This is a genomic window from Kordiimonas lipolytica (assembly GCF_001550065.1).
Window position 1 is genome coordinate 1 of the sequence record NZ_LRUB01000022.1, and the last position, 57671, is coordinate 57671.

50 protein-coding genes and 2 tRNA genes (1 of these 52 running past the window's edge) are annotated in these 57671 nt (G+C 56.4%); 31 read left to right on the forward strand and 21 right to left on the reverse strand.

Features of this window, described 5'->3' with window-relative positions; all coding sequences use genetic code 11:
* The first annotated feature begins 141 nt into the window (after positions 1-141).
* The 5 genes from KORM41_RS10495 to KORM41_RS10515 all read left to right on the forward strand — a co-directional run bounded on the left by KORM41_RS10495 (position 142) and on the right by KORM41_RS10515 (position 4302).
* A tRNA-Met gene (locus KORM41_RS10495) sits at positions 142-218 on the forward strand.
* Positions 219-594: 376 nt separating this feature from the next.
* A complete protein-coding gene (locus KORM41_RS10500; protein WP_068147319.1) occupies positions 595-2151 on the forward strand; it encodes a cryptochrome/photolyase family protein in 1557 nt (518 codons plus the stop codon).
* Entirely contained in the window at positions 2148-2900 is a 753-nt protein-coding gene (locus tag KORM41_RS10505) for an SDR family oxidoreductase (protein ID WP_231727224.1), read from the forward strand. The genes KORM41_RS10500 and KORM41_RS10505 overlap by 4 nt, the downstream gene beginning before the upstream one ends.
* Entirely contained in the window at positions 2894-3553 is a 660-nt protein-coding gene (locus tag KORM41_RS10510) for a DUF6134 family protein (RefSeq protein WP_068147322.1), read from the forward strand. Before KORM41_RS10505 ends, KORM41_RS10510 begins: the two co-directional genes overlap by 7 nt.
* Entirely contained in the window at positions 3550-4302 is a 753-nt protein-coding gene (locus KORM41_RS10515; RefSeq protein ID WP_068147324.1) for an SDR family NAD(P)-dependent oxidoreductase, read from the forward strand. Before KORM41_RS10510 ends, KORM41_RS10515 begins: the two co-directional genes overlap by 4 nt.
* Before the next feature lies 1 nt (position 4303).
* Here the strand turns inward: KORM41_RS10515 and KORM41_RS10520 are convergent, their stop codons facing one another.
* The 6 genes from KORM41_RS10520 to KORM41_RS10545 form a co-directional block, all read right to left on the reverse strand.
* Positions 4304-4873, reverse strand: a complete 570-nt coding sequence (locus KORM41_RS10520; protein ID WP_231727225.1) for a DUF3833 domain-containing protein — start codon at positions 4871-4873, stop codon at positions 4304-4306.
* 57 nt (positions 4874-4930) lie between these two features.
* Positions 4931-6226, reverse strand: coding sequence for an MFS transporter (locus KORM41_RS10525; RefSeq protein ID WP_082719855.1), 1296 nt, complete (start codon positions 6224-6226; stop codon positions 4931-4933).
* On the reverse strand, positions 6195-7412 hold the full coding sequence (locus KORM41_RS10530; protein ID WP_068147334.1) for an SAM-dependent methyltransferase: 1218 nt from the start codon (positions 7410-7412) through the stop codon (positions 6195-6197). The genes KORM41_RS10525 and KORM41_RS10530 overlap by 32 nt, the downstream gene beginning before the upstream one ends.
* A gap of 1 nt (position 7413) precedes the next feature.
* Positions 7414-8232 carry a DUF1365 domain-containing protein gene (locus tag KORM41_RS10535; protein ID WP_068147337.1) on the reverse strand — a complete coding sequence of 273 codons (819 nt, stop codon included), beginning with the start codon at positions 8230-8232 and terminating at the stop codon, positions 7414-7416.
* Entirely contained in the window at positions 8229-9605 is a 1377-nt protein-coding gene (locus KORM41_RS10540) for an NAD(P)/FAD-dependent oxidoreductase (protein WP_156431944.1), read from the reverse strand. The genes KORM41_RS10535 and KORM41_RS10540 overlap by 4 nt, the downstream gene beginning before the upstream one ends.
* Positions 9606-9911: 306 nt before the next feature.
* Positions 9912-11306: a helix-turn-helix domain-containing protein gene (locus KORM41_RS10545; RefSeq protein ID WP_068147340.1), complete on the reverse strand. Its 1395-nt coding sequence runs from the start codon at positions 11304-11306 to the stop codon at positions 9912-9914.
* Between the two features lie 217 nt (positions 11307-11523).
* Here KORM41_RS10545 and KORM41_RS10550 point away from each other — a divergent pair, with 217 nt between their 5' ends.
* From KORM41_RS10550 to KORM41_RS10570, 5 genes are all read left to right on the forward strand, one after another.
* The gene (locus KORM41_RS10550; RefSeq protein ID WP_068147750.1) at positions 11524-13116 is read left to right on the forward strand and encodes an isocitrate lyase; all 1593 of its coding nucleotides are present in this window, start codon (positions 11524-11526) and stop codon (positions 13114-13116) included.
* 148 nt (positions 13117-13264) lie between these two features.
* The gene (locus KORM41_RS10555) at positions 13265-15439 is read left to right on the forward strand and encodes a malate synthase G (protein WP_068147343.1); all 2175 of its coding nucleotides are present in this window, start codon (positions 13265-13267) and stop codon (positions 15437-15439) included.
* A 248-nt stretch (positions 15440-15687) separates the two neighbouring features.
* A complete protein-coding gene (ahpC, locus tag KORM41_RS10560) occupies positions 15688-16251 on the forward strand; it encodes an alkyl hydroperoxide reductase subunit C (protein WP_068147346.1) in 564 nt (187 codons plus the stop codon).
* A gap of 99 nt (positions 16252-16350) precedes the next feature.
* The gene (ahpF, locus tag KORM41_RS10565; RefSeq protein ID WP_068147348.1) at positions 16351-17931 is read left to right on the forward strand and encodes an alkyl hydroperoxide reductase subunit F; all 1581 of its coding nucleotides are present in this window, start codon (positions 16351-16353) and stop codon (positions 17929-17931) included.
* A gap of 169 nt (positions 17932-18100) precedes the next feature.
* Entirely contained in the window at positions 18101-18640 is a 540-nt protein-coding gene (locus KORM41_RS10570; RefSeq protein ID WP_068147350.1) for a hypothetical protein, read from the forward strand.
* A gap of 69 nt (positions 18641-18709) precedes the next feature.
* Here KORM41_RS10570 and KORM41_RS10575 read toward each other — a convergent pair whose 3' ends face one another.
* From KORM41_RS10575 to KORM41_RS10590, 4 genes are all read right to left on the reverse strand, one after another.
* The gene (locus KORM41_RS10575) at positions 18710-19843 is read right to left on the reverse strand and encodes a tetratricopeptide repeat protein (protein ID WP_156431945.1); all 1134 of its coding nucleotides are present in this window, start codon (positions 19841-19843) and stop codon (positions 18710-18712) included.
* 52 nt (positions 19844-19895) lie between these two features.
* On the reverse strand, positions 19896-20894 hold the full coding sequence (locus tag KORM41_RS10580; RefSeq protein WP_068147355.1) for a toll/interleukin-1 receptor domain-containing protein: 999 nt from the start codon (positions 20892-20894) through the stop codon (positions 19896-19898).
* Positions 20891-23041, reverse strand: coding sequence for a TIR domain-containing protein (locus KORM41_RS10585; RefSeq protein WP_197421051.1), 2151 nt, complete (start codon positions 23039-23041; stop codon positions 20891-20893). Before KORM41_RS10585 ends, KORM41_RS10580 begins: the two co-directional genes overlap by 4 nt.
* A gap of 76 nt (positions 23042-23117) precedes the next feature.
* Positions 23118-23786 (reverse strand): NUDIX hydrolase, encoded by a 669-nt coding sequence (locus KORM41_RS10590; RefSeq protein WP_068147360.1) that lies wholly within the window; start codon positions 23784-23786, stop codon positions 23118-23120.
* Positions 23787-24113: 327 nt separating this feature from the next.
* Between KORM41_RS10590 and KORM41_RS10595 the strand changes: the two genes are divergently transcribed.
* Positions 24114-24545 carry a TerB family tellurite resistance protein gene (locus KORM41_RS10595; protein ID WP_082719856.1) on the forward strand — a complete coding sequence of 144 codons (432 nt, stop codon included), beginning with the start codon at positions 24114-24116 and terminating at the stop codon, positions 24543-24545.
* Between the two features lie 70 nt (positions 24546-24615).
* Here KORM41_RS10595 and KORM41_RS10600 read toward each other — a convergent pair whose 3' ends face one another.
* Positions 24616-25995 (reverse strand): aminotransferase family protein, encoded by a 1380-nt coding sequence (locus tag KORM41_RS10600; protein WP_068147366.1) that lies wholly within the window; start codon positions 25993-25995, stop codon positions 24616-24618.
* 164 nt (positions 25996-26159) lie between these two features.
* On the opposite strand from KORM41_RS10600, the gene KORM41_RS10605 reads away from it, so the two are divergent.
* Positions 26160-26642 carry an Lrp/AsnC family transcriptional regulator gene (locus KORM41_RS10605; RefSeq protein ID WP_068147369.1) on the forward strand — a complete coding sequence of 161 codons (483 nt, stop codon included), beginning with the start codon at positions 26160-26162 and terminating at the stop codon, positions 26640-26642.
* A 7-nt stretch (positions 26643-26649) separates the two neighbouring features.
* On the opposite strand, the gene KORM41_RS10610 is transcribed toward KORM41_RS10605, so the two are convergent.
* The 4 genes from KORM41_RS10610 to KORM41_RS10625 all read right to left on the reverse strand — a co-directional run bounded on the left by KORM41_RS10610 (position 26650) and on the right by KORM41_RS10625 (position 31162).
* On the reverse strand, positions 26650-27108 hold the full coding sequence (locus KORM41_RS10610) for a cupin domain-containing protein (RefSeq protein WP_068147372.1): 459 nt from the start codon (positions 27106-27108) through the stop codon (positions 26650-26652).
* Positions 27109-27195: 87 nt separating this feature from the next.
* On the reverse strand, positions 27196-27435 hold the full coding sequence (locus KORM41_RS10615) for a Usg family protein (protein ID WP_068147753.1): 240 nt from the start codon (positions 27433-27435) through the stop codon (positions 27196-27198).
* Positions 27436-27561: 126 nt separating this feature from the next.
* On the reverse strand, positions 27562-29910 hold the full coding sequence (locus KORM41_RS10620) for a heavy metal translocating P-type ATPase (protein ID WP_082719857.1): 2349 nt from the start codon (positions 29908-29910) through the stop codon (positions 27562-27564).
* A gap of 100 nt (positions 29911-30010) precedes the next feature.
* Positions 30011-31162: an acyl-CoA dehydrogenase family protein gene (locus tag KORM41_RS10625; RefSeq protein ID WP_068147375.1), complete on the reverse strand. Its 1152-nt coding sequence runs from the start codon at positions 31160-31162 to the stop codon at positions 30011-30013.
* 175 nt (positions 31163-31337) lie between these two features.
* Between KORM41_RS10625 and pcaF the strand changes: the two genes are divergently transcribed.
* From pcaF to KORM41_RS10640, 3 genes are read left to right on the forward strand one after another with little or no spacing between them, the layout of a single operon-like run.
* Positions 31338-32543 carry a 3-oxoadipyl-CoA thiolase gene (gene pcaF, locus KORM41_RS10630; protein WP_068147377.1) on the forward strand — a complete coding sequence of 402 codons (1206 nt, stop codon included), beginning with the start codon at positions 31338-31340 and terminating at the stop codon, positions 32541-32543.
* A 26-nt stretch (positions 32544-32569) separates the two neighbouring features.
* Positions 32570-34669, forward strand: a complete 2100-nt coding sequence (locus tag KORM41_RS10635; protein ID WP_068147380.1) for a 3-hydroxyacyl-CoA dehydrogenase NAD-binding domain-containing protein — start codon at positions 32570-32572, stop codon at positions 34667-34669.
* An 11-nt stretch (positions 34670-34680) separates the two neighbouring features.
* Positions 34681-35469, forward strand: a complete 789-nt coding sequence (locus KORM41_RS10640; protein ID WP_068147384.1) for an SDR family NAD(P)-dependent oxidoreductase — start codon at positions 34681-34683, stop codon at positions 35467-35469.
* A gap of 115 nt (positions 35470-35584) precedes the next feature.
* On the opposite strand, the gene KORM41_RS10645 is transcribed toward KORM41_RS10640, so the two are convergent.
* The gene (locus KORM41_RS10645) at positions 35585-37774 is read right to left on the reverse strand and encodes a TonB-dependent receptor (protein WP_068147387.1); all 2190 of its coding nucleotides are present in this window, start codon (positions 37772-37774) and stop codon (positions 35585-35587) included.
* A 434-nt stretch (positions 37775-38208) separates the two neighbouring features.
* On the opposite strand from KORM41_RS10645, the gene sfsA reads away from it, so the two are divergent.
* The 5 genes from sfsA to KORM41_RS10670 are packed head-to-tail and all read left to right on the forward strand — an operon-like array spanning position 38209 to position 41471.
* Positions 38209-38919 carry a DNA/RNA nuclease SfsA gene (sfsA, locus tag KORM41_RS10650; protein ID WP_068147390.1) on the forward strand — a complete coding sequence of 237 codons (711 nt, stop codon included), beginning with the start codon at positions 38209-38211 and terminating at the stop codon, positions 38917-38919.
* A gap of 31 nt (positions 38920-38950) precedes the next feature.
* Positions 38951-39781: a type I methionyl aminopeptidase gene (gene map / locus KORM41_RS10655; RefSeq protein WP_068147393.1), complete on the forward strand. Its 831-nt coding sequence runs from the start codon at positions 38951-38953 to the stop codon at positions 39779-39781.
* Positions 39782-39794: 13 nt separating this feature from the next.
* The gene (gene radC, locus KORM41_RS10660; protein WP_068147396.1) at positions 39795-40484 is read left to right on the forward strand and encodes a RadC family protein; all 690 of its coding nucleotides are present in this window, start codon (positions 39795-39797) and stop codon (positions 40482-40484) included.
* Positions 40485-40533: 49 nt separating this feature from the next.
* Positions 40534-40989 (forward strand): NUDIX domain-containing protein, encoded by a 456-nt coding sequence (locus tag KORM41_RS10665; RefSeq protein WP_068147398.1) that lies wholly within the window; start codon positions 40534-40536, stop codon positions 40987-40989.
* On the forward strand, positions 40986-41471 hold the full coding sequence (locus tag KORM41_RS10670) for a CYTH domain-containing protein (protein ID WP_068147400.1): 486 nt from the start codon (positions 40986-40988) through the stop codon (positions 41469-41471). Before KORM41_RS10665 ends, KORM41_RS10670 begins: the two co-directional genes overlap by 4 nt.
* On the opposite strand, the gene KORM41_RS10675 is transcribed toward KORM41_RS10670, so the two are convergent.
* Positions 41468-42781: an amidohydrolase family protein gene (locus KORM41_RS10675; RefSeq protein WP_068147402.1), complete on the reverse strand. Its 1314-nt coding sequence runs from the start codon at positions 42779-42781 to the stop codon at positions 41468-41470. The two genes, KORM41_RS10670 and KORM41_RS10675, sit on opposite strands and share 4 nt — an antisense overlap.
* 141 nt (positions 42782-42922) lie before the next feature.
* Here KORM41_RS10675 and purB point away from each other — a divergent pair, with 141 nt between their 5' ends.
* Positions 42923-44227, forward strand: coding sequence for an adenylosuccinate lyase (purB, locus tag KORM41_RS10680; RefSeq protein WP_068147405.1), 1305 nt, complete (start codon positions 42923-42925; stop codon positions 44225-44227).
* Positions 44228-44399: 172 nt separating this feature from the next.
* Positions 44400-44912 carry a PAS domain-containing protein gene (locus KORM41_RS10685; protein ID WP_068147408.1) on the forward strand — a complete coding sequence of 171 codons (513 nt, stop codon included), beginning with the start codon at positions 44400-44402 and terminating at the stop codon, positions 44910-44912.
* Between the two features lie 12 nt (positions 44913-44924).
* Here KORM41_RS10685 and KORM41_RS10690 read toward each other — a convergent pair whose 3' ends face one another.
* The 3 genes from KORM41_RS10690 to KORM41_RS10700 are packed head-to-tail and all read right to left on the reverse strand — an operon-like array spanning position 44925 to position 47827.
* Complete coding sequence (locus KORM41_RS10690) at positions 44925-45875, reverse strand: proline iminopeptidase-family hydrolase (protein ID WP_068147410.1); 951 nt, start codon at positions 45873-45875, stop codon at positions 44925-44927.
* Between the two features lie 9 nt (positions 45876-45884).
* A complete protein-coding gene (gene fghA, locus KORM41_RS10695; RefSeq protein WP_068147415.1) occupies positions 45885-46724 on the reverse strand; it encodes an S-formylglutathione hydrolase in 840 nt (279 codons plus the stop codon).
* On the reverse strand, positions 46724-47827 hold the full coding sequence (locus KORM41_RS10700) for an S-(hydroxymethyl)glutathione dehydrogenase/class III alcohol dehydrogenase (protein ID WP_068147420.1): 1104 nt from the start codon (positions 47825-47827) through the stop codon (positions 46724-46726). Before KORM41_RS10700 ends, fghA begins: the two co-directional genes overlap by 1 nt.
* 103 nt (positions 47828-47930) lie before the next feature.
* On the opposite strand from KORM41_RS10700, the gene KORM41_RS10705 reads away from it, so the two are divergent.
* The 3 genes from KORM41_RS10705 (at position 47931) to KORM41_RS10715 (ending at position 49617) form a co-directional block, all read left to right on the forward strand.
* The gene (locus KORM41_RS10705; RefSeq protein WP_068147423.1) at positions 47931-48692 is read left to right on the forward strand and encodes a competence/damage-inducible protein A; all 762 of its coding nucleotides are present in this window, start codon (positions 47931-47933) and stop codon (positions 48690-48692) included.
* A gap of 157 nt (positions 48693-48849) precedes the next feature.
* A tRNA-Leu gene (locus tag KORM41_RS10710) sits at positions 48850-48936 on the forward strand.
* 141 nt (positions 48937-49077) lie between these two features.
* Complete coding sequence (locus KORM41_RS10715) at positions 49078-49617, forward strand: class I SAM-dependent methyltransferase (protein WP_068147427.1); 540 nt, start codon at positions 49078-49080, stop codon at positions 49615-49617.
* A gap of 49 nt (positions 49618-49666) precedes the next feature.
* Here the strand turns inward: KORM41_RS10715 and KORM41_RS10720 are convergent, their stop codons facing one another.
* A complete protein-coding gene (locus KORM41_RS10720; RefSeq protein ID WP_082719859.1) occupies positions 49667-50233 on the reverse strand; it encodes a S24 family peptidase in 567 nt (188 codons plus the stop codon).
* Positions 50234-50409: 176 nt separating this feature from the next.
* Here KORM41_RS10720 and KORM41_RS10725 point away from each other — a divergent pair, with 176 nt between their 5' ends.
* The 6 genes from KORM41_RS10725 to KORM41_RS10750 form a co-directional block, all read left to right on the forward strand.
* Positions 50410-52044, forward strand: coding sequence for a sensor domain-containing phosphodiesterase (locus tag KORM41_RS10725; protein ID WP_068147433.1), 1635 nt, complete (start codon positions 50410-50412; stop codon positions 52042-52044).
* Between the two features lie 276 nt (positions 52045-52320).
* Positions 52321-54429 carry a flagellar hook-associated protein FlgK gene (gene flgK / locus KORM41_RS10730; protein WP_068147436.1) on the forward strand — a complete coding sequence of 703 codons (2109 nt, stop codon included), beginning with the start codon at positions 52321-52323 and terminating at the stop codon, positions 54427-54429.
* Positions 54430-54439: 10 nt separating this feature from the next.
* Complete coding sequence (locus KORM41_RS10735) at positions 54440-55363, forward strand: flagellin (RefSeq protein WP_068147440.1); 924 nt, start codon at positions 54440-54442, stop codon at positions 55361-55363.
* 73 nt (positions 55364-55436) lie between these two features.
* Entirely contained in the window at positions 55437-55937 is a 501-nt protein-coding gene (locus tag KORM41_RS10740) for a flavin reductase family protein (RefSeq protein WP_068147443.1), read from the forward strand.
* A gap of 316 nt (positions 55938-56253) precedes the next feature.
* Complete coding sequence (locus KORM41_RS10745; protein ID WP_068147445.1) at positions 56254-57372, forward strand: DUF2336 domain-containing protein; 1119 nt, start codon at positions 56254-56256, stop codon at positions 57370-57372.
* Positions 57373-57421: 49 nt separating this feature from the next.
* Positions 57422-57671: the beginning of a sensor histidine kinase gene (locus KORM41_RS10750; protein WP_068147449.1), read on the forward strand. Its footprint extends 1460 nt past the window's final position; only the first 250 of its 1710 coding nucleotides appear in the window; its start codon is at positions 57422-57424; the stop codon falls past the right edge of the window.

The window sequence follows — 57671 nt, forward strand, 5'->3', positions numbered from 1 at the left end:
GCTGCTACCGGGCCTCAAAGGCCCAGACATATGACGCGGGGTGGAGCAGCCCGCCAAGGTGAAGCGAAAGCGAAACCGTCTGCATCGCCGATAGGCGTCAGATAAATGCTGCTACCGGGCCTCAAAGGCCCAGACATATGACGCGGGGTGGAGCAGCCCGGTAGCTCGTCAGGCTCATAACCTGAAGGTCGTAGGTTCAAATCCTACCCCCGCAACCAAATTTAAGGCCGATCCCCACCACGGGGGTCGGCCTTAAATCTTTGTTGAGCGGGTCCAGGCTTTGTTCCTTGTAAAACAGACTAACCGTCTGTTTTACCAAAGGTTCCTAGCGAAGCTGACGAGGAGCAGAGCGACGAGACTAATCCTACCCCCGCAACCAATAAAAAGGCCAGAGGTCCATCGGGCCCCTGGCTTTTTTATTTGGACGAAGGGTGCGGATTTTAATCTACTGGTTCGGGCGGAGGAACTGCAACGCTGTTCCGGAGACAACGGAGCAAAGCGAGGAGAAATGACGGAGTGAGCAAAGCCAAACAAAGGTAAATCCGGAGCGCCGTTAGGACCGTATGAAATGTATCACGATTGGCAAAGAGCATCATGCGGCACATACTGATAGTTTTTGGCGACCAGCTAAGTCTTGATCTCGCTTCCCTGCGAAGCGGGGACCGGGCCTCAGATGGAGTTCTGATGATGGAAGTGGCCGCCGAAGCACGGACCGTGAACCATCACAAAAAGAAGCTGGCGCTTTTGTTTTCCGCCATGCGCCATTTCATTGACGATCTCACAAAAGACGGCTGGCAAACGGATTATGTTTCCCTGGATGCGCCCGATAATAGTGGCGATTTCAATGGTGAAATTCGCCGCGCCGTTGCACGCCATAATCCATCAAGGCTGGTGTTCGTGGAGCCAGGCGAATGGCGTGTGCTGGAGATGATAAAGGCACTGGCGGCAGACCTGGATATCCCCGTCGACATATTGCCGGACGATCGCTTCCTGTGCAGCCGCGACGCCTTTGCCCGCTGGGCGGATGGGCGGCGCGAACTTCGGATGGAGTATTTCTACCGCGACATGCGGCGCCAGACCGGTCTGCTGATGGAAGGCGAAAAGCCCGCAGGTGGGCGCTGGAATTTTGATGCGGAGAACCGCAAGCCCGCGCAGGATGACCTGTTCATGCCCGCGCTCAAAACCTTCAAGCCGGATGCCATTACCCGCGATGTGCTGGAGATGGTCGACCAGCGTTTCCCCGACCACTTCGGCACGCTCGCGGGTTTTGGTTATGCGGTCACGCGGGCGGATGCCGAAGCCTGTCTTGACCATTTCATCAACCATGCGCTTCCCTCCTTTGGCGACTATCAGGACGCCATGCTGAAGGGTCAGCCGCATCTCTATCATTCGCTTCTGTCGCCTTACCTCAATATCGGCCTCTTGGACCCGATGGACGTCTGTCGGCGCGCGGAAGTCGCCTACCTTGGCGGTCATACCCCCCTTAACGCTGTTGAAGGTTTCATTCGCCAGATCATTGGCTGGCGTGAATATGTGCGCGGCATCTATTGGCTGAAGATGCCGGAGTATGAAGGCCTCAATGCCCTGAAGGCGACACGTAAGCTGCCGGATTTTTACTGGACGGCGGACACGGATATGGCCTGCTTGAAGGAAGTCATCGGGCAGACGCTTGAGCACGGTTATGCCCACCATATCCAGCGCCTGATGATCACTGGCAATTTTGCCATGCTCGCTGGGGTGGACCCGCGTGCGGTGCATGAATGGTATCTGGGTGTCTATGTGGATGCGTTTGAATGGGTGGAAATGCCCAACACCATCGGCATGAGCCAGTTTGCCGATGGCGGCATCATGGCCAGCAAACCCTATGCTGCCAGCGCCAACTATATCAGCCGCATGTCGGACTATTGCGAAAACTGTCGCTACCGCGCCGATGTGAAAACCGGCAACGGCGCTTGCCCTTTCAATGCACTTTACTGGGATTTCCTCGACCGGAACCGTGATGTGCTGGCAAAGAACCCGCGGCTCAGGAACCCTTATGCCACCTGGGGCCGGATGTCGGTGGAAAAGCGGGATGACTATCTGCGCACCGCGCAGGCATTCCTGGAACGCCTGGATGGCGGCAGTCAAAAAGAGACGGAGGCAGCGGCATGATGGACGGTGCCCCATACCCTGAAAGTTCAGCTTATGACCTGTCGCACCTGCTGATAGAAAGCACAGACGCCGCCGTGGTGGTGGGGGCATCTGGCGGCATAGGTAGGGCGCTTTTGGCGTCCCTTGAAGATGTCAACCCTGCAGGGCCTGTGATTGGCTTGTCCCGAACGGGCGACCAGCCCATAGACCTTCTTGATGAAACATCTATCAAGGATGCCGCAGCCAGTATCCGGCGGCAGGGCCTTTCGCTCAGGCTTCTGATCGTCGCAACCGGCGTGCTTGAAACGACTGAGACCCGGGCGGAGAAAAGCCTGCGCGAGCTGGATCACGCGTCCATGCGGAAGATGTTTGAGCTGAACACCATCGGCCCTGCGATGGTGCTGAAGCACTTCCTGCCGCTGGTGCCCAGGAAGGGGCGGTCTGCTGCCATCTGCCTTTCGGCCCGCGTTGGCAGCATTGGCGATAACCGCCTGGGTGGCTGGTACAGCTACCGAGCATCCAAAGCGGCTTTGAACCAGATAGTGAAATCCGCTTCGATAGAGTTGGCACGCAAGGCGCCCGAGGCTGTTTGCGCCGCTATGCATCCCGGAACGGTGGACACGCCGCTGACGCGCCCTTTCGCCAAAACAGGGCTGGAGGTGCAGCCGCCCGCGTTGGCGGCAGGCCGGATGCTCCGTGTGATTACAGGGTTGCAGCCCAAGGACACTGGCGGTTTTTTCGACCACAAAGGCAAGAGGATAGAATGGTAAGATTTGGCTTCATACTTTTGGCATTCGTGCTGGCATTCACCCAAGCCGGCACCCACGCGGCCCACGCGCTGGATGCTGTGAACCATTATGATGTGCTCAGGAACGGCAAGAAGATCGGCGATCATGAAATCCGTTTTTCGCGCACGGGCAGTACGCTTCAAGTGGTTTCTGAAACCCGGATGAAAGTGAAATTCCTGTTCTTCACGGCCTATCGGTACCATTACCTGTCGGAAGAAATCTGGAACGGTGGCCAGCTTGTCAGTGTCACGACAGATGTGAATGATAACGGAAAGCTCATCAGCACACAGATTGCCGCCGACGGCGAAGGCTATGTCGCCACGGACGCGGACGGCAACACAAAGCGCATTGGCAGCAGCTTTTTCACCACCAACCACTGGAATGTTGGCGTAGTGGCGGCAGAAACGCTTTTCAATACCATCACCGGCAGGCTGAACGCGGTTCAAATAACCGGGGCGACAGAGGAAGCACCGCGCACAGACGCGTTTGACCTTCAGGTGCGGGGCGATCTGGATATCGACACCCGTTATGACGTGATGGGCAATTGGCTGGGCATGTCTTTCTATCACGACGATGGCAGCCTGATCGAATTCCTCTGCACCGACTGCCGCAACACGCTGGAGGTACCGTCATGATTGTCTGGATCACCGGTGGCAGCAGCGGCATCGGGCGCGAGCTGGCGCTGCAGTATCTGGCGCTTGGCCACAAGGTATTTGTCACGGCCCGGTCGGCGGACAAGCTTGAGGCCCTTGAAGACGAAGCTGCCGCGCTTGAAGGCGAGTACAAGTGGGCGGCGGCTGATGTTTGTGACGCTGAAAGGCTGAAAACTGCTTACGGGGAGCTTGAGAGCCAATGGGGTACGCCCGACCTTGCGGTGCTGAATGCCGGCACACACACACCGACATCCGCCCGGCGCTTTGATCTGGCGACGCACGAAACCCTGATGCAAGTGAACTATATGGGGGTGCTGAAGTGCCTTGATGTGGTGCTGCCTGCCATGCAGACGCGCGGGCGTGGGCAGGTGGCGCTGGTATCATCGCTTGCGGGATATCGGGGACTGCCGGGTGCCAGTGCCTATGGCGCGTCAAAGGCGGCGCTGATCAATTTCGCAGAAAGCATTCGGGAAGAACTGAAGCAGGACGGCATCGACATACGGCTTATCAACCCCGGTTTTGTCAAAACCCCGCTGACGGACCTGAATGACTTTCCGATGCCGTTCCTGATGCCGGTGGACAAGGCGGCAGCGCGTATCATTCGCGGGCTAGAGAAAAGCGGGTTCGAGATCACTTTCCCAACCCGCTTTGCTTTTGTGATGAAGCTGTTGCGTCTGCTGCCAGACAGGCTTTATCTGGCAGCTACCCGTAAAATGATGCGACAGGATTAGGCTATTCCGCTGCCATCTCTGCCGTGCTGACCTGCGCGTCTTCGGCGCGGCGGAAGCTCAGGAATACGGTGCCTATCTTGAAGCCCCAGCGGTATACGGTCGCCTTGTTCAGAAGCGTGCCATCGTTTTGCAGGAACATCCAGTCGTCGAACTTCACGTTCCAATAACCGTCACCCACCTTCAGCTTGAATTTATATGCCCAGTGGAAGCTGTTACCGGCTGTCTCACCCTCGGCCTCACCGATGGCCATTTCCGTACGGCCTACGTAAGCGTTCGGGCCAACTTTATCGATTTCCCAGCGGCGGAATTCAGTTGAGCCGTCGGCATAGAGGAAATTTTCATCCAGCGTCAGCGTCTTGCCGTCGAAACTGCCGTTGATATCAACGGTGAACTGGGTGCGGACATTGCCGAACCGGTCCTCAAACAGCCCGGTCGCTTTGGTCTTTCCGGTGAAATAGTCCTCGAGAACGAATGGGGGTTCCTGATCTTTGAACTGTTCTACTGTCATGGTCGTGCTGCAGGCGGTCAGGCACAATAGGGCCAAAGCCATTAGAAAAAGATGCCGTGCCACTCCTGTCTCCTTTTGTTGAAACATCTGAAAATTGTACGGATTCCGCCGTATGGTGGATTAGTCGAGTTCTTCAGAAATCCGCCACAATTTGATCGTTGCAGCAGTTTTAAGGAGCGCGGGCATGAGGGCATACACAAGGGCTACTACAATCGGTGGCACTTTGCCGCCCGTTATTGTCTCTGCAGCACCCAGTGCACCGAACGCCAGCAGGATGGCGAAGGCAAAAGCAAGTTTGCTGATCATGCCCCAGATGGCGAAATGACTGGCTATCTCATTGTGGCCCAGACGGCCCCGCTCCTTGGCAATGTCGGCCAGCACGGATGGGCCAAGCGCCAGCTCTGCTGCCAGGGCAAAGCCCGTGACAATGCAGATGCCGTAAAATGCCGCCACTTGCCCGGGGCCTAAAAGGGTTGCGATCGGGAAGGCGAGGCATACGACGGCCATACCGGTTGCCATGATGCGCTTCTTGTTGCCGCCCTTTGACAACCGGGCCCAAAGCGGCATGGCCAGCACGGCGGCAGCAAAATAAATCAGGATTGCCATGTCTTTCTGCGCGTCTGTGCCCATCAGCACCTCGCTGACATAAAGCGGGAACAGTGCGGCGGGGATGGCGCTTGCAGTGGCGGTGAAGAACCAGATGCTGCCGAAGGCCCGCATTTTGGGGCTGGTGGCTATGGCCTTAAGGCTGGCACCAGACTTGTGGGCCGTGGCCGCGTTGCTGCCATGCGGCAGGCACAGCATCGCCAGTAACATGGTCGACGCTGCCACGGGGATGAGCAGTGTGGGTATGACGGGCAGGATGTCGCCACTATAGGCGATGGGTAGCGCAAGCGCACACAGCATGCCCACAAGCGACCAGCCCTCGCGCGCCGTGGTGAAGCGCGTTGTCTCAAGCTCATCAGCTGCAATATCAGCGCCCCAGGCCTGATAGGGGATCATGACCATGGTCCAGCCGATATACAGAAGGGCAGACCAGCCACCCAGATAAAGCGGGGTCACTTCACTGCCGGGCCTGCACAATTGGATAAGCCCTGCGGCCGCAAGGACGCCGCCCGCGGCCATCCAGCCCTTGCGCTTTAGTACCGGGTTCTTTGTGCCATCGCTTAGCTTGCCGACAAGGGGGTCGCTGATCATGTCGATGAGCCGCGAAAGAAACAGCGCCAGCGCCACTGCCGTGAAGCCAAGCGCTTTATTTTCCGCATAATAAGCGGGCAGGTAAACCGCGAACGGGATCAGCGGGAAAGCAAGTGCGAGGGCTGGCAGACCATAAAGCAGCAAGTGAACAGCGTGCCTGATGCTGCTTCCTGCCCCCGTTTCTGCCTCAGGCTTTACCGATAACATAGTGGCTGACATCAATTGTCTCTTCGCGGAACCCTGCCTCGCAGTAGGACAAATAGAAGCGCCAGGTGCGCAGGAACTTGTCGTCAAAATCCTGTGCGCGCACACCTGTTTCGGCCGCGTTGAAGGCGTCATGCCACAGCCGCAGGGTTTCAGCATAATCCAGGCCGAAGTCCAACTGGGACTTGAGCCGAAGGCCTGCGCCCGCAAACTGCTGTTTCAGGACTGCGTCAGAAGGCAGCATGCCACCTGGGAAGATATATTTCTGGATGAAGTCCACGCCGCGGCGATAGCCCTCAAAGCGATCGTCTGCAATGCGGATCACCTGGATGCCGATATTGCCGCCGGGCTTGAGGCGCTTCTTCAGCGTCTCGAAATAGGTGGGCCAATATTGTTCGCCCACGGCTTCCAGCATTTCGATGGAAACGATATGGTCGAACTCGCCTTCAAGCTCGCGGTAGTCGCACAAAAGAAGGTTGGCTGCCGCCCCCCGCTTTGTCGCGGCCAGGCGTTCGCGGGCATAGGCCAGCTGCTCGGCAGACAGGGTCACGCCGGTGACCCGGCAATTCAGTTTGTTGACGGCGAAATCGGCAAAGCCGCCCCACCCGCAGCCAACTTCCAGAATATGATCGCCCGCCTTGATACCGACAGCTTCGGCAAGGCGGCGATATTTATTCTCCTGCGCGGCTTCAAGGCTCATGCCTTCACCTTCAAAAAGCGCCGCGGAATAAGTCATGCTTGGGTCCAGCCACAGCTTGTAGAAGTCGTTCCCCAAATCATAGTGATAGCTGATGTTGCGGCGGCTGCCCTTTTTGGTGTTGCGATTGAAGAAATGGCCAAGGCGGTCCATCAGTTTCAGGGCCCGCAACTTGGGCAGGCGGCTTTCAAGACGGTCCATGTTTGCGGCCAGAAGCTGCAGCAGCGCCGTCAGGTCGGGCGTGTCCCATTCACCGTCCATATAGCCTTCTGCGAGGCCAACGGCGCCACCTGTGAGCGTTCGGCGGATCGCGGACCATTCTGCGATATGCATTTCCGCCCGGTAAGGACCCGGGCTGATGGTGCCGGCAAAATTCTGCACATAGCCGGACGGGAAGGTGACCCTGAGCGTGCCAAGGGCAAGATGGTCCAGAATGCGGGCGAAAAGCTTTTCTGCCAGGGTGGGCTGCTGTGCGATCTCTACTCTCTTGAAGCTGCCGTCCATATTAGCCTCCGTTCCTTTTGGTCTGACTGTCGGCATGGCCCACACGGGCTAACTGAATACGGTCTTTTGCCTGTTCCGGTTTGCTGAAAACTTTCAGTTTTTTCAGCCAAAGGCGCAGGGCCTCATAGTGAATGGCCGCTGTAACCTTGAAGGTGACGAACGGGATTTTCAGGAACAGCTGCATAAGGTTCCTTGCCGTCAGCGGCATGGGTGCCACCGTCAGGCAGGCCGTCATGTCCAGCACGCCGTCCCGGCCCAGATAGTTGATGGCAAGACCCAGCTTGCCTGCCTGTTCGCGCACACGGAACCTGTATGTTCCTTCGACGGGATAGAAGGGAGAAACGTGAAAGCTTTTGTCCGCGTCATGCAGCGGCACTGTGGCTTGGGGCTTGTCGGCGCAATAGATATAGCTGTGGCTCTCACCGAAAGTGTTGTGCACTTCATAAACAATCGCCAATGTCTCGCCGCTTGAAGACAGGCAGAAAAAAACAGTCAGCGGATTGAAGCCGTAGCCCAGAAGCCGGGGCATGGTGAGCATCATGACGCGGGCAGGTTCTTCGGCCACGCTGCCCTTCACCAGTGACAGGACATGGTCCTTGAGCGAAGAGCCGTCCCTGAGGCCATAATCTTTCTCGTAAACCGAAAACAGGTTTGGCGCATTAAGGGACAAGCCCTTCGGTAATGCTGTGCGGCCCTCGGTGAAGGCGTCCAGATCCAGCATCAGATAATAGATCGGATAGCGGAAGGCGTGCTTTTTGGGCCGCCGCCTCTTGTGCCATACATCACCCACATAAAGGGCTGTCTGGAATCCCTTGGTCATGCCGGTTCCGCGACCGCGTTCAGGAGCTGGTCACCGAAGCCGATTCGGGCATTCTGGCCTGGCACCTGCCAGGGGCGCGGCACACCGCCCAGAAGTTCGGCCACGGCAAGCCCGGCCTGAATGCCGTCCTCGTGAAAGCCATCCCCCAGATAAGCGCCGCAGAACCACATGTTGTCCGTGCCCTGGCTCGCCCAAAGTTGCTGGCGGGCATCGTGGCAGGCCTGGTCAAACACGGGGTGCTCATAGTCATACCAGCCATGGACAGTCTCGCGCCGGATATTGCGGTCGGGGTTCAGGGTCACGATCACCGGCTCGTCTGTATTCAGGTGCTGAAGCCGGTTCATCCAGTAGGAGACTGCGGGGCCAGCGGTTTCCTTGCTGCGGCGCTCGATATAATTCCAGCTGGCCCAGGCAGCCTTGCGCCGCGGCATCAGGCCAACATCCGAATGCAGCGCCACCTTGTTGCGGCTGTAGCGCATGCTGGAAAGGGCGTTGGCAACAGCTGGGTCCGGCTGGGCAATCATCCTGAGAGCCTGATCGGAATGGCAGGCAAAGACAATATGATCAAACAGCTGCCGGTTCCCCGTCCGTGTGACAAGTTCGAGCTTGCGGCCCGCCTTGCGTACTTGCTCGACCGGGTCTGACAGGTGGATTTTGTCTGCAAACGAAGCCGACAGGCGCTTCACATATTCCCGGCTGCCGCCCACCACGGTGCGCCATGCGGGCCTGTCTGTCAGTTGAACCAGGCCGTGGTTCTTGAAGAAGCGAAGGAAGGATGCTGCGGGGTAATCCAGGATGTCGGTGCAGTTGCTGGACCATATTGCCGCGCCCATGGGGGCCAGGTGATCCTGCACGAAGGCGCTTGAGAAGCCATGGCGCGCCAGAAGGGTGCGCAGGCTGATATCGTCCCTGCCGGCTTCCTCCAGGAAGGAATCCGTGTGCTTGTAGAACCTTAGGATGCCGCTGATCATCTTCCAGAAGCGCGGCCTTAAAAGGTTGGCGGGTTGTGCCAGCAGGCCTGCGCCATCACCGCCGGAATATTCGAACCTGCCGTCATCCAGCGACACGGAAAAGGACATGTCTGTCCCCGCTGTGGGGACAGCCAGCCGGTCAAACAGCGCGGTCAGGTTCGGGTAATTGGTCGGGTTGAATACAATGAAGCCGGTATCGACCGGGATTGTTTTTCCACCGATCTCGATATCCACCGTGTTGCTGTGGCCGCCGACATAGTCGTTGGCCTCAAAGAGCGTGACGTTGGCGCTCTGCTCAAGGAGCCAGGCGCTTGAAAGGCCCGAAATCCCGGTGCCGATGATGGCGATGTCCTGGTACGCAGGGTCGCGACAGGGCGGGTAGGTGATCAGGGTTTGGTGCAAGGCTCTTTCTCCGCTAGTGGGTACCTAACCAGATACGCGGATTGCCAGCTGCCAGATCATGCTGCGAATTCGGCAATCTGTCGGAAAGCCGGAAGTTTGCAGTGCGGTCTTGAACAAATGCTACCTCCGCAAACAAATGATCAAAAGGCATTATGGGCTGCGCGACTGGACTTGAGCCGAGGTTCATACAGAGCAATGCGAAGCGGGGAGGAAGGCCAAAGACCTGACGAAACTATGCCGACCCACAAAAATAAATCGCCGAGATGCTCAAGATTGCGGTGTTGTAACCCTACCGTCTTATGGCCTCTATGGATCGACCAAACCAAAGGGCGTGGAAGGCCTGCGGTAGTCGTCAGACAGAAGCGAGCGGCCGATCGGCGGCTCAGCGCGGGCCAAGCAGTCACCCCGATGGCACAGGCGACAGGTAACGCCGATTGGCGTCGGCTGAACGGCAGAGATATCTGTATCCTGCGTGTAAATCAGCTTGTGAGCATGCTGCGAGGAGCAGCAAAGGGCGATGGCCCGTTCAATCTGTGGCCGTCCAAATCCGCCGCCGCCTGCCGTTACAGTACGGACGATTGAGAAGAAGCGCTCCCCGTCCGGCAGTTCAACCCACTGGGTGATCACCTCCCTCGGTTTCTTGAAGGCGCTGTGTACGCTCCAGAGCGGGCAGGAGCCGCCGTGGCGCGCGAAGGGGAAGCCTGCACCGTCCAGTCGTTTCGACACGTTGCCGGCTGCGTCCACGCGGATGAAAAAGAAAGGCACGCCTTCTTGCCCCGGCTTTTGCAGGGTGGTTAGCCTGTGGGCCACCTGTTCAAAGCTGGCGCCAAACTGCCGGCCGAGGGCCTCAAGGTCATAATGCCGCGTTTTGGCGGCTTTGGCGAACGCATGATAGGGCATCATGATGGCGCCGGCCGCATAGCTTGCAAGTGCCCGGCGTGTCAGCTTCTCGCCGCTCTCGGTGTCAAACTGTGTGCCGGCAAGGCAGTCGTCGATGACCTCTGTCATCTCGTTGTAGGCAACCTGGAGCGCGAGCTGGAAATTTGCGCTTGCGCCGTCGAGCGCTTCATCCAGCACGATCTCTCGGCGGTGCGTGTCAAACCGCCGGGTAAAGCCCATCATCACATCGGAGGGCAGGCGGCGTACCCGAAGGCGTTGGTCAGCAAAATATTGTTCAAAGCCGCCAACCCGCTTGATCTCCTGCGCCAGGCTTTCGGCCTTGCTGTCGATCTCAAGAAAATAGTTTTTGCGGGCAGCAAGGAACCGCCGGGCCTCGCTTACCGGATCTGGACCGCCTGTGCTTTCGCCCCCTGTCTGGTCCGCGAGCGCCATCTGGCCTTCCTGATAGGCTGTGTAAAGGCGGATAACGGCCTCGGCAGTGGCCGGGAAAGTGCTGCCAAAGTCCTGTATTTCCAGGGGCGACAGGTCCAGGTCCGCAAACAGGGGAGACTTGAAGATGGCGGCGATCTGGGCATTGAAGTCATCACCAGCGCCGCGCGCCAGGGACGCGATATCGGTGCGGTAAATCTCCGCAAGCTTGAGGAGCATGGAAGCGGTTACCGGCCGCTGGTTGCTTTCAATAAGCGCGATATAGGACGGCGAGACGTCAAGGTCTTCGGCCATCCCAACCTGCGTCAACCCCAGGTCACGCCGAAGCCGCCTGATGCGTGGCCCCATGAATATGCTGCGTTCTTTTGCCATGCTCGCCTCTGCAATTACAAAAGTAATATTACAAATCTTACAACATTACAAAATCTTTTGTAAGAATTTACAAGTTCACTAAATGCGGTGTGCAAAAATGTTTTTTCTCCCGTATCACCGGTGCAAGGCAGATCAGCCACCCTATCCAAGTGGGCGGTTGACAATGTGCAGAGGAGATTACGCGATGCCATTTGACAAAACAGACGGGAAAAAGATCATGAGCTATCAGGACGAGATCAAAGACGTTCAAGAGCTGATCAGCAGCTTTAAAGGCACTTGGGATGGCATCGACGCTGAAGCCGTCGCCCGTATGCGTGCGCAGAACCGGTTCCACACCGGCTTGGATATTGCCCGTTACACGGCGGACATCATGCGCAAGGACATGGCGGCCTATGACGCAGACCCAGCCAACTACACGCAGTCGCTTGGCTGCTGGCATGGCTTCATTGGTCAGCAAAAGATGATTTCCATCAAGAAGCACTTTGGTTCCACCAAGGGCCGCTATCTCTATCTTTCCGGCTGGATGGTTGCGGCGCTGCGGTCAGAATTCGGTCCGCTGCCGGACCAGAGCATGCACGAAAAAACATCCGTGCCAGCGCTGATCGAGGAGCTTTACACATTCCTGAAACAGGCCGATGCCCGCGAACTTGGCGGCTATTTCCGCGAGCTTGATGCCGCCCGCAAGGCTGGTGACAAAGCCCTTGAAGCCGAAGTTCAAGGCAAGATCGATAACTTCCAGACACATGTTGTTCCAATCATCGCTGACATTGACGCCGGCTTTGGTAACGCGGAAGCGACGTACTTGCTCGCGAAGAAGATGATCGAGGCCGGTGCGTGCGCGCTGCAGATCGAAAACCAGGTGTCAGACGAAAAGCAGTGTGGCCACCAGGACGGCAAAGTTACGGTTCCACACGAAGACTTCCTCGCGAAGGTTCGCGCTTGCCGCTATGCCTTCCTTGAGCTGGGCGTGGACAACGGCATCGTTGTAACCCGCACGGACAGCCTTGGTGCTGGCCTGACCAAACAAATCGCTTATTCCAAGGAAGAAGGCGATATCGGTGACCAGTACAATAGCTTCCTTGACTGTGAAGAAGTGGCAGCCGAAGACCTGAAGGGCAACGACGTTGTTATCAACCGCGGCGGCAAGCTGCTGCGCCCGAAACGCCTGCCTTCCAACCTGTTCCAGTTCAAGCCGGGCACGGGCGAAGACCGCTGCGTTCTTGACTGTATCACGTCGCTGCAGAATGGTGCTGATCTCCTGTGGATCGAAACCGAGAAGCCACACGTTGAACAGATTGCGGGCATGGTTGACCGCATCCGCGAGGTGATCCCGAACGCCAAGCTGGTGTACAACAATTCGCCGTCCTTTAACTGGACGCTGAACTTCCGCCAGCAGGTGTTTGATGCCTGGGAAGCTGAAGGCAAGGACGTGTCCGCATACGACCGCGCCAACCTGATGAGCGTTGAGTATGACGAGACTGAACTGGCTGAAGCCGCAGACGAGAAAATCCGCACATTCCAGCGGGACGGCTCCAAGCGGGCGGGTATCTTCCACCACCTGATCACGCTGCCGACTTATCACACGGCTGCCCTGTCGACCGACAACCTGGCCAAGCGCTACTTCGGCGAAGAAGCAATGCTGGGCTACGTGAAGCAGGTTCAGCGCGAAGAAATCCGCCAGGGCATAGCCTGCGTGAAGCACCAGAATATGGCTGGCTCGGACATCGGCGACGATCACAAGGAATATTTCGCAGGCGAAGCTGCGCTGAAGGCAGCCGGCGAAGACAACACGATGAACCAATTCGGCTAAGCGGCTGAACCGGAAGACGCGACTGCCGCCCTTTCCAAAAGCTGGGAGGGGCGGCAGTTATCATGTCAGGGACCGAATATTCGGGATGTATGATGGCATTTTAGTATAGTAATCAGTGATTTGATGCATGTGAGCGAGGGTGATTGAAATGACGGATCGGATTGAAGAAAACGGCTTGTTGGTGGCGAGCGAGCTTCACGGCTTTATTGAAAGTGAGGCGCTGCCGGGCTCAGGCATTGATGCGCAAACCTTCTGGTCTGGTCTCGCGGATCTCGCCAAAACCTACGGCCCCAAAACCAGGGAGGCTCTGGCGCACCGTGATGCCCTTCAAGCCAAGATCGACGCCTGGCACAAAGATCATCCCGGCCCGAATTATGATTTCGCTGAGTATAAGGCCTTTCTGAAGGACATCGGCTATCTGGAGGAAGAGGGCCCGGCCTTCAAGATTGAAACCCGGAATGTAGACCCGGAGATTGCCACTATTGCTGGGCCGCAGTTGGTGGTGCCGGTGATGAATGCCCGCTTCGCGCTGAATGCGGCCAACGCGCGCTGGGGCAGCCTCTATGACGCCTATTATGGCACTGACGTGATCGCCGAGACGCCGGGGCTGGAGAAAACAGCCAAATACAACACGGCGCGCGGCGCTGTGGTGATGGAAAAAGCAGCGGCTTTCCTGGATGACGCGGTGCCGCTGGTGGGCGCCAAGCACGCCGACGTGGCAGCATACAAGGTTGAAGCCGGTAACCTGAGGGCTGAGACAACTTCAGGCGAAACTGTCGGCCTTGCGGACGCTGGCCAGTTTGCCGGATATCAGGGGGTGGCAGAGGCGCCATCCTCTGTCCTCCTCAAAAACAACGGCCTGCACATTGATATCCAGATTGACAGAGACCACCCGGTTGGCGCTACCTCTAACGCTGGCGTGAAAGATGTTGTGTTAGAGGCTGCCATCTCAACCATCCAGGACTGTGAAGACTCTGTCGCTGCCGTGGACGGTGAAGACAAAACCACCGTTTACCGCAACTGGCTTGGCCTGATGAAAGGGGACCTCAGCGAAACCTTCATTAAGGGCGGCAAGGAGATGACGCGCCGCTTGAACAAGGACCGCGTCTACACGTCGCCGGACTGTGGCAGCTTGACCCTGCCGGGCCGCAGCCTCCTGCTGGTGCGCAATGTCGGTCACCTGATGACAACGCCTGCGGTCCTTGATGAAGCTGGTAACGAGATTTCCGAAGGCCTTCTGGACGCATTGGTGACCAGCCTGTGTGCCCTTCATGACCTTGCGAGGAAGGGCGATAACGCCAACAGCCGCACTGGCAGCATTTACATAGTGAAGCCGAAAATGCATGGCCCGGCAGAGGTGGCGCTGACCAATGAGATCATGGGTGCGGTTGAAGATATTCTCGGGCTTGAGCGTTTTACAATCAAGGTCGGCGTGATGGATGAAGAACGTCGCACCACAGTAAATCTGAAAGAGTGCATTCGCGCGGTCAAAGACCGCCTGGTGTTTATCAACACAGGTTTTCTGGACCGCACGGGTGACGAGCTTCATACCAGCATGGAGGCGGCAGCCTTCCTGCCCAAGGGCGACATCAAGGGCGAGCCCTGGATCGCGGCCTATGAGGCCTGGAATGTCAATATTGGCCTGGAGTGTGGCCTGCAGGGCAAGGCCCAGATCGGCAAGGGCATGTGGGCCATGCCAGACGAGATGGCCAGGATGATGGCGGAAAAGATCGGTCACCCAAAAGCTGGAGCCAACTGTGCCTGGGTGCCTTCACCGACAGCCGCCACGCTGCATGCCCAGCATTATCACATGGTGTCCGTGGCCGACCGCCAGCGGGAACTCGCCAGCGCGCCGCGCGCCAGCCTGGACGATATCCTGACCGTGCCGCTCATGCGCGGGCGCAATCTGTCTGATGACGAAGTGCAGCGTGAGCTGGATAACAACGCGCAAGGCATCCTGGGCTATGTGGTGCGCTGGGTTGACCAGGGGGTAGGGTGCTCCAAAGTGCCGGACATCAACAATGTTGGCCTTATGGAAGACCGGGCCACGCTTCGGATTTCCAGCCAGCATGTCGCCAATTGGCTGCATCACGGCATCTGTACCGAAGCGCAGGTCATGGAAGCGCTGGAGCGCATGGCGGCGATTGTTGACAAACAAAATGCCGGAGACCCTGCCTACCGGCCCATGGCGCCAGACTTTGAAAGCAGCATTGCCTTCCAGGCGGCCGCTGATTTGATTTTCAAGGGACGCGAGCAGCCAAGCGGCTATACGGAACCCCTGCTGCACAAGCGCCGCCTGCAGGCGAAGGCAGCATACCGTTAGCAAGCTGGTGCAGTGATTGGCCAGGTTGGCCTTTAAACCTTGGTCAGGCATGGAGCCATGCCTGACTGAAATCTGACCGCAGCGTCTTGATAGGTGCCGCCTGCTTCTTACAGCCTGTGGTGAGTATTCTGCTGTTCGCAAAAATCGATTACAAAATGAAAAATAATCGATTGGATTGATTTAATTGGTATCGCTATTGTCTTCTCAACAGCCAAGACCGGCTGACAGATTTTTTGAGGAGACATCCAATGGCAATGATCAACAAATCCATCCCTGAGTTCAAAGTAGAAGCTTTCCATGATGGCGAGTTCAAAACCATCACAGATGCCGATGTTAAAGGCAAATGGTCCATCTTCCTGTTCTACCCGGCAGACTTCACCTTCGTGTGCCCGACCGAGCTTGAAGACATGGCCAATCACTATGAAGAGCTGCAGCGCCTTGGCGTAGAAGTATATGCTGTGTCTACTGACACCCACTTCTGCCACAAAGCCTGGCACGACAGCAGCGATGCTATCGGCAAGATCAAATTCCCAATGCTGGGTGATCCGACAGGCGCTGTGACCCGCGGTTTCGACGTGATGATCGAGGAAGCGGCCCAGGCCCTTCGCGGCACCTTCCTGGCTGATCCAGACGGCATTATCAAGGTTGCGGAAATCCACGACCTGGGTATCGGCCGCTCTGCCAAAGACATGGTACGCAAAGTCAAGGCTGCCCAGTATGTGGCGGCAAATGACGGCGAAGTATGCCCAGCGGCGTGGGAAGAAGGCCAAAGCACCCTGACCCCAAGCCTGGACCTCGTGGGCAAGATCTAACCCCAGATCACCCCTCAGGCTTTGTGGCGCGCTGCATCCTCCCCCCCCCCCAATCGCGGCGCGCCACTTCCCCCGAACCCAGATGACAGGAATAAACTGATGCTGACCAATGACATTATAAAAGCCCTGAAGGGCTACACAGCCAACATGCAAAGCGACATCACGTTCGTGCTGCAGACAGGCGACCATGCGAAACGTCAGGAACTGAAGGATTTCCTGACATCAATTGCGTCGGCCTCTGACCGACTTTCGATTGAGGAGCGCGATACGGGCGGCCTTCTCAGGAGTCCTATCAGCTTCCTGCTGGAGCGAGAGGGCGCGGACACTGGAGTGCGTTTTTCGGGCATCCCCGGCGGGCACGAATTCAATTCGCTCGTGCTGGCGATCCTGCACCTGTCAGGCACGCCCATCAAGCTGGACGATACGCTTAAGTCGCTGATTTCAGGCATTGCAGACAAGCTAGATTTCCAGGTTTATGTCAGCCTCAGCTGCCATAACTGCCCGGATGTGGTGCAGTCGCTCAATCAGTTCGCGGCGATCAATGACGCTATCAGCGCAGAGATGATCGATGGTGGTCTGTACCCAGAGCTGGTAGCAGAAAACAATATCCAAGGCGTGCCGACGGTGCTGCTGAACGGCAAACCGTTCGCGACCGGAAAGATCGATACGTCGGTTATCATATCGAAGCTTCTGGAGGCTTACCCCGGCATCAAGGACAGCAAGTCTAAACCTGCAGAAAAGCTGCCGCTACAGGATGTAACTGTTGTCGGCGGTGGCCCAGCGGGCGTCAGTGCCGCCATCTATGCCGCACGCAAGGGCCTGAAGGTGACCATGATCGCGGAGCGCTTCGGCGGCCAGGTGAAAGACACCATGGGGATTGAGAACCTGATTTCCGTTTCCAAAACCACGGGGCCAGAGCTCACGGGCGCCCTGATGGCTCACCTGAATGATTATGACGTAACACTGAAGGAGCATGTGCGCGTTGAAAGCGTTGAGAAGGGCAGCATCAAGAAATTGACGTTGACGTCTGGCGAGGTGATTGAAACCCGGACGCTGATTGTGTCCACGGGTGCCCAGTGGCGCAAACTGGGCGTGCCCGGCGAGGATGAGAACGTGGGGCAGGGCGTTGCCTATTGCCCGCACTGTGATGGTCCTTTCTTCAAGGGCAAGGATGTGGCTGTGATCGGCGGTGGCAACTCAGGCATCGAAGCGGCGCTCGATCTTGCGGGGATTGTCAAATCCGTCACCGTGTTTGAGTTCCTGCCGGAACTGAAGGCGGATCAGGTGTTGGTGAATGAGGCGCTCAAGCGCGACAACATCACCATCATCAAGAATGCCGCGACAAAAGAGATTACGGCTTCAGGCGGCAAAGTGACCGGCCTTGACTATCAGGACCGCGAAAGCGGTGATGTGAAGCACTGGGACGGAGCCGGCGTCTTTATCCAGATCGGCCTTGTGCCTAACAGTGGGTTCCTCAAAGGCGTGGTTGAGCTCTCGCAATATGGCGAGGTGATCATCAACGAGAAGGGTGAAACGTCAGAGCCTGGCATCTATGCCTGTGGCGACGTCACCACCGTACCATACAAGCAGATCGTCATTGCCATGGGCGAAGGCGCAAAAGCCTCCCTTGCAGCCTTCGAATATCTGATGCTCAGTCAGGACGAACAGCTCGCAGCATAGGAAAAATGGGGCCTAGGATCGCGATCCTAGGCCCCAAGCCTTTGAAGTATGGCGGAATCCCTACAGCAATTATGGTTAACCAAAGTAAAATTGCAATTTACTAAAATTTGAGGCAATATCCCGGCTTCGTGGGGCGAATTGGAAACTAATGGGAATGTTGGGAGATAACATGATGTTCAGTAAAGGCCGTGTGGCCGCTTTGGTTATGGGGATCGCAGTTGGCACGACTGGCGCTTTTGCCGGTGATACAGCGTCCGTTTCTTATGAAGGCACCTGCCTTGCACCGATCGCCGCCTACAAAGACGGCCTTCCTGCCATTGAAGGCGCTGCAGACATGTCTGCCGATCAGCAAATCGTTGCGACAACGGACATGTTCCGTACTGTTCTTGCGGCATTCGCTGAGGTTCAAGCCTGCCACCAGGGTCTTGTTGAAAACAATGGCGCTGATGAGAAATTCGCGTCTCTTTATGCCGGAACGCGCGAAACAAGCCGCGTGTTTGCACAGGTGCAAAGCGAATTTGAATCCAAGATCGAAGAAATGTCAGCGTCTGCCCTGTCTGATGTAGCACCGGCTGCAGGCGAAGATTCTGAAGCCGATCTGGCAGCGGAAGCGCAAACCTTCAATACCATGGAAATCCTGATGCAATCCTATATGGTGCTGGAGCGCAGCCAGGAACTTGGCAAGAAGCTTCTGAAGGTGTCTAGCTAAGACCTACTCATAGCCGATAGAATACAAAAGCCCGCCTTTTGGTGGGCTTTTTTTTATGGCGGGTCTGGGTCAAGAAACATCCCGCGCTGTTGCCAGTTTCCAGCCAGGATGGGCCTGTGCGAGCTGTTCACTTGCCCGAAGAAAGTCCGCTCGGCGAAACCCTATGCTGATCAGGTTTTCTGCGATCTCTGCCGCTTCTTCATATTGCTTTAGCCGCAAATAGGCTTTCATCAGCTCAAACCTTACGACAGGATGACACTTGCGCCACACGTCACCGAACTTGGACGTGAGACTCCTTAATGCTTTTTCCGCTGCTTCATTGTCGTCTTGCGCAAAAGCGAGTTCTGCAGAGGCGGTCAGGTAAACAGCGTGCATTTTCCTGCCAAATACCGACCTGAAGGAAATCGGCTTTGATGCTGTTTGAAAGTTCTGAACTTCAGAAAGCAGCAATTGTGCTTCATTCAGTCGGGCCAGGTGAACAAGTGCAATTGCTCGAAGGGATTTGGCTGTAAGCAGCCAGCTTTTCCCGTCTGCAGAGAATTCCGACTTCTTCAGGATTGCTTCTATCCATTGGTGAGCTTTCTCCAGTGTTTTTTCTGCATCTTTATACCGACCGTCAACAAGCTGCCCAAGCCCCAAAGGTATTCCAAGGCGAGCTGACATAAGTTCCTGCCGGAAATTCAAAGGTTCTTCCTGAAGGACTGCGGGAAAGGCCACTCGGGCCTTATGGAGCAGGTCTGCTGCCTCCTCGCCTCGCCCAGCATTGATCAGAGCTTCCGCCAAGGGCGCGTGAAAACGAAGATGCAGATAAAGATTTGGCGACTTTGGGAATTTTAAGTGAATGGCCTTGAATTGGAAAAGAGAGCGCTGCCAGCTTTCAATCGTTTGATCCAGCGATCCAGTAACTTCCTGCATGGCTGCCAGGTGCATGTAGCCGCCAGGTATAATGTCTCCAACATTCCGTGGGGACGGAACATTTCGCTGCGCTTTCGTTATGGCGAAACCTGCCTCAACATGTTTTTGGGCGGCTTTAGGCTCAAGTTTGTCCCGCTTCAATTTCCCCATCACCATATGGGCATCGCCCAGCACGCGCTTGTCATCTGGGTGGCGCTTTTTATCTACGGCTAAAAGCCGCTTTGCATAGTACATCCATTCGGTGGTGACTTTTTCTGCCTCGTCAAAGTCGCCTTGCAGCCAAGCCACTTCCTCCAGCAACCTGAGGACGGTTATGTGACTGCCAAGAACCTCAGCGTTGTCAGAGTTTTTTTTTCGCGAGGGACGAAGAGGTTTTATAAAGCGACCGCAGGCTTGCCCTTACACGCTCGCTATGACCTTGATACATTTTGCCACGGAGCAGGTAATTGATCCCCCGCAGTTTCTGGGCGAGTTCTTCTGGACCCATATTCGGGCTATTGGGGCCCTCATAATGCTCAACAACCCGATTGGTAAGGTTGTCGAGCAGGTCAACCTGACCTCTTTCAAATAATGTATATCCCAACTGATCTATGATGCTTTGGAGCAAGCTCTCCGTGTCATCTTGTTCATGCTGGGCTATGGCAAGAGCTTGCTCAGCCTGCCTCGTCGCAATGTAGGCGTGGTTTGCGAGCCCGGCTGTCAGCAGCATGCCTGCTGTTGCGAGCGCAGTGAACCCCCACAACCGCTTTTGGCGACGTTGCAGGTCGCGCCGGACAAGCGTATCGAGATTGACGCCCAGAATGCCCGCCACCACTTTCAGTAGCGCCATTTTCCTGCCGTCGCCTTGTGGCCTTGCATCTGCAGCCAACGGGACGCCGTAGATGGTCGATGTCTCCATGGTTTGGCGGAGGAGTGCTTGTGGAAAGCATTCGAGAGCCGGATCGAGCCCCCGTGCGGTAGCGAAGGGTTCGCCGTCCCTGATGATATAGAAGATATGGGCGTCACCGCGCATCTCGCGAAACAGTTCGATTTCCAGGTTTACGCCCTTGGAATGGGCAGCTTTAGGTGAGCAGACAACCAGAAGCGTGTCGCTCTGGCCTAATGCTTCCCTGATTTTCGCATCGACACTGCTTCCTGCTGCCAGCTCTTTTCTGTCTAGGAAAATGCGGTTCAATCTTTTTGGAACCGGGCCAGATGGGCTTTCGGTGCCGATAAGGTGTTTCGGTATGCGATAGTTTTCCAGGGCTTTAAGCAGCCAGCGAGCCCATTCGCTGTCCTCATGGCTATAGGATACAAAAGCTGAATACCATCTGCTTGTCATGGTATGCGTGTTGCTCATGAAGGCCTTGCTTCAGCGGCGGTATTTCCTGGGCCGCGGTCAAGTTCTTCCAGTTCCTGGAGGAAGTCAGGCCGGGCAAATCCGATTTCAGTCAGATTGTCGGCTATTTCCTGGGCCGCGCTCCATTGGCCGGTGGCGATGTAGGCTTTCATTAGCTCAAAGCGCACAACAGGATGGCTTTGTCGCCATTTAGGACCCAGGCTAGCAATCATCTGCTGGCGGATTGACCTCGCAAGGCCTGGAGTTCCCTGCATTACAGCAAGTTCAGCCCGAGCGTTAGCAAGGATCGAACGCGTCTTCCGGCCATGAATGGAATGAAGTAGCCGGGCTGGTGTTTGATCTGTTTCCTGCGTGACCTGGTTCATCAGGTGGACCGCCTTTGTCACTTGTCCCATCTTCGCCATTGAGAGAGCCCACAGGGTCTTTGAGGTCAGTATCCAGTTGACCGTATCAACTGACTCCAGCGAAAGCTGATACTGGGCTGTCATTCCTTCTGTGGCTTCGGCGAAAGCCTGTTCGGCATCGGCCCATCTGTTCTTGCCCATCAACAACAAGCCACGCAACATATCGCCTCGGAAAATCATTGTCCGATAGCGGTGGTTTTCCTCATTGTTGGCAAGAATCTTTCGAAGATTTTTCTGTGCCGCGTCCACAGCCTGCAGCGCTTCGTCACTGTGCCCTGAATTGAATAGAAGCTCCGCCAAATCAATATGGAAACGATAATAGAGGAGGTTGGCAACACCTTGAACGGGGGAAAGCTCCTGTCGCTTCCGGTAGAGATACAAGCTCTTTTCTAGTGAGGCAATTGCCTCAGGTAAGGGGGCCACGATCTCTTGAACCACTGAGAGGTGATAATAGCCACCATCAACATTCGCCACCTCTCGGTATGTCCCTATATTGTCTGGCATCTGTCCGACAGCGATCCTGATCGCGAGTCCTTCTTTTATCAGATCATAGGCTTTTTCAGGCTGTTGGAATGCATGCATTTGAACTTGGGCGAGATCAATCAGCGCATTGCCAATGCCAGCCCTGTCGTCCGGGTGCCTGTTCGGCTGTAGCTTGTATGCCCGCTCGGCGGTAGCAAGTCTTTCTTCAATCAGTGTCCGTGTTACTTCGTAGTCACCGGCAAGTAGCTTAAGATCGCTCAGGAGCTTCAAGATATAGATATGGGTCAGCAGCAATTCCCAGCTCTCGGGATGTTGCTCTATGGTTTCTCTGGTCTTTTGTCTCAAGTCTTCAAGGCGCTCGGCAATCTCGCTCTGGTCACTGTTAAAGATGCGACCCCGCGACAACATGGCAAGGCCACGCACCTTGCGTGCAATTTCCTTGGGGCCCATATCGGGGCTGTTCTGACCGTCGTAATGATCAAGGATGCGAGACGACATCGCTTCCAGAAGGTCCGCGTGCCCGCGCCGCCATAAATGTTGCCCTAGATCATCCACGATGTACTGGATCAGACTTTCGGCTTCATCCTGCTGGCGCTGTGCATGGGCAAGGGCTTCCTCGGCTCTCTGGGATGCCAGATAAGCCTGGGTGGCGAGTCCTGATGTCAGCATCATACCCGCTGTTGCCAGCCCCATAAATCCCCACAGGCGTTTTTGTCGGCGGTGCAGGTCGCGGCGGACCAGTGTATCAAGGTTTACTCCAAGGATACCCGCCACGACCTTAAGAAGGGCCATCTTTTTGCCGTCTCCCTGTGGGCGGGCGTCGTCCGCGGCCAGGGGAACGCCATAGGCGGTGGTGGTGTCCATGTCGTGGTTGATCAGTGCTTTGGGGAAGCATTCGAGCTCTGGATCCAGGCCGCGCGCTGCCGCGTGCGGTTCACCTTCCAGGATAATGTAGAAAATATGTTGGTCTCCGCGCATTTTGCGGAACAGCTCGATCTCCTGATTTACGCCGTAGGAATGAACAGCATTAGGCGAGCACGCGACAAGCAATGTTTTGCTTTGTTTCAGGGCTTCCTGAATCTTGGCATCAAGACAGGCTCCGGCTGCAAGCTCTTCGCGGTCACGGAAAATGCGGGTTAGCTTTGCAGGGACAGTGCCATTCGTACCCTTTGTCCCTACCAGATGGCCGGGGACACGATAGGCCTCAATGGCTTTCAATAGCCATTTTGCCCATTTGTCGTCCTTGTGGCTGTAGGACACAAATGCAGTGTAGGTACTATGTTCGGTCAATTCCCCGTTTCAACGGCGTTTCCGCCCCGACCCCCTCAAGTCATAGTCAGCGGATAATTTTCACGCTCTTCGGATCAATGATCCGGTAAAGCATCGCAGGCCTGTGGGCCCCGCGTGAGAATTTCTTGCCGGTTTCTTCAATCAGCTTCAGCGACAGGATCCACTTGCGGAAGTTCCGTTTGTCAAGCTCTCGCCCAATCGCCTGTTCATAAACCGTCTGTAGCTGTGAAAGCGTAAACTCCTCCGGCATGAATTGCAGGCCGATGGTGGAATATTCCATCTTTGCTGCAAGCCTGGCCTGGGCAACCTCAATGATTTCCTGGTGGTCAAACGCTAGCTGGGGCAGCTTGTCAATCGGGAACCATTGGGCTTCTTCAGCGTCAGTGCCGGCTGCCAACTCCATGCCTTCCGACGGGGTCAGTGTATAATAGGCGACACTGATGACACGTTCGCGCGGATCACGTCCCGGTTTGCCGAATGTATAGAGCTGCTCGAGATAGACGTCGGAAAGGCCCGCTTCTTCCTCAAGTTCCCGTTTGGCACATTCGTCCAGGCTTTCCTCCATCCGGACAAAGCCGCCGGGCAAAGCCCAGGACCCTTTGTGCGGATCCATCCCCCGTTTGATCAGGAGAAGATTTAGTTTAGCGTCCCGAACAGTGAAGATGACAATATCAGTCGTCACCGCCGGATGGGGATATTCATAAGTGTAAGTCATTCTTGTTCGTGTTCCTAAAACACATTAATTCTTATGGGCTTACTCAAAAACACAGATACTTGGTTATCAAAAAAAACACGTTGTCACTAGTATCAGATTTTTGCCGTGTGGATATATATTTTGTCAAAGGGCATATATTTTCACCGAGGCATGTGTATTTTGTTTTCTTGTATCCCGGATTCCTCTAAAGGTCTCAGGGAGGCTCGCCAGGATCAAGGTTTTTGTCGGGCTTTTGCCAAAATTCCATGATGGTACTTGACCCGCTAGCCGATTTGGGTTGGTATCGCATAAACGTAATTTATTAGGGTTTTTATACGGAGGGGTAGTATGTCGCTAATGCAGCTAGAGACCATTACAGGGCTGTTTCGCGGGAAAGAGTTGAGTGAAGCCGAAAAGAAAGAGGCTATCCGTGAAGCTCTGTTCATGACCCTGTCGCGCGCTACCGCTGCGGACAGCAATGTTGCGGGTCTTGAAGTTTCAACAGTGCAGGCCATCCTGAAGGACGCGGTTGGCGAAGACGTTAGCGAAAAAGATATTCGTGTGGCGGCAAATTCCGCGCTCTATAAAGAAGGATCGATTGAGAAGGTTCTGGGCAAGCTGGCAGGCAAGGTTGATGCGGCGGATCGCTGCTCAATCGTGAATGCGCTGGCGCAGGTTCTCAAGGCGGATGGCCGTGTCAGCCCGTTCGAGGTTGAATTCTTCAACAGTGTTGTGAAGGCCTTGGGGCTCAGCCACGCTGATGTTGCAGGCCTTGAGTAGGTCTTGACGAGGTTTTGGTGCTCAGGCACCGGGTAAAGGCGGGCTTGGCCCGCCTTTTCTGTATCTGCGATCAGGCTTCGGTGCCCATCACGCTGTCGATCCCGGCTTTCGCGATATCAATGATAGTGTCGATGTCATCGCGTGATACCGTCAGCGGGGGCGAGAGGGCCAGCGAATTCATGGTTGGCAGTGGGCGGATCACCAGCCCACGACGATAGCATTCTTCCGAAATTTTTGCGGCCAGTTTACGCGCAGAGTCCAGAAAGGTTTTCGACGGCGCATCAGCCATTAGCTGGATGGCGGCCACGAGGCCAGCGCCTCGTATTTCGCCAACATGGGGGTGGCCGTTGAAGGCGGCGCGCAACTGGTCATGGAAATAGGCGCCGGTGGCTTTCGCATTCTCGACCAGTTTTTCCCGCTTCATGATTTCAAGGACCTTGAGCGCGACCGCGGCCCCTACCGGGTGTCCGCTATAGGTATAGCCATGTGAAAAACCGCCCAGTTCCTTAGATGCCGTGCGCATCACATTGTGGATTTCCTCGCTGATGAAAGCCGCGGACATGGGGAAGATGCCGGCCGTCAGGCCTTTGGCTGTGGCCATCATATCGGGCTTTATGCTGTAAAGGTCAGATCCGAAGTTGTGGCCCGTGCGCCCATAGCCGCAGACAACTTCATCGGCAATCAGCAGGATGTCGTGGCGGCGACAGATTTCCTGAACGCCCTGCCAGTAGCCCTTCGGTGGTGTCACCACGCCACCTGCGCCCATGATAGGCTCGCCGATAAAAGCGGCGACGGTGTCTGCGCCTTCTTCGACGATCAACTGTTCCAGCCGGTGCAGCAGCCTTGCCGTGAAGGCCGCCTCATTCTCACCGTCCGTCGCCTGGCTGTAAAAATGTGGGAAGTCCGTATGTTTGGCGAAATCAAGCGGCAGGCTGAAAGCTCTATGGAAGCCCTTCAGGCCGGTGAGGCTGGCGGTGGAAATGGACGTGCCGTGATAGGCCTGCCAACGCGATATCACCTTGCGCTTTTCAGGCTTGCCGCGCATGGTGTTATATTGCCAGGCGATCTTGACGAGCGTGTCGTTGGCGTCGGAGCCCGAGCAGCCAAAGAACACATGGCTGAGGCCATCGGGCGCCATCGCTATCAGTTCTTCGGCCAGCAGCTCCTGGGCTTGGTTCGTGTGGCCGCCAAATGTGTGAAAATAGTCGAGATCAATGGCAGCCTGGCGCATTGCGTCGGCAATTTCAGTCCTGCCGTGTCCCACACCTGCACACCATAATCCTGCGATGCCGTCAATCACCGTGTGGCCGTCGGCGTCAGTTACATGAATGCCTTTTGCGCTCGCGATCTTCCGCGGCCCATCTGCCTCCAGCGCACAAATTGAGGTTGCCGGGTGAAGAATCTTCTGTTTGTGAATCTTTTGCTGGCTTTGCCCCGCGATGTCGTGCATTTTGCTCACCCTGTATTGATTTTGTTGGCTCTATGGAACCATAGACCTGCCAGAATGAAATAGGGAAGTTAGGGGCAGGGACCCCATAAATTGCGGAAATGGCCATAAACGCCGCATGAACTGCGGCACGGAGCCAGCCCTTCTCTCACTGGAGAAAAAGAAGCATGAAGCTTGATCGGATCAACCTGAATATTTTGGCCTGCCTCCAGGAAAATGGTCGTATCACCAATCAGGAACTCGCCGATAAGGTTGCCTTGTCTCCAAGCGCCTGCCTCACACGCACAAGGCGGTTGGAAGAGGAAGGCTATGTCACAAACTACCGCGCCGACGTGGCGCTGGACAAGATCGGCCCTGTATTGTCAGCCTTCATGGAAGTGACGCTTGAGAGCCATTTCCCCGAAGATTTCAAGAAATTCGATGCCTATATCGCGTCAAAGGAAGAAATTGTCTCCGCCTATATGCTGGGTGCGACCTTCGATTATCTCTTGCGTGTGGTCGTGCGTGATATGGCACAGCTTCGAAATCTGTCCGATCAAATCCTTGGGGCTGAAATCGGTGTGGTGAAGCTCAACACACTGCCGGTCCTGGACGAATGCAAAAGCTTCAAAGGGTATCCGGTGCGCCAACTGGTGGCCGACGCACCGTGATATGTTTTTATTCTTCGCCCATAGGGGTAGGGGAATAGATCACATAAATCTTGGTGTATCCCTTGGTGTCCCATGTGCCGCGCCATTCCTTGGCGATCGTGACAGCATCTCCGGCCTTGATTTCGGTAACCGTTCCGTCCTCAGACGTTAGCGTCACGCCGCCTTCGAGGAAATACATGAACTCATCCACGCCGTAAGGCTCAAGCGTCATGCGCACGGGCCCAGAACGGTACATGCCGCTGTCGAATTTCTTATCGGTGGACAGGAAATTTTCCACATCTTCTGTCTGGTAAGGGCCGTCTTCGCCTTCATGGGTCATGACCACCAGGCGTTTATCCTTGAAAATGTCACCGGCGATCTCCGCTTTGGACAGCTTCTGCGGATGATTGGTCATGCTATCGTCGCTGGCATACAGCGATGTCGTCAGGCTCAGTCCTGCTAGAATTGAGATCACAAAACGCGACATTTTAATCCTCCCACAATATCAATTGTAAAAGGTATATCATTGGCGCGGCAAAAATGTGATCACAAAATTGCGAAACAGGCCAAATTATCAGTGGATGATCAGGGTATCCGCCATCTTGAGTTCGGCTGGCTTGATCAATTCCAGTGACGCCACGCGTACGCTATGCAGCTTGCCGTCCAGGTTCTTTTCCCAGAAATCCAGGAATTTCCTGAGAACCGGGAAACGCGGCGCGATATCCAGTTCCTGCCAGACATATTCCTGCAAAAGCCGTTCATAGTCTGGCCGGAAATAATAGATATGCGCTGTGGTCAGGCGATAGTCTTTCATCTGTTTTTCGAAGTCGTTCACTTTACGTCTCCTCAGTATGGCACCTGAGACCAGTATGGAAAACGAAAGTTGACGGACTATTAATGCAATTCTTTCAATTGCTTACGAAAAATTTACCGTTCTCTGCTAAAGAGAGACGCTCCTTAGCCTGAGGGCGTTGGTGATCACCGAGACCGAACTCAGGCTCATAGCCGCTGCGGCAAACATCGGCGAAATCAGAATGCCCATGAACGGAAACAGGATCCCCGCGGCAATCGGCACGCCAGCCGCATTATAGACAAGCGCGAAAAACAGATTTTGCTTGATGTTGCGCATGGTGGCGACTGCCAGTGTACGTGCTTTGACAATGCCAACCAGGTCGCCTTTAACCAGGGTAAAGCCTGCGCTTTCAATGGCGACATCGGCCCCCGTGCCCATTGCGATGCCCACGTCAGCCTGCGCCAGCGCAGGCGCATCATTTACGCCGTCACCCGCCATCGCCACCCGGCAACCTTGCTCCTGCAGTTCCTTCACCAGCGCAGCCTTGTTTTCCGGCAGCACATCGGCGCGGATGTCATCAATGCCCAGCTTTTCGGCGACGGCCTTCGCGGTGCGGGCGTTGTCTCCGGTGGCCATGATCACCTGCAGCCCGGCCTTATGGAGTGCCTTCAGGGCTTCCGCGGTTGTTTCCTTCACCGGGTCAGCCACACAGATAAGCCCGGCAGCTTTACCGTCCACCACCACGAACATCACGGTTTCACCCTGGTCTCGGCGACTGTCTGCTTCGTCGGCAAGCGGGCCAGCGTCAACTTCAATATCTTCAAGAAGCTTGGCATTACCAAGGGCCACTGATTTACCGTCTACCTTGCCGCGGACGCCTTTGCCGGTGACAGCGTCAAAGTCAGTTGCCTTTTGAAGCTTGATGTCACGTGCTTCGGCACCGCGTACGATCGCGTCCGCCAGCGGATGCTCGGACCCGCGCTCAAGGCTCGCCGCCAGCATCAATATGTCGTCCTCATCAAATTCGCTTGCAGCAAGAACTGCCTGTAGTTCGGGTTTGCCGACTGTCAGAGTGCCTGTTTTGTCGACGATCAGCGTGTCAACTTTCGCAAACCGTTCCAGCGCTTCGGCATTCTTGATCAATACGCCTGCCTGTGCACCACGGCCAGTGGCTGTCATGATCGACATGGGCGTGGCAAGGCCCAGCGCACAGGGGCAGGCGATGATCAGCACGGACACGGCCGCTATCAGCGCATAGGAGAAGGCTGGGGCGGGGCCCCAAAGCGACCAGCCGACAAAGGCCATGATAGCGACTGCGATCACTGCTGGCACGAACTTGCCTGCGACAGCGTCTGCCAGCTTCTGGATTGGTGCGCGGCTCCTTTGCGCGTTCGCCACCATCTCTACGATCTGCGACAGCATGGTGTCCTTGCCCACGCGCTCCGCTTCCATGATCAGGCTGCCGGTGCCATTGATGGTGGCGCCCGTAAGCACATCGCCTTCAGATTTCTCAACCGGGACAGGCTCGCCGGAGATCATGGATTCATCAACAGAAGAGCGGCCTTCAAGTACGCGACCGTCCACTGGCACTTTCTCGCCGGGGCGAACGCGCAAGCGGTTACCCACCGCCACATCTTCAAGTGGGATCTCCTCTTCCGTGCCGTCGTCGCGGATAACGCGCGCGGTTTTGGCGGCAAGGTCCAGAAGGGCGCGGATGGCGGCACCGGTGCGGTTGCGGGCGCCAAGCTCCATCAACTGCCCCAGCAACACCAGCACCACGATCACAGCGCCGGCTTCGAAATAGACATGCACCTGGCCGTCTTCGCCGCGGAAACCGGCGGGGAAGATACCGGGGGCGAACACGGCGACTGTGCTGAAGGCATAAGCAGCGCCCGTGCCTGTGGCGATCAAGGTAAACATATTCAGGCTTTTGTTGATAATGGACTGCACGCCGCGTTCAAAGAACGGCCAGCCGCTCCATAGTACCACAGGGGTCGCGAGGAAGAATTCGGTCCAAGCGGCAGTGCGTTCGCCAATCGCCTCACGGATGGCGCCCAGCCCAAAGAATGGCGCCATTGCGAGCAAGAAAAGCGGCACGGTCAACAGCGTGCCGATCCAGAAACGGCGACGGAAATCTATGAACTCTGGGTCAGGGCCTGCATCCGCGCTCGGGATGCCCATTGGCTCCAGCGCCATACCGCATTTAGGGCAGCTTCCGGGCCCTTCCTGCACGATTTCCGGATGCATAGGGCAGGTATAGAGCGTGCCCTCCGGCATGGGCTCGGGCTCCGGCGCGCCGTCCTTATAGGCTTCGGGGTCTGCGTCGAATTTTTTTTTGCAGTGGCCGCTGCAAAAGAAATAGTCCTCGCCGTCATGGCTGCTTTTGTGTGCTGTCGTGCTCAGGTCAACCGTCATGCCACAAACAGGGTCCGTGGCGGTATGGTTATTTGAGTCATGATTATGGTTGTGGTGGCAGCAATTTGATTGGCCGGACATTATATGCTCCTGAAGTGTTTTCACTTGAGTCGCTACCAAGCCTAAGGGTTGGAGCCACTACAAGGTCAAGAGCTATTATATAGCTGTCTGGATTGCCTGGCTAATCGGTGCTCGCAATTACATCTTTCGCGATGATCAGTTGCTGGATCTGGCTGGTGCCTTCATAGATACGGAACAGTCGCGCGTCGCGGTAGAGCTGTTCGATGCCATAATCGGCGATATAGCCCGCACCGCCATACATTTGCACCGCCCGGTCGGCCACACGGCCTACCATTTCAGAAGCAAACAGCTTGGCGCAGGAGGCTTTGCGCTTGGTGTCTTCGCCCCGATCGCGGGCGAGGGCGGCGTCGCGGATCATGGATTTGGCGGCGTAAATCTCGGTCTCGCTGTCTGCGATCATGGCCTGAATCAGCTGGAAATCGGCAATGGCGTTGCCGAATTGGGTGCGTTCCTTGGTGTAACGGACGGCGTCGGTGAGCATGCGCGACGCCAGCCCCGCACATACGGCAGAGATATGCAGGCGGCCCTTGTCCAGCACCTTCATGGCGGTCTTGAAACCCATGTTTTCCACGCCGCCGATGATGTTCTCTGCAGGCACCCGGCAATTGTCGAACACCACATCGGCCACCGGCGCGCCTTGCTGTCCCATCTTCTTTTCCGGCGCGCCGACGGTCAGGCCGGACGTGCCTTTTTCGACCAGGAAGGCCGAGACACCGCGGGCATCTTTGCTGCCCTGGTCCGTGCGCGCCATGACGGTGAAAAGCCCAGCGTAGGGCGCGTTGGTAATATAGCGTTTGGTGCCGTTGATCACATAATGATCGCCGTCCCTGACTGCGCTTGTGCGCAGGGACCCGGCGTCTGAACCCGCTTCAGGTTCTGTCAGGCAGAAGGAGCCGACAAGGTCGCCGCTCGCAAGCCTGGGCAGGTATTTCTCTTTCTGCTCTGGCGTGCCGTCCAGCACAATGGCCTGTGAGCCGATGCCCACATTGGTGCCAAAGAGGGACCGGAAAGCAGGGGCCGCTTCGCCAATCACCATGGCGACCTCGATTTCCTCGCGCATGTTGAGCGCCAGCCCGCCATATTCTTCCGGGATCGACAGGGCGAACAGGCCAAGTTCTTTGATTTCTGCTACAATGTCGTCCGGGATGCGGTCAGTGTCCGCAACCGTGCGCTCATGGGGGATCAGGCGTTCATGCACAAACCTGTGCAGTGTTTCCAAAAGCTGATCGAGTGTTTCCTGATCGAGTGCCATTTCCGGTCCTTCCCCTCGTCGAATGCGGTCTTCGATCTATAATTAATACGGCCGATTAAAAAGGCAATGAAACGCAGGCAAAATGAACCGCAATTGATGCTGGTCTTTTGGGCTGCAGGATTTATTTTCGAGCTTGAATTTAACTGGGCAGATTTTCGCGGGTGGAGGTGACAAGATGAAAGCGGCATATATTTGCGATGGTATCCGGACACCGATTGGCCGCTACGGCGGTGGGCTGTCTTCCGTGCGGGCAGATGACCTGGCGGCCCACCCGATTAGGGCGTTGATGGCTCGGAACGAGGGAGTTGATTGGGCGAAGGTGGACGACCTGTATTTCGGCTGCGCCAACCAGGCGGGGGAAGACAACCGCAATGTGGGCCGCATGGCCGCACTTCTCGCGGGTCTGCCACAGGACGTTCCCGCCGCGACCGTGAACCGCTTGTGCGGGTCTGGTCTTGAAGCCACAGGCCTTGCCGCCCGCGCGGTGATGACGGGTGAAGCAGGCCTCGCGATTGCAGGCGGGGTGGAAAGCATGTCGCGCGCGCCGTTCGTGATGGCCAAGGCCACCAGCGCGTTTGACAGGAATGCGGAGATTTACGACACCACCATCGGCTGGCGTTTTGTGAACAAGGCGCTGAAGGCCGCCTACGGCACTGATAGCATGCCTGAAACGGCTGAAAATCTGGCCGAAGACATGGGCATCAGCCGCGAAGACCAGGACGCCTTCGCTTACCGGTCCCAGATGCGCGCCAAGGCCGCGCAGGAAGCTGGCCGGTTCGAGCGCGAGATTGCGCCGGTGACCATCCCGCAGCGCAAGGGCGATCCCCTTGTTGTGGATACAGACGAACACCCGCGCGCCAATACCACCATGGAGGCATTGGCGGGCCTTCGTGCACCGTTCCGCGAGGGCGGAACGGTAACGGCAGGGAACGCCTCCGGCACCAATGACGGGGCGGCTGCGCTTCTGATTGCAGGTGAGGACGCCGTGAAAAAATATGGCCTGGTACCGATGGCGCGTGTGGTTGGTATGACGAGCGCAGGGGTGCCACCGCGCACCATGGGCTATGGTCCTGTGCCTGCCACGCAGAAATTATTGTCGCGTTTGGGCTTGGCACTTTCGGATATCGACATAATTGAGCTTAACGAAGCGTTCGCGGCGCAGGCCTTGTCATGTTTGAGGGGACTTGGCCTTGATGACGATGCATCGCATGTGAACCCGAACGGCGGCGCCATCGCCCTTGGCCACCCGCTGGGGATGTCCGGTTCGCGGCTTGCGCTGACACTGGCACATGAACTGGTGGAGCGGAAGGCCCGCTATGGCCTTGCCACCATGTGTATCGGCGTGGGGCAGGGCATCGCGATGGTGCTTGAACGCGTGTAGAGAATTAGACCTGAAGGGGAAGAGTGATGACGACAGTTTCAAAAACAATGCACGGCCGCGTGGCTGTGCTGACGGTCGATAACCCACCGGTAAACGCCTTGTCGCACAGTGTGCGAGATGGGCTGTCAAGCCAGATGACAGCCTTGGCTTCTGACGATAGCGTCGATGCCATCGTGATTGCCTGTGCCGGGCGCACTTTCATTGCCGGTGCTGATATCCGCGAGTTTGGCGCCCCGCCGAAGGAGCCGCACCTTCCTGATGTGGTGAACCAGATTGAAGCGATGGAAAAGCCTGTGGTGGCTGCCATTCACGGTACGGCGCTTGGCGGCGGCCTTGAGGTGGCGCTTGGCTGTCATTACCGTGTGGCGGTGGAAAGCGCCAAGGTTGGCTTGCCGGAAGTGCATCTGGGTATCCTGCCGGGCGCGGGTGGTACCCAGCGTCTGCCGCGCATTGCTGGCCCCGCGAATGCCATTGACGCGATCCTTAGTGGCCGCCATGTGAAAGCGCGCGAAGCGCTGTCATGGGGTGTGATCGATGAAATCACGGACGGCGATCTGGTGGAAGCGGCGATCGCGACAGCTGAAAAAGCGGTGGGCAAAGCGCCGCGCCGCACCGGCGAGATTGAGATTGACGGCGAAGCCTTCGGACCTGAATTTTTCGCGGGTGTCAGGAAGTCTGTCGCCAAGCAGACGCGCGGCTATTTCGCGCCAGAGCGCTGCATCCAGTGTGTGGAAGCTGCTGTTTCCATGCCTCTTGCTGAAGGCCTGAAGCGCGAGCGTGAGCTGTTCCAGGAATGTGCCAAGAACCCGCAGGCCAAAGCGCTGCAGCATATGTTTTTTGCCGAGCGCCAGATCAGCCGTATTCCCGGCATTACCAAGGAAACGCCGCGTCGCGACATCAAGAAGGTTGGTATTATCGGCGCTGGCACCATGGGCGGTGGCATTGCCATGAATTTCGCCAACGTGGGCATTCCGGTGACTATTCTTGAGGTACAGCAGGAAGCGCTGGACCGCGGCCTGGACGTTGTTCGCAAGAACTATGAGCGTTCCGCGGCCAAGGGCAAGCTGACGGCTGAGCAGGTTGAAGGCCTGATGGGCCAGTTCACCGGCACGCTGAGTTATGATGACCTTTCAGACTGTGACCTGATTATTGAGGCTGTGTTCGAGACGATGGAGATCAAGAAGAAGGTCTTCACCGAGCTGGACCGCGTCGCCAAGCCGGGCGCTATTCTGGCCAGTAACACTTCTTACTTGGATGTGGATGAAATCGCTGCCATTACCAAGCGCCCTGAAGACGTGCTTGGGCTGCACTTCTTCTCTCCCGCGAACGTGATGCGCCTCTTGGAGATCGTGCGCGCTGAAAAAACGGCGGACGATGTGTTGGCCACATGTGTGGATCTGGCGAAAACCATCCGCAAGGTGGGCGTGGTGGCAGGCGTATGCCACGGCTTTATTGGCAACCGCATGCTGTCGCCATACGGACGCGAGGCATCGCTCGCGGTTATTGAGGGCGCGAAGCCCGAGGAGGTCGACGCAGCGCTCTATAACTTCGGTATGCCGATGGGGCCGATGACCATGTCCGACATGGCAGGCGTTGATATCGGCTACCTGAACCGTCAGGGCATGGGCCGCGAGAATTACGAGACGAAAGCCTATGACTGGGTTGATCGTCTGGTTGAGGCAGGTCGCAAGGGTCTGAAGGTTGGCAAGGGCATCTATAAGTATGCCGAAGGCGACCGTACACCGCAGCCAGACCCCGAAGTGATGGCCGTCATCGAAGAAGAAAGCGCCAAGCTGGGCATTGAGCGTAAGCCGATCCCGGCTGAGGACATCGTTGAGCGCTGCATGATGGCGCTGATTAACGAGGGCGCGAAAATCCTGGGCGAGGGCAAGGCTTACCGCGCCAGTGACATTGATGTGGTCTATGTGAACGGCTACGGCTATCCGCGCTACCGCGGCGGGCCAATGCATTATGCCGACACAATCGGCCTCAAGAATGTCTATGCCAAGATCATGGAATTCCAGGAAAAATTTGGTCCGCGTTGGTGGCAGCCAGCACCGCTTCTGAAGGAACTTGCCGAAGCAGGCAAAAGCTTCGCCGATTATGACCGTGAAAACGCGGGCTAAAGGAGAGAATAATGAGCAATGATTATCTGAATGGTCTTTTCAGCCTTGAAGGGCAAGTTGCCCTGGTGGCTGGAGCATCCTCCGGCATCGGGGCCGAGTTCGCCCGCGCCCTCGCGCATGCCGGAGCCGACGTGGTGCTGTGTGCCCGGCGGCTGGACCGGATTGAGGAATTGGCGAAAGAGATTGCGTCTGAAACTGATCGCCGCACGCTCGCGCTGTCGATGGATGTGAAGGACACTGCAAGCGTTGAAGCAGCTTTCACAGACGCCGAAGACCAGCTGGGCACACCCACGGTGGTGTGCGCTAACGCGGGTGTTGGGCACCAGGTTCGCGCGCTTGAGGAAACCGAAGAGCAGTGGGACCATATGATGGATACCAACCTCAAAGGCATGTGGCGCGTTGGCAAGACCGCTGCCAAACATATGATCAGCGCCGGCCTGAAAGGCAGCATCATCAATACGGCCTCCATTCTGGGGCTTGGTGTATCGAACCAGCACTTAAGCTACGCGACCAGCAAGGCAGGCGTGATCCAGATGACCAAAGCCATGGCTCTTGAATGGCAGCGATACGGCATCCGCGTCAACGCCCTTTGCCCGGGCTTTTTCGTGACTGAGATCAACGAGGAAGGCCTGAAAACCGAGCGTGGGCAGCAGATGCTGGCAATGACCCCAGCGCGGCGCGCGGGCGAGCTGCCTGAGCTTGTGCCGCCAATGCTGATGCTGGCAAGTCCGGCTTCAAGCTTCACTACTGGTGTCGCCCTTCCGGTGGATGGGGCCCATTCGGTGAAGCTGGTGCCATAAGGCGCCTAGACTTCCGTAAAACGCTAAAGCCCGGCCGTGAGCCGGGCTTTTTTTGTGGGCAAAAGAAAACGGGAGCTTATGCCCCCGTTTCCAAAATGTTTGAATGTCAGCTAGCTTACCAGCGAGTGGAAAGACCGATACCAAACACGCGCGGTGCGTTCACAAAGCCCGTGTTGTTGTTGAAGTCGATCACACCCTTGAGGTTAGCTTCATTGGTGATGTTGCGGCCGAAGATGGATACTTCGTGCTGCAGCGCTTCACCGAAGCGGTAACCCATGCGGGCGCCGAGTTCGAACGTGCCGCTGGTGGAGAATTCTTCGGCATCATAGAGAAGCATGTTGGTGTCACCCTGCAGGGCAAAGTCAACGAAGGTGAAGAACTCGCCGTCACCCATTTCCCGGTGGTAGTCAGCTGTGAAGTTGACGGTCCAGTCCGGCGCCTGTGGCAGCGGGTTGCCGTCTACGATTGCGTAACCATCGTCGTCGAGCGGATCAATCGGCGTACACTGGCCGGAGCCACAGGTGGGAACGCGCAGGCCCGTATCGTTGATTTGCGTGTTGGCGTAACCAAGGCCTGCCGTGATGGTCAGATTTTCGGAAGCCAGCCATTCGATGTCTGTCTCGAAGCCGTAACCGATTACTTCGTCCACGCTCACAAGCTGAACACTGTTGGTGGCGCCACCAACGGCGGTCACTTGCAGGTCGGATACGTCATAGTAGAAGACCGCACCATTCCAGCGCAGGCGGTTCTCGGCTAGGGTTGCCTTGAAGCCAGCCTCGTAGGACATGATTGTCTCTTCCTTGGCGGTTGTTGGAACGCCGAAGAAGGCAACGTCACGGCCCTGAATGGTTGGGGCGCGGAAGCCGGAAGCCACGCGCGCATAGACGGAAAGGTCGTCATTCACCGCATGGTTGATAGCAGCGTCCCAGCTCACTCGGTCGCCTTCAAGCTCAACAGTGTCAAGCTGGGCACCGAATGCGCCAGAGTAGGCGTCAGCAGTCTTTTCGTCATCCGTATAGCGCATGCCAATAGTCAACGTGGTTTCTGGCTGGATGTCATAGCTGACCTGGCCGAAGAGCGCCCAGGCAGTGTTCTGGTGACGAACTGTTGAGTCCGGTACGAAGAAAGGCGAGGTGCGCACAGTGAAGTCGCTATCGAAGAAGAAGAAGCCAACCTGATAGAACAGCTGGTCGGATGCTTGCTGGGACAGGCGCAGTTCCTGCGTGATCTGGTCCAGATCATCGATATGGTCTTGTGTCGTGCTTTGGAATGGAATGAAACCTGGGCCATCCGGGTTACCGCCGTCGATATCACCAAGGCTGGAGCCGTTGGTGGTCTCATAGGCCGTGATGGACGTCAGGGTCATCTCGTTGTTGAAGTCCTTGACCATCTTCAGGGATGCGCCCCAGCTGTCATATTCCTGCGGGTTGCCATGATCGTCACCGAAGTAGACTGTATCACGGTCGAAGTTGCCGTTCAGGTCATTGCTGCCTGTGGTCAGGATATTCGCACGGAATAGCGAGCTGGTACCCGACAGGCTACGGAAGTGAACATTGGTCAGGGCGCTGAAGGTGTCAGTTGGCTCGAACATCAGCTGCAGACGGCCAGCAAATTCTTCGAAGCCGCCAAGGGCATCATCTTCGTCAAGATATGCATTGTCGATGTGGTCATCGCGGCGGCTGTAGAGCATGGACACACGAGCAGACAGCTTGTCGCTGATGCCGCCCCCCTGTGCGAATTCAACAGAACCCGTGCCATATGAGCCGTAGCTCGCAGACAGGTAGCCTTCGGCTTCCTGGGTTGGCTTGCGGGTGTCAAACTTGATGATGCCCGCCGGTGTGTTACGGCCAAACAGGGTGCCTTGCGGGCCGCGCAGTACTTCAACGCGCTCAACGTCGAAAAGCGGGAAGCTTTTCAGGATCACGTTTTCCTGCACAACCTCGTCGACAACAACGGAAACCGGCTGGGACGCCGCGAGGTCAAAGTCAGTGTTGCCGAGACCGCGGATATAGAAACGCGGAGCAACGCGACCGTTCGATGATTCAGCGTTGAGGCCAGGTACGCGGCTGGACAGGAGGCGGATATCTTCGCCGCCAGCTGCGAAGGTGTTGATCTTGTCGCCGCTCAGTGCGGAGATGGAGATCGGAACGTCCTGAAGGCTCTGTTCCCGCTTCTGGGCGGTTACAACGATTTCCTCAAGGGCGAAACCGTCGCTTGCGCTCTGAGCATTGGCGCCTACAGAAAGGGCCAGCGCTGAACAGCCCGCGATCAGGCATGCGCTATGGTTGAACCAAGTTTTTTTCATGGTGAATTTCCTCATTCGAAGTACGCAGCTTCTATTTTTATAAGCAACTTTGGGAAACGCGCGATGCCAGTGGTGCTGGGCATCTGACTTTGGATAATGCGTCCAGAGCCTTAGTTTGCATAGGCTGTACCTGATGAGAATATTTTTCCATCTGTCGCTTCACAACAATGCTGACCAAGAAGTCAAAGTGTTGCAGATAAGCAACCAAACCAGTGTGGCGCTCATGCAAAGGTTATAAAAGTGGCTGCGTACCCTCCCTGTTTTTCCTCGTTTGATGGGTGACTTGAAACTTTGTCGGGATATTTCATATCATATTGTCGACAATTTTATATCACTTTCATCAACTATTTTGTGAGCGACATAGCGCAACGGCTTTTTTGGTCAAATGCTTAGTGATACTTGATTGGGCTTCAGCGAGTGGATAGGGTGCAGCCATGATTTTCGAGAATGCACTGACTGAGGGTCGCCTGATCAAGCGCTACAAGCGTTTCCTAGCGGATGTGGAGCTGCCTGACGGTAGCGTTGTTGTGGCGCATTGCGCCAATTCAGGTTCCATGCTTGGCTGCAAGGAGCCCGGCAGTCGGGTTTACCTTTCGCCAAACACCAACCCCAAAGCCAAGCTGGATTGGCGTTGGGAAATGGTGGAAGTGGATGGCCACCTTGTCGGCATTAATACAAGCCACCCGAACAAACTGGCCGAAGAAGCGATCCTTGGCGGCGTGATCCCGGAACTCGCGGGCTACGGCAGCCTCAGGCGGGAAGTGAAATACGGTCAGAACAGCCGTATCGATATCCTTCTCGAGGCACCTGAGGAGGCCAGTAAGTCGGCGCAATGCTTTGTTGAAGTGAAAAATGTTACGCTGAAGGTGGGGGATGATGCCCAGTTCCCGGACGCAGTGACAGCGCGGGGCACCAAACACCTGCGCGAACTAATGGATATGGTCACTGAAGGGCACCGGGCCGTCATGCTTTACCTTGTGCAGCGCGGTGATTGCTTGTCTTTTGCGCCAGCGGCGGATATTGATCCGACTTATGCGGCGGCGCTTAGGGAAGCTAAAGAGGCGGGCGTAGAAACTTTGTGTTATGTTTGTGACCTGTCGACAGAAGGCATACGGGTGGATCGCCCGATGCCTATGGGCTTCTAGGCCGAACAGTGACTGATGCGGGAATGACAAGATGAATTATGTAGATGCGGTTGACGTGCCCGAAGCACGCACTGGTGCAATCAAGATCCATGGTCCTGAGGCATTCGACGGTATGCGCGCGGCAGGCAAATTGGCTGCCGAGACGCTTGACTATATCACGCCGCACGTAAAGGCAGGGGTGACCACGGAAGAGCTGGACCGCTTGTGCCACGAATTTATTCTGGACCATAACGCTATTCCCGCGCCGCTGAATTACCGCGGTTTCCCGAAATCCATCTGTACATCGATCAATCATGTGATCTGTCACGGTATCCCGGGGTCGAAAAAGTTGAAGGAAGGCGACAGCCTGAATATCGATGTAACGGTTATCCTTGATGGCTGGTATGGCGACACGAGCCGCATGTTCTTTGTTGGCAAGCCCAAATTATTGCCACAGCGCCTGTGTCAGGTGACATTCGAGGCCCTTTGGAAAGGCATTGAAGCCGTGAAGCCCGGCGCGCGCCTTGGTGACATTGGCCATGCCATTCAGACCCACGTTGAAGCCCACCGCTACAGCGTTGTGCGCGACTTTTGTGGCCATGGTATTGGCCGCGTGTTTCATGATGAACCCAGCGTAATGCATTTCGGCAAGCCGGGCACGGGCCCAGAGCTCAAGCCCGGCATGTTCTTCACAATCGAACCCATGGTGAACGCAGGCAAACCAGGGTCCAAGATTTTGGCCGACGGCTGGACGGCGGTAACCCGAGACAAGACCTTGTCGATGCAGTTCGAGCATACGCTGGCTGTCACAGAAGACGGTTATGAAGTCTTCACCAAATCACCGAAAGGCTGGTTCTGCCCGCCTTATGACGGCGTGGAATAGCCAAAGGAACCGGATGGGGGATACGGACAACAGGGATCATGTCAAGGGCCACAGGTCCAGGCTTCGGGAGCGCTTCCTGAAGGGCGGGGCCGACGCGCTCGCCGACTATGAGCTTCTGGAGTTGATCCTGTTTCTTGCCATCCCTCGCCGTGATGTCAAACCTCTTGCAAAAGACCTGATCGCCCGCTTCGGCAGTTACGCTGCGGTTCTCAGCGCGGATGTGGACAAACTGCGTGGCATGAAAGGGCTTGGTGACACGGCCATCGCCGCCATCAAGTCCGTGCAGGCATCTGCACTGCATCTGTCGCGCGCAGGGGCAACGGGCCGCCCTGTGATGGGTAACTGGGCTGCGGTCCAGGAATATCTGCAGGGTGCCATGGGCAATATCCCGCGTGAACAGTTCCGCCTGATGTTTCTTGACCGGAAGAATGCCCTTATTGCGGACGAGGTGCTATCGGACGGCACAATTGACCGAACCGCCGTCTATACGCGCGAGGTCGTGCGCCGCGGCCTTGAACTTGAAGCCGGCGCCCTTATACTTGTTCACAATCATCCATCAGGAGACCCGGCGCCCAGCCACGCAGATGTGCAAATGACAAAGGAAATTTCAGACGCCTGCCACCGTGTTGGGATCAAGGTGCACGACCATATCATTGTCGGGAAAACAGGGCAGGCAAGTTTTAAGGATTTGGGGTTACTCTAAACACCGGCGCGAAAAGAATGACCGGAAAGCCCCAGTTTAAGGAAGTTTGATGTATTGGGAACAAGTTAAGTCCACCCGTAAGGAGCTAGAGCAAGACCTGCCGGTATCGGCCAAGGTGGTTCTGATGTCCAAGGACGGCAAGGCACTGGTCATGCGTAAGTCCAGCGGCCTTTTTGACCTGCCGGGCGGCAAGGTTGAAAGCGGCGAAGACCTTTTCAAGGCGCTGAAGCGCGAAATGAAGGAAGAGGCAGGCCTCAAGGCAAAAAAATTCGAATTTGTTTCCAGTTGGGTGAAGCATCACCCGACCCTTGGTGATCGCCTTGTGCTGGTGTTTACCGCACATTTGCCTGAGAAGGCCAAGGATGTCGAGATCACGCTGTCGAACGAACACAGATGGGGCGAGTTCAAGGGCCCGAAGGCGATTGCGAAAATTGGTGACATCCCGCCCGGTTATGCCAACGCCCTGCATATCTGTTTCCTGCGTGCAGGTAAAATCAAGCCGTGATCGAGATAGAGCGTAAATTCCTTGTACGGCCAGGTATCCTGGACCTGAAGGGTGGGAAAGAGATATCCCAGTGGTATGTCATGCGCGGGGATGGGCGGTCCCTGAGGGTGCGGCGCTACGAAGGCGGTTATGTGATGACTGTCAAGGTCGGCAAAGGCATTGAACGCAAGGAAATTGAGCGCAAGCTGTCGGACGCCGAAGCGCTGTCGCTGATTGATAGCGCCCTTGAAGCCCCGGTTGAGAAAACCCGGCACAGCATCAAATCAGGCAAGCATGTCTGGTCGGTTGATGTGTTCAAAGGGCCCAATGAAGGCCTGTGGTTGGCAGAGGTCGAACTGCAGGCCAAGGACGAGTATTTCGAACGCCCGGCGTGGATCGGCAAGGAAGTGTCGGGCGATGCCTGCTTCCAAAACGCAAACCTGGCCCGAAACCCCATCTCACGGTGGCGCAGCGATTTCATCGCTCTTCTTAACGGAGCCTAGTTGGCGTGACGCGCGGCGATCTCGGCTAGACGTGCATCAATCGCTTCCCTGCTGTACCAGCGCCCTGCGGCCACAACGCCCGCCTGTTTGGTCAGGTTCATCGCATCTTCGCGCGGGTCGGCATCCAGAAGAATTAGGTCTGCCCGTGCCCCAACAGTCACAGCCCCGAAATCGTCTTTATCCTTGAAATAGCGCCCGGGTGCTGCAGTTGCCATCTCAAGGATCTGCGCGGGGGTCAGGCCGGCTTCCGCCATCACCTCAATCTCACGCCATATCGAGAAACCGGGTACAGAGAAGGTTTGCGGCGCATCTGAACCAAGCGCAAGGTTGACGCCGCCGTCCGCGAAGGCTTTCAAGAGCTGCTGCCGGTTTTGGATTGCCACAGGGTTCGGTGTGGCCGACCGCGCCGTCTGCTCCCACCGCGTCAGCATCGCGCGCGGCACATAGGCATTCTCGGGCCGGGCCAGCAGGACTTTGACCTGTTCGTCAGATAGCACCGGGTAGTCTTCGCCACGGCTGTAGAAGGTGTTGAACAGCTCCTGCGTCGGTACAATCCACGTGCCACTTGCTCTGGTGATTGCCACCGCGTGGGCGAAATCCTGATCCGTCAGCTCTTTGGTGTAGCCGCCAAGCCATTCCAGATAGCCGTCCATATGGTCGACCGATATCTGGTGCGATTTCAGCGCGTGATCGATGCCCACGTCCGCCGGCACATGGCCACCGAAGGGAAAGCCAAGCTCGTTGGCCGCACGCGCGATCGCGTCATATTCCGGTAGGCTCAGCCCTGGATGGATTTTCTGCAGATCCCAGCCCTGGCTGGCATAGAGGCGCAGTTTCTGCTCACCATCCTCGGGCGAGCTGACGCTGCGGCCATTAAGGCTGGGGGCTGCCAGGTAAAGCGTCGGCCCGGCAATCTCGCCAGCCTTGATTTTGTCCCTCAGCTCAAACTGCACCGGGTCCCCCAGCATGCCGCGCACGGTGGTGACACCGCCAGCGAGATAGAGGAACAGGGTTTCTTCGGTCTGCTGCTTGCCCCAGCTGCCGTAGGGCAGGTGGCCATGCATCTCGGCAAGGCCGGGTATCAGATATTTGCCGGTGCCGTCGATGATCTTGTGTGTTCCGTGCAGGTGCGGCGCATCTGCGACCGTCCCGACATAGACGATTCGGTCACCTTCAATGGTCACTACGGCGTCTTTTATGACTTGGCCCCCGTCCATGGAAATGACGGTGACATTCTCGATCTGGACGTTGTCTGCGAATGAAGCAGAGGCAACGCACAGCGCGCACATAATGGTTGCAAGGATACGCATTCTAACCCTCCCCGATAAAGCCAGGCTGTTATGCTCTGGCTGCAGGGCTGATGTGTCAAGGAAACTTGCGATCAGCCGTGCTTTCTGATAGGTGACCGGCAGATTTTGTTTTTGACCATTTCCCCCTGAGGAGCGCGCCCCATGATCCCTCGTTATTCCCGCAAGCAAATGACCGACATTTGGGAAGCGGAAAACCGGTTCCGTATCTGGTTCGAGATTGAAGCCCACGCCTGTGACGCCAACGCCAAGCTTGGCCGTATCCCTGAAGCCGCTGCCAAAGCTGTGTGGGAGCGCGGTAAGTTCGAAGTTGAGCGCATCGACGAGATCGAGCGCGAAGTGAAGCACGATGTGATCGCCTTCCTGACGAACCTCGCGGAACACGTGGGTGACGAAGCGCGTTTCGTGCACCAGGGCATGACGTCCTCTGACGTTCTGGATACCTGCCTCAGCGTTCAACTGGTGCAGGCCGCAGACATCATCATCGACGACCTTGAGAAGCTCTTGGTGGTGCTGAAGCGTCGCGCGGAAGAGCACAAATACACCGTGTGCATCGGCCGCAGCCACGGCATCCATGCAGAGCCTGTTACCTTCGGCCTCAAGATGGCGCAAGCCTACGCTGAGTTTGACCGCTGCCTTGAGCGTATGAAAATGGCGCGCAAGGAAGTCGCGACCTGTGCGATCTCCGGTGCGGTGGGCACATTCGCCAACATCGACCCGTTCGTTGAAGAATATGTGGCAGAAAAAATGGGCCTTGAGGTCGAGCCTGTGTCCACGCAGGTGATCCCGCGTGACCGCCACGCCATGTATTTTGCCGTGCTGGGTGTTGTCGCCAGCTGTATCGAGCGTCTGGCGGTGGAAGTGCGCCACCTGCAGCGCACCGAAGTTCTGGAAGCTCAGGAATATTTCTCCAAGGGTCAGAAGGGTTCAAGCGCGATGCCGCACAAGAAAAACCCGATCCTGACCGAAAACCTCACCGGCCAGGCGCGTTACATTCGCGCGATGGCAATCCCGGCCATGGAAAACGTGGCGCTGTGGCACGAGCGGGATATCTCCCACTCCTCCGTTGAGCGCTATATCGGCCCAGACGCGACTGTGGCGCTCGATTTCTCCCTCGCGCGCCTGACGAACGTGATGGACCAGCTGCTGGTGTACCCAGAGAACATGCTCGATAACATGAATAAGATGGGCGGCCTGCCGAACAGCCAGCGCGTACTGCTTGCGCTGACGCAAGCCGGCGTGAGCCGCGAGGACGCTTACCGCCTCGTGCAGGAAAACGCCATGAAGGTGTGGGATAGCCGCGGCACGCTGCAGCTTCTGGACCTTCTGAAGGCTGACAAGACCGTGACGGCGAAGGTATCCGAAGCTGAGCTCGATGAGATGTTCAACATGGATTACCACACCAAGCATGTAGACACGATCTTCAAGCGGGTGTTTGGCGACGCCTAACCCTGCTTAAAACAAAACGACGAAAAGGGCTGCACCGGTTGGGTGCGGCCCTTTTCGTTTTTGTGGGCTGATTTGAGGGACGCATGTACCGCGCAAAGCTATTGCAAGGCCAAAGCAATCATGCCAGCTTTGTGACAAGCCAGACTGCCTACACAACAAGGAGTGCCCGCACTTGGCCAGCCGGGACGATATTTCAGACTTCCCCTTTGGTATGCCAAACAAGCCCTCGAAAGAGCTGGCTCTTCCGGAAGCTGCCGGACCAAAAGCGGTTTTCAATTTGTGGCGGGAGAAGAAGGGGGACCGGGAGTTTCCACTAAAGTCTGATCTGCACCCCTCGCTGATGGCACGCTATCTGCCATACATCTATATTGTGGACATTCTTGATGGTGGTAAGGACTACCGTATCCGCCTTCTCGGATCAAGTGTGGCTGACATGCTTGGCAAGGATTATACCGGCACGCTTCTCAGCGAAACGCCTGAAGAGCTGGACTGGCGCGGCGAAATATATGGCCTGTGCATGAAAAGGCGCGCACCGGTTTTCTATCTGTTTGAGCTGGCGCCGTTCGGACGCGAGACGGTGGTCACCGAAAACGCTTTGTTCCCGCTTTCGGATGGTGACGGCAATCTTGCCCATCTCTTGTGTATGTCGGTCGAAGTGGGGCGCACCTATGAGGCTAGCCGCTAGGCACCTGCAGGCCTAATCCTCAATGCCCTTCAGGAAAATCCGCAGCGCCATCAAGTAAAACTCTTCATTGTCGCCCATGGTGGCGTGCCCGGCGCCAGGGACAATCACAGTCTTGGCATCAGGGATCATACCGCCGAACTTGCGGCAGCTCTTGGGCGCGGCCTCGTCATATTCACCGCAGATCATCAGGGTGGGGGCAGCAATATTGGGAAGCTGTGGGCTGATGTCGTAATCCTTCAGCGTGCCGGGCGCGAAAAATTCGGTTGGTCCCCACATGATTTCATACATCACCGGGTTCCAGTCCGGGCCGTCCACACGGTAGCGGCTGTTGCGGCAGCCTTCGGTGCGGCACATATGGCGGGCATAAAAGGCTTCTTCCGCAGCCCGGTAATCCGGGTGGTTGGTGGTGCCCTCGGCTTCATGCTTGCGGATGGTTGCTGCGGTCTCGGGTGGTAGTTGGTCAATCCATTCCTGATTATCCGCGATCCATTGGTGGGTGGAAATCAGCGGGCTTGAAAGGATTGCAGCCTTGAGGCCGTCTGGGTTCCTGACGGCATATTCAGCCGCCAGCGTCCCGCCCCAGCTGTGGCCCGCGATAATCACTTCATCAAGCCCGAGTGCTTCACGGATATGATCGATCTCCGCCACGAACCGCTCAACGCGCCAATTGGCAGGGTTGTTCGGGCGCTCTGAATTGCCCGTGCCCAGCTGGTCATAAAGGATCACTGGATATTCGTCCGCAAGCGCCACATACGGCATGTTCCCCCGGTGTGTGCCGCCAGGGCCGCCGTGCATCACGATGATCGCCGGGCGCTTGCCCAGATGCTCGCGCCCATTCAAGCGGTACCAAATCTTGCCGCCGTCCACCTGGATGAAGCCTGCGATTTCCGGGTCCTGATGGGCCTGGGCGGGCAGGGCAAAGGCGGTAAGCGCAAGAATGGCGGCGAGAGCAAAGCGGAGCATGTGTGTGTCCTATTTGAGTGCGTCAGCGTGATGGCGCAGATGATCTTCAATGAAGCTTGAGATGAAGAAATAGCTATGATCATAGCCCGCGTGACGGCGGAGCGTGACCTTTTGCCCAACCTTCTCGCACGCGGCTTCAAATAGCTCAGGCTTCAACTGGCCTTCCAGGAAATTGTCCGCAAGGCCTTGATCGATAAGAATATTTACTTCTGTTGCACCGCCGCTTTCCAGAAGGGCGCAGGCGTCATAGTCTGCCCAGGCCGCGCGGTCAGCGCCGATGTATCCTGTCAGCGCCTTCTCGCCCCACGGACAGTTCATGGGCGAGACAATCGGCGCGAAGGCCGAGACAGACCGGAATGTCTCGCGGTTCTTCAAAAAGATGGTCAGAGCGCCATGCCCGCCCATCGAGTGGCCGGTGATGCCCTGGCGGTTCATGTCTGCGTTGAACTCTTCCTTGATCAGGGCAGGGAGCTCACGCGTCACATAGTCATACATATGGAAATGGGTGTTCCACGGGGCCTCTGTGGCATTCACATAAAAACCTGCGCCCTTGCCGAAGTCATAGGCTTCATCGTCCGGCACGTCGTCGCCGCGCGGACTGGTGTCCGGGCAGACGATCATCAGCCCCAGTTCCGCGGCCACGCGTTGGAAACCGGCCTTCACGGTCGCATTGTCTTCCGTGCACGTGAGGCCAGACAGGTACCACACCACCGGCACAGGCCCGTCGAGGGCCTGCGGCGGCGTGAACACGCTAAAGCGCATGTCGCACTTGGTTGTTTCGGCAGCGTGGCGGTAGTAGCCCTGCGTACCGCCGAAACATTGGGTCTCTGAGATAATCTCGAATGACATCAGAATTCCACCACGGAGCGGATGGATTTGCCTTCGTGCATCAGGTCAAACGCAGTGTTGATCTCATCCAGCGGCATCTTGTGGGTGATCAGGTCGTCGATATTGATCTTGCCGTCCATGTACCAGTCGACAATCTTTGGTACGTCCGTGCGGCCGCGTGCGCCACCGAAGGCCGACCCGCGCCAGACGCGCCCGGTTACCAGCTGGAACGGACGGGTGGAGATTTCCTGGCCCGCGCCCGCAACGCCAATGATGATGCTTTCGCCCCAGCCTTTGTGGCAGCACTCAAGCGCCTGTCGCATGGTGTTCACATTGCCGATGCACTCGAAGCTATAGTCCGCGCCTCCGTTGGTGAGGTCCATGATGGCTTCCATCACGTCACATTCCTTGGGGTTGATGAAGTCTGTCATGCCGAACTGGCGGCCCATGGCTTCGCGGGCGGGGTTGATATCCACACCAACAATCTTGTTGGCGCCAACCATGCGTGCCCCTTGGATCACGTTGAGGCCGATACCGCCAAGACCAAACACCACGACATTCGAGCCGGGCTCAACCTTCGCGTCGAACGCCACCGCGCCCACGCCGGTCGTGACACCGCAGCCGATGTAGCAGATCTTGTCGAACGGCGCGTCTTCGCGCACCTTTGCCAGCGCGATTTCTGGCAGCACCGTGTGGTTCGAGAAGGTCGAGCAGCCCATATAATGAAGGATCGGCTTGCCATCGATCGAGAACCGGCTGGTGCCGTCCGGCATCACGCCCTTGCCCTGCGTTTCGCGGATGGATTGGCACAGGTTTGTCTTGGGGTGCAGGCAATAATCACACTCGCGGCACTCTGGCGTATACAAGGGGATCACATGGTCACCCGGCTTCAGGCTTTTCACGCCTTCGCCGACCTCGAGCACCACGCCCGCGCCTTCGTGGCCCAGGATCGCAGGGAACGCGCCTTCAGGGTCGTCACCCGAAAGCGTGAAGGCATCGGTGTGGCATACGCCGGTGGCCTTGATTTCCACAAGAACCTCGCCCGCCTTCGGGCCTTCAAGGTCCACCTCTTCAACGCTGAGCGGTTTTCCTGCGCCCCAGGCGACAGCAGCACGTGTTTTCATGGTAATCCCTCTTACATTTTGAATCGTATTGTTAATCTGAGTGTACTTAAACCGATCAGGGCACTAAAGTGCAAGCCCTTGGGGGACTAACAGGAAAAAATGCATGGCTGAAACGGTGAAAGATATCAGTGCGGCACTTCTCATCATTGGCGATGAGATTTTATCCGGTCGCACGAAGGATGCGAACCTGTCGTATCTGGCGGTGTGGCTGAATGAGATCGGTATCCAGCTTGCGGAAGTGCGCGTGGTGCCCGATATCGAAAACGAGATCGCAGCAGCCGTGAACGCGCTCCGGTTAAAATTTGATTATCTGTTCACCACTGGCGGCATCGGCCCCACCCATGATGATATTACCGTCGACAGTGTCGCGGCTGCCTTTGAGGTTCCGGTGGTTGTTCACCCCGAAGCCTATCGCCGGATGCTCGAATACTATGGCGAAGAAAACTTCACCGACGCCCGCAAGCGCATGACGCGCGTGCCCAAAGGCGCGGAACTGATTGACAACCCCGTGTCCATCGCCCCCGGTATCCGGATCGATAATGTCTTCATCATGGCGGGCGTGCCCAAGATCATGCAGTCGATGCTGGAAGGTATCAGGCCGCACCTGAAGACTGGCCGCAAGGTATGGACGAGCTCGCTGACGGTCCATGCACCGGAAAGCAAGATCGCCGAGGGCCTTGGCAAAATCCAGGATGATTACCCGCAGACCAGCATTGGAAGCTATCCCTTCTATGGGCAGGGATATGGCGCCAACATCGTGATCCGCAGCGCCGACAAGGACGCGATTGACGGTGCCATGGGCGCGGTTATGAACATGTGCGACGCGATGGGCTTCGAGATGGATCACCCGACCACGCTGAGCTAGGCCTGAGTGGCGTCGGTTGCTGGAAGCAGACAGAGCGTTTCAGAGGCCCCCGCGGCGGACATATCTGCATAGCGCGGGCAAAATCTTGCCAAAGGGCATTTCGTCATTGTTATCGGCGAAAAAACTGTTCTATAACCCGCTTGTCCAACCTTCATGTGCCCGCATGGTGGAATTGGTAGACACACAAGACTTAAAATCTTGAGACCGTATGGTCGTGCCGGTTCGAGTCCGGCTGCGGGTACCACCTTCCACTTATCGTCTTCCAATATTTCGTGGTAGTTGCATTGACATGCTCGGCCATCCGGTTTGATATGCGCACCATTGAGAAAAAATGGGGGCGGGGTCCTGGATCGACCGTCAAAAATCGAACGAGCGAGAACAAGACATGAATGCACGACAGCAGGTTCTTCAGCATATGCCCAAGAATGCGGTGTGCGCCGAAGTGGGTGTCCATCTGGGTGATTATTCTGCCAAAATCATCAACAGGACCAACCCGAAAAAACTGTATCTCATCGATCCCTGGCAGGTGATCGAGGACGAGAAATACGCAAAATCATGGTTCGGCAAAAAGGTTGCCCAGCGCGAGATGGACCAGCGCTACAAAAGCGTGCAGAAGCGTTTCGCGGACAACCCGGCTGTGGAAATCCTGCGCGATTTTTCCAAGGGTGCGGTTGAGCATATCCCGGACGGCAGCCTGGATTTCGTTTATCTGGACGGCGATCACAGCTATGAGGGCGTCTGCCTGGATTTCGACCTGTTCTATGACAAGGTCAAGCCGAACGGCCTGATTTATGGCGACGATTACACAGACCAGTTCTGGTGGGGCACCGGTGTCATTGATGCCCTGCACAAGAACCTGTATGAGAAAGACCTGCGCCTTGTGTTCCTGAACGGTACCCAATTCTGCTGCCGTAAGATGGGCTGATCATCCAGGGCGACTGACCACCTGGGCGACTGACCACCTGGGCGGCTGATCAGCTATCCAGGCTGCCGATGACAAGCAAAAGGCGGCTTACCTGTTCGCGTGGAAGGCGAATCTCCCGGGCGGGATTATATTGCTTCAGCACAAGCTCCTGGCCATCCCATTTTACAAATTGCTTGATGAACCCTGTGTGGTCGGCTGTTTCCACCAGGACGAACCGGCCTTTGCGTGGCGGTTTGGTTGGGTGTACATAGGCCAGGTCCTGATTCTTGTATTTGGGTACCATCGAATCGCCTGTCACATACACGGCGAACGCGTCCTTCACGCCCTGCAGGTCAGCGGGCCGGAATGTCCAGTCGATGGCACTGTCTTCCATAATGATATTGCCGTCTTTTCCCCCTTGGGCACGTCCCAGTACGGGCAGGTCGCGTTTGGTGCCAAACGCCCTTTCTTGCAGGCTAGCAAAGGCGCGCTGCGTCCTGCGTGGCAGCCCCTGGCGGTGGGTGCGACCGTCTGCAATAGGGGGCTGAGTTTTTTCAAGTTGGGGGACTGGCCTATTGGCGGTCTCGCCGGCAAATCCGTCCGGGGCGATGCTGAATGTGTCGCGTGCGTCCATCATGTTCTCCTTTTGTTCTTATTATGCAGATTGGCCGCGTCAAATAAAGCGCAAAGTTGTAGTGACAGAATTTTAATGTTGTTGCGGACATACTGTCGGCACTGGCATGCTAGCTGTGCATTCGGAGCTGCCGGTGTGTGGGTGAGGGGCGCCCGCAAAAATCGCGTTAGGTGAGATAAATGGACGACAATCAGTCGATCGATCTCCAGAGGTTTGCGGGGCTTTACCGGTCGCTGGCAACAGCTGTGCTGGAGCTTGGGCCGGATGATACGGTGGAATATGCCACCGGCAATATGGACCGCCTTTTGGGCTGTCCTTCCGAAAGCCTCATCGGGCAGTCCTTCTCTGCCTATATTCATTCCAAGGATTTTGCTATTTGGCGCCTTGTCCGCCACAAGCTGCTGAAGTCGGCGCATGTGGGGCCGGTGCCGCTCAGGGTTTTACGCACGGACGGCATGCCGGGTGCTGTTGAACTGCATGCTGTGCGCGTCCGCGGGGCGGGGCCAGGGGCCATCCAGCTTTCGGTCAGCCCCTATTGGGGACAATTGTCGATCGGGGATACCAAACGGGTGCCAAGCAGTTCACCACGGCAATTCGAGCGGCATCATTTCGGCAAGCTTGCACAGCGGTTGACAGACTATGCCGCAGGCACCGATCACAGCGTGCCGGAAGCCCTGATGAAGCTGGCGGGGCTGGACGAGCGGGCGGACACGGGCAAAGCAGAGGCCAGCTTGTGGGCCTTGCACCGCTTGCTGGGGGATGCGGCGGCCGAAGGGGCAGCGGGCGATCTGGCTGAAAGCAAGCGCTCGGGGCATCAGCCTTTAGGTGCGCCACAAAGCCCGAAAGCGGATGAGCGGGAACAAGTTTCCAGCGCCATGCGCGGCGCCTTCAAGCAGGGACGCGACAGTGCCAACTATGTGACCGTGGCCGGCGAAGATGGCATATCCGAAGCCGATGCGGTCAAGGCGGCGGTCTATGCCATGAAGCGCGCGGCCTCAAGAGAAAATGCCAAGACAATCCAGGCCTTGACCGGTGGCTATGAACGTCGGCTGGAAAAAGTGAAAGCGCAACTGAAGGCCTTCAAGCAGATCGTTCTGCAGGAGCGTTTTGATGTGGCCCTTCAGCCGATTGTCGATATCCATGACGGCAGCTTGCATCACTTTGAGGCGCTCGCCCGCTTCGACCAGAATGTTTTCAAGGGATCACCGTTTGAATTCATGTGCTTCGCCGAAGATATCGGCGTGATCCATGAATTTGACCTCGCCATGACCATGAAGGTGGTGTCGCTGATTAAGCGGATGCGGCGTATCGGCTATAATGTGGCAGCTGCGGTGAATATCTCCGGCCATTCGATCCAGTCACAGGGGTTTCTGCGCCATTTTTTCAATATTCTTGAGGATTGCGGCGATATCCGCGAGAACCTGATGTTCGAGCTGACAGAATCCAGCCAGATTGACGACCTTGAGACGACCAACAGGATTTTGAGGCGTATCCGCGATTTCGGTCATAAGGTCAGCCTTGATGACTTCGGGGCAGGGGCTGCGGGCTTGCAGTATCTTCGCGTTTTGAAGGTGGACTGCGTGAAGATCGACGGAATTTACATCCGCAAGGGTCTTGAAGACGGCGAAAATCGCTCTTTCCTGCGTTCGATGGCAGACCTTTGCGCAGGTCTTGGAATTGAGACAGTTGGCGAATGCGTGGAAAATGAAGAGCAGCGCCGATTCCTGGCGGAAATAGGCGTCAATTACGCGCAGGGGTGGCTGTATGGCAAGCCCATGCCGCCTGATGAAGCGCTTCAGTTCATGCAGGGCTAACTGACCCTCCCTATATACAACTCCCTCTAATTGGCACACTCCTTGCTGCTTGTGTATGCGAAAGGCAATGCGCTACAAGCGCGGCGCTCTTGAGAAATGCAAAGGATTGGTGTGTTAACTATATGTTTTTACGTCGAAAATATGCCGAAGTGAGTGGTTTTAACTGTCAGCCAGGGAAGGTATGTGCGGCCAAGTTTGCCGCTGTCGGCCCGCTGTCGGTGGCATATTTTGCCCGGCGTGGCACCGGTCCTCAGCCAACGAATGAGGAGATGATCAATGTCGATTAACGGTATTATCAACACCTCGCTCAGCGGGCTGTTCACCAACCAGGCGGCAATTCAGGCAACGTCGAACAACATCGCCAATGTCAATACCGAGGGCTACTCCCGCGTACGGGTCGAGACAGAGGCCAATACGTTGCAGGGGCAATCCGCTGGTGTAATGATTTCGGACATCAAGCGTGTCGTAGACCAGTTTCTTGAAACGGCTCTCAGGACTTCCACCTCCAACCTGTCGGAAGTGACAGTGCAGCGTGAGTTTCATGACCGGCTGCAGGGTATCCTTGGTGATCCGGCGTCTGACAGTTCGCTGGCCGCTCGCATGGATCAGATCTATCAGGCTATGGCGGACCTTGCGCTCAACCCTGCGGATGTCCTGCGTCGCCAGCAAATGCTTTCCGAGATTGGTAGTTTTGCTGATCAGGTCAACCTTTATCACAACCAGATTCAATCGCTTCGCGGCGAGGCAAGTACCCAGATGGCGGAAACGGTAACCGCGATCAATACGACGCTGCAGCGTATTGACTCTTTGAACCCGCTTCTGGTGCGTGCCTATTCGCTTGGTGAAGAATCCGGTGGCCTTGAAGGTCAGTTGGCACTGGCGCTCGGTGATCTGGCAGAAATGATTGACGTTAAGATCGAGCGGACTGCAGCCGGCGGCGTCAAGATCGCGACGAGCGATGGTTATCCACTGCTTGATACGTCGCTATTCCAGCTCGAATATGATGCGCCCGGGATCGTAGAGGCCGGCACGACCTTCCCGACCATCGACGTGTACCGGGTGAACGATAATCTTGAGCAGATTTCCTCCACAGCTGATCTCACGCCGCATATCCGGTCTGGCAAATTGAAGGGCCTGATGGAAATGCGGGACAACCAGCTGGTGGACCTGAGCGTGACGCTGGGCGAATTATCTGCCCGGGTGATGGACCAGTTCAACGCAATTCAGAACAAGTTTTCTGCGGTTCCTGCGCCAAACACGCTTGAAGGCAAGCAGACCTATGTTGACGGTGCGCACCCGACCGGTTTCACCGGCCAGACTACCTTTGCGGTTGTAGATGGCAGCAACAATCAACTGGTGAATTCCGTTACCATCGATTTCAGCGCATACCCGGATTTTAATGCGGCTGTCGCAGCAGTGAACGCAGCCCTTGGCGCGGATGGGTCGCTGGCGCTTACAAACGGTGTCATGTCTTTCACGGCATCCAACGCCGCGAACGGCGTTGTGATCGCCGACGTGGAAGCGGATCCGAGCGACCGGGCCGGGCGCGGTTTTTCGCACTTCTTCGGTATGAATGATCTCTTGAGTGCGGACCGTCCCGGCATCTATGAAACCGGGCTGGACGGCACGGAAGATCACAACCTTGGCGCAGCTGAGGCGATCGAGTTTGAGGTGCAGGACGCCCTGGGGCGGCAGCTGGCTACGATTTCTGTGGGCACGACGGGCACAACATTCAATGACATGATCGCCGAACTGAACAATGTTGGCGGCCTGGGTGCATATTTTTCCTTCACGCTTCAGGGCGATGGCCAGCTGACCTATCAGGAAACAGCCTCTTATGACGGCCTCAGCCTGAAGGTTGTTAACGACACGACGGACCTTGGCAGCACGGGTGTTACCTTCACCGGGGCGTTCGGTATCGGCGACAAGCACCGTGTCGAAGCGGCGCGTGATGTTACGGTCAATGAAGATATTGTTTCGGACCCGAACCTTCTGTCGCTGGCGGTTTTTGACGCAACTGGCGCGGTTGGCGATGTGGTTCTGACAGACGGTGACCAGCGCGGCGCGCTTGCCTTCCAGTCCCTTGAGACGTCACTTGTGGCGTTTGATAGCGCGGGCGAGTTGAAGGGTAGTAATGTCACGCTCGGTCAGTATGTGGCCCGTTTCCTTGGGAACGCAGGCTTGCAGGCCCGCCGGGTGCAAGACCTTGAAGAAGACAATCTCGAGCTGAAGCAAGAGGTTGAGGCTCGGAATTCTGCCGTTTCCGGCGTCAATATGGACGAGGAGCTCGCCAATCTGGTCGTGTACCAGAATGCATATGGCGCAGCGGCCCGTGTTCTATCCAGTGTGCAGGGGTTGTATGACGACCTCCTGTCGATAGTGTAAGGAGCATCAAATGGTTCGGGTATCATCATTCGGTCAGCAAGCGCTGCTTATCCGTTCTATTATGGAAAACCAGCAAAAGGTATTCGAAGGTCAGCGCCAGATTTCCAGCGGCAAGAAGACTGACGAATTCCGAGGGCTGGCAGGTGAGACCAGCACGATCCTGGGGTCACGCTCCTTCAAGGCACGGATTGAGACCTACCAGCAAACCATCGATACTATTCGAGGGAAGTTGGATGCCAACGACGTGCAGATCGAAGGCATGCTGGGCGCCATGGAAAAGCTGAAGGAAACCATTCAGACCACGCTGGCGAACGGCCAGGCTGAAGGATTTTCCGAGATGCTGGACCAGACCTTCAAGTTCGTGACCAATGCCCTGAATACGAACTTCGATGGCACGTACCTGTTTTCTGGCGCCAAAACCGGGTCAGAGCCTGTGAACGTAGGCACACTCGCGGAGCTTGACGCCCTTGGCGCAGTAAGTGATGCATTCGATAACGGCAGTGTGTCTTTTGAGGCCCGCATTGCAGATGGCGTGGATATCGAGTTCGGCATTCTGGCGAATGACATGGGTGAGGGTATTTTTCAGGAAATGCTGGATCTTTATCAGTTCGACCAGGGCGGTAGCGGCCCGCTACAGGGCGAGCTGACAGCAACTCAATTCAGCTTCCTGCAGGGCCAGTTGCAGTCTCTTGATACGGCGATTGATGATTTGCGTCAGATTCATGTGACCAACGGTCTGTCGTTTGAACGCCTGGAAGTTGTTGATGAGCAGCATACAGATACGGCTATCTTCCTTGAAAAATTCATTGCCGACATGGAAGACGTGGATATTGCAGAAGCCGTGACCAAGCTGAACAATGATCAGATAGCGCTTGAGGCGTCTTATCAGTCTATCAGTTCCTTGTCGCAACTGACGCTGCTGCGTTTCCTGTAAACTCTTTGGCCGATTGTCATTGCATTTGAACCGTTGCTGGCTAGATTGAGCGACGGAACAAGTGAGGACGAAGATGGCAATCTCAAAAGACCAGTTTAAGCAGGGTATGCGTCGCCTTGGCGGTGCGGTGAATATCGTGACAGCCGCTGATGGCGGTGTTTGGGCTGGCCTGACGGCAACTGCCGTCACGTCCCTCTCAGCAGAGCCGCCGCGTCTTCTGGTGTGTATTAACCGGCAGGGCGTCACTTATGACATTGTCTCAAAGGGTCGGACACTTGGTGTCAACGTCCTGGGAACAGCGCACAAAGGCTTGGCCATGCGTTTCGCTGGAATGGACGGTGAGGAAGAGACCGAGCGCTTCAGTGGTGGCGACTGGTTCACGGCCAAATCTGGCGCACCTCTGCTCAATGGCGCCCTGGTTTCTTTTGATTGTACGGTGGAAAGCATCCTTGATGCCGGCAGCCATGCTATTGTCATCGGCAATATCGAGGCTGTGGAAATAGGGGCGAGCGATGTCCTTGACCCTCTCTGCTATCTGGACGGCAAGTGGGGCACCTTCCAGAACCTTGGCTGATCAGCCTTCCTTTAAGTGATTTGCAAATTTTTTCGAATATCTTGTGCCTGGTCCGGGTATTTGCAGGATATTTTCGCAACATGTGCGAAAAAAAATCACCTATGCGAATCGCAATATCTTGACTCTGCGAATCAATATGATTCGATATATGGTGTCTGGGGCGCGATTTGAGCGGCCGCAGGGAAGAGGTCTTTTTCTAAGGTATTGATTCTTCTCTCTGAATCTATATCCTTAACCCGTTAGGGGTGTGTTGCACCTTGAAATCATGGGAAGTGCCCGCGTCGTTTTGAGCATTTTGTGGGGGCGGAGGTGCCTGGTGGTAAGTAAAGAGCTGCAAGATTTGTTGTTGCTGGCGAAGACCAAGTCTTCAGATGCTCGCTCGCGTCTTGTGGAAAACATCACAGACCTGTTTTTGTCCGACGATGGCCGGCTCAGCGAGCATGAACGTGCCCTGATGTCGGATATTCTTGGCAAACTCGTGAGCCAGGTTGAAACGGATATCAGGAAAGAGCTGTCACAGGCATTGGCAGCATCGGGGGTTGATTTGCCGGATATCGTCAAAATGCTTGCAAACGACGAAATAGAGATCGCGCGCCCGCTTCTGGAAAAGAGCGCGCTTCTTAAAGATCCAGATCTTATTGAAATTATACGGATGCGGACAGACGAACATCGTATCGCCATTGCGATGCGCGAAGACGTGTCTGAAAGCGTCAGCAATGCGCTGGTGGAATATGGCAGCGAAGACGTGGTTGAGACGCTTCTCAATAACCACGACACGCAGCTTTCGTCCCGCGCGATGGAATATCTTGTGGCTGAGTCCCGTCGGGTAGACCGGTTTCAGGAGCCGCTTTTGCAGCGGTCCGATCTACCTGGCGACTTGGCCTACCGCATGTATTGGTGGGTTTCGGCCGCACTCAGGAAACGCATTCTGGAAGATCACCAGGTTGACCCTGTGGTGTTTGAACAGGCCGTTCGCCGCGCAGCCAATACCGTGATGGTGGATAAGGACGGCGAGCAGAGTGCCTATGTGCGCGCGCAGCGTCTTGTCCGCCGTATGTCAGAGAATGGCGAATTGACGATCCAGTTCCTGCAAAATGCCCTCAGGCAACAGCGCGTGGCTGTGTTTGTGGCCGGGTTGGCGGAACTCGCGGGCATCAATTTCCGTACCGCCTGGCGCATTTTCTCGGACAAGGGCGGCGAAAGCTTTGCCATTCTCGCCAAGGCGGTGGGCGTGGACCGTAACCAGTTTACCAGTATCTACCTTTTGGTGGTGCAGGCCCGTGAGGGCGGTGGTGTAAAGTCACCAGGAGTATTGAAGGATATTTTGGCGTTGTTCGACGCGACGAGCGAAGAGAATGCCCGTGGGGCGTTGCAGGTATGGCAGCGCGATAGTGCGTACCAGGAAGCAATAGAAGAATTGGAAAAGGTTGGGTAGTGCCAGCTGATCGGGAGCTCAGCAGGGCATATGCTCGGGGAGGACCTCAATGACTTTGGAAAAGCCGATTGACAACAATGTTGTCGACCTTGCGGGGCGTCGTGGGGACGGCGCGGACGCAGCAGAGCCGGCCTTTGGGGCAAGTGTAAGCCGACAGGCCAGCACGGCGATGCCCGCGAATGAACAGGTTCTGGGGCTTGTGTCGCGCATCCTGGTGGATGAAAGCCTGCCGTTTTATGTCTGTGCACTTGATGGCACAGTCATTCACTTCAATGATCATTATCAAAACCTTGACCGCG

Coding starts and splice junctions, on each gene's coding strand:
- KORM41_RS10500 (WP_068147319.1), top strand. CDS start 595: ATGCGGCACATACTGATAGTTTTTGGCGACCAGCTAAGTCTTGATCTC.
- KORM41_RS10505 (WP_231727224.1), top strand. CDS start 2,148: ATGATGGACGGTGCCCCATACCCTGAAAGTTCAGCTTATGACCTGTCG.
- KORM41_RS10510 (WP_068147322.1), top strand. CDS start 2,894: ATGGTAAGATTTGGCTTCATACTTTTGGCATTCGTGCTGGCATTCACC.
- KORM41_RS10515 (WP_068147324.1), top strand. CDS start 3,550: ATGATTGTCTGGATCACCGGTGGCAGCAGCGGCATCGGGCGCGAGCTG.
- KORM41_RS10525 (WP_082719855.1), bottom strand. CDS start 6,226: ATGTCAGCCACTATGTTATCGGTAAAGCCTGAGGCAGAAACGGGGGCA.
- KORM41_RS10530 (WP_068147334.1), bottom strand. CDS start 7,412: ATGGACGGCAGCTTCAAGAGAGTAGAGATCGCACAGCAGCCCACCCTG.
- KORM41_RS10535 (WP_068147337.1), bottom strand. CDS start 8,232: ATGACCAAGGGATTCCAGACAGCCCTTTATGTGGGTGATGTATGGCAC.
- KORM41_RS10545 (WP_068147340.1), bottom strand. CDS start 11,306: ATGGCAAAAGAACGCAGCATATTCATGGGGCCACGCATCAGGCGGCTT.
- KORM41_RS10550 (WP_068147750.1), top strand. CDS start 11,524: ATGAGCTATCAGGACGAGATCAAAGACGTTCAAGAGCTGATCAGCAGC.
- KORM41_RS10555 (WP_068147343.1), top strand. CDS start 13,265: ATGACGGATCGGATTGAAGAAAACGGCTTGTTGGTGGCGAGCGAGCTT.
- ahpC (WP_068147346.1), top strand. CDS start 15,688: ATGGCAATGATCAACAAATCCATCCCTGAGTTCAAAGTAGAAGCTTTC.
- ahpF (WP_068147348.1), top strand. CDS start 16,351: ATGCTGACCAATGACATTATAAAAGCCCTGAAGGGCTACACAGCCAAC.
- KORM41_RS10570 (WP_068147350.1), top strand. CDS start 18,101: ATGATGTTCAGTAAAGGCCGTGTGGCCGCTTTGGTTATGGGGATCGCA.
- KORM41_RS10580 (WP_068147355.1), bottom strand. CDS start 20,894: ATGAGCAACACGCATACCATGACAAGCAGATGGTATTCAGCTTTTGTA.
- KORM41_RS10590 (WP_068147360.1), bottom strand. CDS start 23,786: ATGACTTACACTTATGAATATCCCCATCCGGCGGTGACGACTGATATT.
- KORM41_RS10595 (WP_082719856.1), top strand. CDS start 24,114: ATGTCGCTAATGCAGCTAGAGACCATTACAGGGCTGTTTCGCGGGAAA.
- KORM41_RS10600 (WP_068147366.1), bottom strand. CDS start 25,995: ATGCACGACATCGCGGGGCAAAGCCAGCAAAAGATTCACAAACAGAAG.
- KORM41_RS10605 (WP_068147369.1), top strand. CDS start 26,160: ATGAAGCTTGATCGGATCAACCTGAATATTTTGGCCTGCCTCCAGGAA.
- KORM41_RS10610 (WP_068147372.1), bottom strand. CDS start 27,108: ATGTCGCGTTTTGTGATCTCAATTCTAGCAGGACTGAGCCTGACGACA.
- KORM41_RS10615 (WP_068147753.1), bottom strand. CDS start 27,435: ATGAAAGACTATCGCCTGACCACAGCGCATATCTATTATTTCCGGCCA.
- KORM41_RS10620 (WP_082719857.1), bottom strand. CDS start 29,910: ATGTCCGGCCAATCAAATTGCTGCCACCACAACCATAATCATGACTCA.
- KORM41_RS10625 (WP_068147375.1), bottom strand. CDS start 31,162: ATGGCACTCGATCAGGAAACACTCGATCAGCTTTTGGAAACACTGCAC.
- pcaF (WP_068147377.1), top strand. CDS start 31,338: ATGAAAGCGGCATATATTTGCGATGGTATCCGGACACCGATTGGCCGC.
- KORM41_RS10635 (WP_068147380.1), top strand. CDS start 32,570: ATGACGACAGTTTCAAAAACAATGCACGGCCGCGTGGCTGTGCTGACG.
- KORM41_RS10640 (WP_068147384.1), top strand. CDS start 34,681: ATGAGCAATGATTATCTGAATGGTCTTTTCAGCCTTGAAGGGCAAGTT.
- KORM41_RS10645 (WP_068147387.1), bottom strand. CDS start 37,774: ATGAAAAAAACTTGGTTCAACCATAGCGCATGCCTGATCGCGGGCTGT.
- sfsA (WP_068147390.1), top strand. CDS start 38,209: ATGATTTTCGAGAATGCACTGACTGAGGGTCGCCTGATCAAGCGCTAC.
- map (WP_068147393.1), top strand. CDS start 38,951: ATGAATTATGTAGATGCGGTTGACGTGCCCGAAGCACGCACTGGTGCA.
- radC (WP_068147396.1), top strand. CDS start 39,795: ATGGGGGATACGGACAACAGGGATCATGTCAAGGGCCACAGGTCCAGG.
- KORM41_RS10665 (WP_068147398.1), top strand. CDS start 40,534: ATGTATTGGGAACAAGTTAAGTCCACCCGTAAGGAGCTAGAGCAAGAC.
- KORM41_RS10675 (WP_068147402.1), bottom strand. CDS start 42,781: ATGCGTATCCTTGCAACCATTATGTGCGCGCTGTGCGTTGCCTCTGCT.
- purB (WP_068147405.1), top strand. CDS start 42,923: ATGATCCCTCGTTATTCCCGCAAGCAAATGACCGACATTTGGGAAGCG.
- KORM41_RS10690 (WP_068147410.1), bottom strand. CDS start 45,875: ATGCTCCGCTTTGCTCTCGCCGCCATTCTTGCGCTTACCGCCTTTGCC.
- fghA (WP_068147415.1), bottom strand. CDS start 46,724: ATGTCATTCGAGATTATCTCAGAGACCCAATGTTTCGGCGGTACGCAG.
- KORM41_RS10700 (WP_068147420.1), bottom strand. CDS start 47,827: ATGAAAACACGTGCTGCTGTCGCCTGGGGCGCAGGAAAACCGCTCAGC.
- KORM41_RS10705 (WP_068147423.1), top strand. CDS start 47,931: ATGGCTGAAACGGTGAAAGATATCAGTGCGGCACTTCTCATCATTGGC.
- KORM41_RS10715 (WP_068147427.1), top strand. CDS start 49,078: ATGAATGCACGACAGCAGGTTCTTCAGCATATGCCCAAGAATGCGGTG.
- KORM41_RS10720 (WP_082719859.1), bottom strand. CDS start 50,233: ATGATGGACGCACGCGACACATTCAGCATCGCCCCGGACGGATTTGCC.
- KORM41_RS10725 (WP_068147433.1), top strand. CDS start 50,410: ATGGACGACAATCAGTCGATCGATCTCCAGAGGTTTGCGGGGCTTTAC.
- flgK (WP_068147436.1), top strand. CDS start 52,321: ATGTCGATTAACGGTATTATCAACACCTCGCTCAGCGGGCTGTTCACC.
- KORM41_RS10735 (WP_068147440.1), top strand. CDS start 54,440: ATGGTTCGGGTATCATCATTCGGTCAGCAAGCGCTGCTTATCCGTTCT.
- KORM41_RS10740 (WP_068147443.1), top strand. CDS start 55,437: ATGGCAATCTCAAAAGACCAGTTTAAGCAGGGTATGCGTCGCCTTGGC.